Consider the following 57,671-nt stretch of genomic DNA (forward strand, 5'->3'; position numbering starts at 1 on the left):
ACGCTATTTTCAGCTTACTACCTGTCCTTTTCCTTATCCCGAACTCAGGTTAAGTTAAAATTTTTGCGCTTAAAATGAAATAATACTGAGATAGTATACTGAACTATGTCTAATTATCGCCGAGTCATAGCCTGTGGGGGTACTTTCTTTTTTACACAGGTAACTTACCAAAGAATCCCTTGGTTATGTAGCGATATAGGAAGAGACAATTTGAGAAAGGCTATTAGGCGAGTTCAGCAACTTTATCCTTTCTCTCTTGATGCGATCGCTCTTTTACCAGAACATATTCATTGTATCTGGACTTTACCAGAAAATGATGGTAATTATGCGATCCGTTGGCGATTAATTAAAAGCTTTGTTACCCAAAGTTGTGCAGAACAGTTAAACATTAAAGCAGAGATTAGTGAATCTCGCCAAAAACGCCAAGAAGGTAATTTATGGCAAAGGCGATATTGGGAACATTTAATTAGAGATGAAAAAGATTTTGCTAACCATTGCGATTATATTCATTACAATCCTGTCAAACATGGTTTATGTCAGTCTCCCAAAGAATGGCAATATTCAAGTTTTCACCGTTTTGTTCAACAAGGAATTTATTCAAAAGATTGGGGAACAGTTCAGACACCTAATATACCAGACAACATCGGTCGAGAATAACCGACATATTGTAGGGTGCGTCAGCATAGATTCATTTTCGTGATGAAATTATCCACTCAAGCTGACGCACCCTACTTGCTTGCTTTGCTACAAGATTGTTGTTCAGGAAATATAGGAACTGGATCGCCACAAATTATCAGATCGTAAAGCGCACCACCACCTCCTGCTAAGAAGACAAGTAAAATAATTTGCCAAAATTTCATTCCTATAGCTCCTTTTTGTTTTGTAATAAACTAATAATTAATTGAAATTAAGCATGGGCAATATTTTTATAAACATTGCTAACACGTTTCACAATAAAATAAGTTTTATAACTTTCAAGTTACTCATCACTCAGCCAAACTTTTAAGTTATAAGTTAATTTTGTTCCAGCATCAAGCCAGTAGTGAACTCGAATATGTGATGCGGTTGTTTCAGCAACATGAGCATCACCACGGCCAGCACCAGGAACAGAAACACCTAAAACTTTAACCGCAGGCACTGATTTAACATTTTTATTGAATTCAATTCTGGCAATTTTTTTTCCGTTATAAGGATGGCTCTCATCACCACTTATACCAACTAATCCAGCTTCATAACTCATTGATGTATCTATAACAAGTCTTTCAGTCATATTTTCTCCAAAAACAGTCATTTTAGACTCATATTCATATCTCGGCTGTATGGATGAAAAGGTTATACATTCACCCTATATTAAGTAGAAACACCCTAATTTATTTGCTTATTTGTATCCTAGAATAGTTACTTAAATGAAAAAAGCGGAAAAAAGCGGATGGTAAAAAAAATTAGCAATAAGGCGGAAAAATACGGTTAATCTCTGCTAAAATGCTTTGTGAAGGTTTACATTAACGTATATGCAAGTTCAGGAGCTATTACAATTTGTGGATGAAGCTGTTTACCATAAGACAGGTAGGCATCTTAATGACTTGCAGCGTGGAGTGATTGAGGGAACACTAAAGTATCAAAATTATTCGGACATAGCAGACGCTTTTAACTGTAGTCCTGGTCATGCCAAGGATGTAGGGTATGAACTTTTAAAATTGTTATCTGATATTTTTGATGAGCCAGTTGATAAAGGTAATCTTAAATCAGTTTTAGACCGTCACAGTAATATCAATCTTTCTCTGGGGGATAATACAATTAACAGTAATATAATTGGCTGCATAACAGTTAGTCCTAAACAACCAAAAACTCAAGCAAATAAACCTAATTCTAATATTTCTAGCTTCTCAGAGGATAGCAAAAATATAGTTCATGCTAAAAAAATTTACAAATTACGGCAGTTTGGTTTAAATGATGAGCAAATTGCAGAAGCTTTAGAGTTACCCTTGGAGATTGTTAAGCAGGTAACTTAGAAAAGTCTACAGAGGAATAATTCAATTAACTCCGCTTATAAACTAACTCCATTTTTAATTTCTCAATCTCCAGCTTCAACCTCTCATTCTCCATCCTCAACCTAACATTCTCCTCCCTAATCACTTCAATTTCATTCCTCTTAGTCAAAGCCTGATTAATTGCTAACTTCCTCATATCAAGCGAGAACCAACGTTGATAGGTTTGCGTGTGAACTTGCATACTATGCCCCAAATTATCAGCCGCCGCCTTGATTGGTATGCCTAAAAGATGCGCTCGAATTGCCCAGGCGTGACGTAGATCATAAGGCTTAAAATCTAATCCAATTTTACGAAACCACCAACTAACTCGCTGTGTTAATGCTGTTATTTCTGCATGATTAGCTTTATCTTTTTTACTAATTGCTGTCGCCAGCATTTCTAAATATTTAGGATTTTTTAAATCAAACGCATCAATCCATTCTTTATGTAAAGGTAATGCTTGCCTTTCCCCAGTCTTACACTCTTTATCTACTTTCCATGTCAAGTCTATATTTTCCTTACTTAACCACCAATCAATATTAGGGTTAATGAAAAGTTCCCTGGGGCGTAAACCAAAAACTGCTAACATTCCATACGTCCAACGCCAAAGTTGCCAGCTATCTTTTACATCTTCATTAACTTGATTCCCTCTCGTAGTTAGATAGTCATCAAACTTGGTAATTCCTGATAATATTTCTGCATCTGTGGGAATGTTGCGAGAATTGCGATCGGGCATTTTGGCATATTTAGACAAATCAATCTCTATATTGAATGTTATGCAAAATGCTGATATAGCTCTAGCTGCATTGTATCTTGCCCATTCTTTATCAATTTGTTCAATTGAACTGATGAGATTTTCCGCCGTTGCTAAATCTTTGGAATTAGTATATCGCTGGGTTCTAGAGAAATAGTAAAAAAAAGTATGTTCGCTTTTGGTAGTACGTTTATGGGTTTTAAAATACTCTTCGGCAAATTTTTCTAGCAACTCGCCTATTGTTTGTAAATCTTTTTTAGTCGCTTCTTTGCCTAAATATTTATCATTCCATTCAAAGGTTTTGCGAGCGATTAATTTACCCAATTCATAAGCTTCTTCTTCAGCCGTCTTGAGTCCATCCAAGTTAGCGGGAATATTTAAACTAAGATTATATTGTTTTCTCCCAGTACCATTGTTGTCTTTGTCTCCTGGTTTAATTGGTAACGTCGCCCGTAATTGCAGACTTCCATTTGATTCTCTAATTGATACTTTTGTCTTCGCAGACTTCAAACGCAGATTTATCTTCTCTAATTCTTGTAGTACCTTTGTTCTCATATGCTCTCTTTGCTGCTGTGCTTGCAGACTTGAGCCGAGAAAGCTGCCGTCGGTAGATGCGACTAGCTCTAAGTCTGCAAAGGCTTGCTGATATTTGTCTTGACCCTGATTTTGCATCGCTGTGATATTAGCCTATATTTAGCCTAAAAATTAATGTGTTCTAGGCAAACAATGTTCATAACTAACACTGCTCACCGCAAACAATAAGCTGTTTAAAGTCATTAAACCACAAAAAGGATTACTCCGGCCCTTATCACGGTTACGACGGATTCGCTATCTTCGCCCGCGATATGGATCTCGCGCTCAACAGCCCGACTTGGAGCTTGATTGGCGCACCTTGGAAGAAAGCTGCTGCAAAAGCTAAAGCTGCTGCCTAATTAATTCCAGGAAAATAGACGGATAGCCTGGGGTTTTTGCCCCAGGAAGCTAGGGAAGAATGTGAATGCTGAATGCTGGATGAATATTTTCATTCATTATTCATGATTCATCACTCGTGACTCTCTTGGCAGGAGTGAATCTCCCAGGCTATTCCCACACATCACTTACTAAACCAACCAGCAAGCGTAGAGAGAGAGACAAATGCCACAGAATCCTGACAAAATTGTAGACCACGTTGATCTATTCAAACAGCCCGAATACACCGAGTTGTTTGAAAACAAGAGAAAGAACTTTGAAGGCGCACATCCTCCTGAAGAAATTGAAAGAGTTTCTGAATGGACAAAATCTTGGGACTACCGGGAAAAGAACTTTGCTCGTCAAGCTTTAACCGTTAACCCCGCTAAAGGTTGCCAACCTGTAGGCGCAATGTTTGCTGCTTTGGGTTTTGAAGGTACTCTTCCCTTCGTTCAAGGTTCTCAAGGTTGCGTTGCTTACTTCCGTACCCACCTCAGCCGTCACTACAAAGAGCCTTGCTCCGCAGTATCTTCTTCCATGACAGAAGACGCAGCAGTATTCGGTGGTTTGAACAACATGGTCGAAGGTATGCAGGTTTCATACCAACTGTATAAGCCTAAGATGATTGCTGTTTGCACCACCTGTATGGCTGAAGTTATCGGTGATGACTTAGGCGCGTTCATCAGCAACTCTAAGAACGCTGGTTCTATTCCTCAAGACTTCCCCGTACCCTTTGCTCACACACCTAGCTTTGTTGGTTCTCATATCACTGGCTATGACAACATGATGAAGGGTATTCTGTCTAACCTGACAGAAGGCAAAAAGAAAGCTACCAGCAACGGTAAAATCAACATTATTCCTGGTTTTGATACCTATGTAGGTAACAACCGCGAAGTTAAGCGGATGATGGGTGTAATGGGTGTTGACTACACCATCCTGTCTGATAGCAGCGACTACTTTGATTCACCTAACATGGGTGAATACGAAATGTACCCAGGTGGTACAAAGTTGGAAGATGCGGCTGATTCTATCAACGCTAAAGCAACCGTAGCTCTCCAAGCTTACACCACACCTAAAACCCGCGAATACATTACAAAAGAGTGGAAGCAAGAAACAAAAGTTCTGCGCCCCTTTGGTGTTAAGGGTACTGACGAGTTCTTGACTGCTGTTTCTGAATTGACTGGTAAAGCGATTCCTGAAGAATTGGAAATCGAACGAGGTCGTTTAGTTGATGCTATCACTGACTCCTACGCTTGGATTCATGGTAAGAAGTTCGCTATCTACGGCGATCCAGATTTGATCATCTCCATTACCAGTTTCTTGTTAGAGATGGGTGCTGAACCAGTACACATACTCTGCAACAATGGTGATGAAACCTTCAAGAAAGAAATGGAAGCTATCCTCGCTGCTAGCCCATTCGGTAAAGAAGCTAAAGTTTGGATTCAAAAAGACTTGTGGCACTTCCGTTCCTTGTTGTTCACTGAGCCTGTAGACTTCTTCATCGGTAACTCTTACGGTAAGTACCTGTGGCGCGATACCAACATCCCAATGGTGCGGATTGGTTATCCTCTCTTCGATCGCCACCACTTACACCGCTATGCTACCCTCGGCTACCAAGGTGGTCTAAATATCCTTAACTGGGTTGTTAACACCCTTCTGGATGAAATGGATCGCAGCACCAACATCACTGGTAAGACCGATATCTCCTTCGACTTGATCCGCTAGAACTTGATTTGTGTGTTCTATTAATCGTTAGAGATTAGGGACTGGGGACTGGGGACTAGGGATGGGGAAGTTAATTCTTCCCAGTACCCAGTACCCGATCCCCAGTATCCTAAATTATCTTTTTCCTCTATTCCCTCTATTCCCTTCAGATAAGTAGTATGTCATCAACTCACACTCACCATCATCACCCTAATTTCCATCCACCCAACTATAAAAAACCCGGCACAATTGATGTGCTTCGTCCTTTGCGTCGTTGGGTTGATACTATTCCGGTTAAAAATTCTCGTTTTGCTCATCTTGTTTGCCAGGTAATTCCTTGTTGTTGTCCTTTTGAGCGAAATATTAGTTTATTTGGGCGGACTCTACACATTCCACCACTGTGCAAACTCAATCCTCTCTATGATGAATTTGTGGGATTGCGGTTTCGGGCTTTGTCTTATCTAGCTGATGAATGTGGAGAGGATATCACCAAGTACATTTGCTAGAGGCTAAAAGCTAGGGACTAGAGGCTAGGGAAGAGGAATTTTCTGGCTTTTTGTTTTAGCTAATTAGCTGTCTTTCTTGCAAAGGTCAAGTTTATGAAAATTTAACCGCCGGTGAGTTAGTAACGCTTTGCGTAAGGGGTTAGTTTTTTTAAACGCAGAGGTACACGGAGGTTAGCGCAGAGGTACACGGAGTATTTCTTAAGTTAATTCGCTGGGAGTTAAGGGAATGCTTGGTGTATTTTGCGGGGTTAGAGAAGATTTTTGCAGGAAGTTTATGATGAACGGTCATCAGTAAACAGGTTGGTAGCTAATAACTGTTTGCTGATGACTGATAACTGACAATTGAAAATGTCGATCTAGGACGAGAAGAGAGATGAACACCCAAGGTAAAATCAACGAGCTGCTTAATCAGCCTGGATGCGAGCATAATCAAGAGAAACACGGTGCAAAGAAGAATAAGTCTTGTACGCAACAAGCACAACCGGGTGCTGCTCAAGGGGGATGCGCTTTTGATGGGGCGATGATTGCTCTAGTACCTATTGTCGATGCGGCTCATTTGGTTCACGGACCGATCGCCTGCGCGGGTAATTCTTGGGGTAGTCGTGGTAGTCTCTCTTCTGGCCCCCAACTCTATAAAACGGGCTTCACTACCGATATGACTGAAAATGATGTGATTTTCGGTGGTGAGAAGAAGCTATATAAGGCAATTCTGGAAATTAACAAGCGTTACAATCCAAAAGCTGTCTTTGTCTACGCTACTTGTGTGACGGCTTTGATTGGTGATGATATTAATGCTGTTTGTAAAACGGCGGCTGAGAAAATTGGTACTCCGGTGATTCCTGTGTTTGCGCCTGGGTTTATTGGTAGTAAGAATCTCGGCAACCGTTTTGGCGGTGAAGCTTTATTAGATTATGTTGTCGGGACAGCAGAACCGGAGTTCACCACACCCTATGATATAAACTTAATTGGCGAGTACAATATCGCCGGGGAAATGTGGGGAGTCCTGCCGTTACTAGAAAAATTGGGTATTCGCGTCCTGTCAAAAATTTCAGGCGATGCTCGATTTGAAGAAATCCGCTATGCTCACCGCGCCAAGCTGAACGTGATGATCTGTTCGCGGGCGTTGCTTAATATGGCGAAAAAGATGGAGGAACAATACGGCATCCCCTACATTGAAGAGTCTTTTTATGGCATCGATGATATGAATCGGTGTCTGCGGAATATTGCTGCCAAATTGGGCGACCCTGATTTACAGGAACGCACAGAAAAGCTGATCGCTTCAGAAATGGCAACTTTAGATTTGGCACTTGCTCCCTACCGCGATCGCCTCAGAGGTAAGCGAGTTGTCTTATATACTGGCGGTGTCAAGAGCTGGTCAATTATCTCGGCAGCTAAGGACTTGGGTATAGAAGTTGTCGCGACTAGTACCAGAAAAAGTACCGAGGAAGATAAAGCTAAAATCAAGAATTTGCTTGGTACTGATGGCATCATGCTAGAGAAGGGCAACGCGAAAGAATTACTAGAACTAGTAAAAGATACACAAGCTGATATGTTAATTGCTGGTGGTCGTAACCAATACACCGCCCTCAAAGCCCGGATTCCTTTCCTCGATATCAACCAAGAACGTCATCATCCCTACGCTGGTTATGTAGGAATGTTAGAAATGGCGCGGGAACTGTACGAAGCCCTCTACAGTCCGATTTGGGAACAAGTCCGCAAACCTGCACCTTGGGACGAAGATATGGGGACATGGGCGAGTGAATATACAAAAAATCAAGATCGCGCCTTGACATCCATCGAAGAATTGATCTGATTGGGCATGGGGCAAGAAAAAGTCAAACCAATTCGCAATTCGCAATGGACTAACGTCCCGCTCCGCTAACGCAATTGCAATCAGTGGGGGCTTGAAACCCACATAATTACCAATTTGGTCAAAAGATTTTTTCTTTTCCCTGTCACCTGTAACCTGTCCCCTGTAACCTCTATAGAGGAGTTAATCCGATGGCGGTTGTCACTGTTCCCAATAAATCCGTTGCAGTTAATCCTCTCAAGCAAAGTCAAGCTTTGGGTGCATCTCTGGCTTTTTTGGGATTGAAGGGGATGATTCCTCTGTTCCACGGTTCTCAAGGTTGTACAGCCTTCGCCAAGGTGGTGTTAGTCCGTCATTTTCGGGAAGCGATTCCCCTGGCTACGACAGCGATGACAGAAGTAAGTACCATCTTGGGTGGGGAAGAGAACGTTGAACAGGCGATTCTCACCCTAATAGAGAAATCTAGCCCCGATATTATCGGTTTGTGTAGCACAGGACTTACAGAAACCAGAGGCGATGATATTGAGAGATTCTTAAAGGATATCCGCGATCGCCATCCTGAAATCGCTCACATCCCAGTTGTCTTTGCACCTACACCCGACTTTAAAGGGGCGTTGCAAGATGGGTTTGCGGCGGCTGTAGAGTGCATAGTTAAAGACATTCCCCAACCAGGCGGAATCAAAAGTGAGCAAGTTACAATTCTCGCCGGTTCTGCCTTTACCCCAGGGGATTTGCAAGAAATCAAAGAAATTGTTACCGCCTTTGGATTAGAGCCTATCTTTGTACCTGACATCGGTGCTTCCCTTGATGGACATCTAGAAGATGGTTATAGTGCGGTAACAACTAGCGGTACAACAGTCAAACAACTAAGAGAAGTTGGTTGTTCCGCCTTTACTATCGCCTTGGGTGAAAGTATGCGGGGTGCTGCCAAAATTCTAGAAGAACGGTTTGGTATTCCCTACGAAGTGTTTAGTGAACTCACTGGTTTAGAACCAGTAGACGAGTTTTTACAAGCACTAGCCATCCTCAGCAGCAACCCCGTTCCCGAAAAATACCGCCGTCAACGCCGACAATTGCAAGACGCGATGTTAGACACGCACTTTTACTTTGGTGCGAAGCGAGTATCCTTAGCATTAGAACCCGATTTACTGTGGTCAACAGTGCGGTTTCTGCAATCGATGGGGACACAAATCCATGCAGCCGTTACCACTACACGTTCTCCCCTCTTAGAGAAACTCCCCATCAAAAGCGTCAGCATTGGAGATTTAGAAGACTTTGAAGAATTGGCAGTTGGATCTGACCTGCTGATTGGTAATTCTAACGTAACTGCGATCGCCAAACGACTTTCTCTTCCTCACTATCGTCTCGGTATACCTATTTATGACCGTTTAGGTAATGGTCTGTTCACAAAAGTAGGTTATCGCGGCTCAATGGAAGTCTTATTTGGCATCGGCAACCTATTTTTAGAAGCAGAAGAAGAACGAGTGAAACATCTATGGGGACTGGGAATCAGTGCTGAGTAATCACTCAGTGCTGAGTAACGAGTAACGAGTGCTGAGTAAAATTTTAACTCACCACTCATTACTTATTACTTATTACTCCTTACTTATTACTCCTTACTTACCACTCCCTACTCAGCACTCAGCACTCAGCACTCAGCACTAACAAAGCAGGAAAACCAGCATGAAAATTGCCTTTACGACTACCGACCACGTTCATATTAATGCTCACTTTGGTTGGGCGAGAGAAATTGATGTTTACGAAATCAATGCTGAAGGATATCAATTCTTAGAAACCTTAAACTTTGAAGGTGACTTACAACAAGACGGCAACGAAGATAAAGTCACACCAAAACTAGAAGCATTAGTTGACTGTGCCATTGTTTATGTTACAGCTATTGGTGGAACTGCGGCTGCTAAATTAATTAAAAAAGGCGTAACCCCAGTTAAGGCACGTTCTGAAGAAGAAGAAATTAAAGAACTTCTGAATAAATTAGTTACAACCCTCAAAGGTAATCCTCCACCTTGGTTACGTAAAGCATTACAACCAAAAACCACCAGCTTTTTAGATGAACTGGAGGATGAAGCAACAGTATGAGTGCAGAAAATAGCGTAAACGACACCACAAATAGCGTAGTTGCCAACTCAGCTTTCCTAAAAGTATTAGTATTACAAATCCGTGGACAAGACAGCTACGGAATTTACCGTAATTGGTCGGATGAACTACTACTAAAACCCTTCGTCGTTCCCAAAAAAAAGAAACGGGAAATTTCCATCGCAGGTGAAGTTGATGCCGTCACCCAAGCGCGAATCATGTCATTTTTCCGCGCCATCGCCGCCAGAATTGAACAAGAAACAGGACTAATTTCCCAAGTAGTCCTTGACTTAAGTAATGAAGGCTTTGGTTGGGCATTAGTATTTTCCGGTCGCCTATTACTCACCGTCAAAACCCTACGTGACGCTCACCGCTTCGGCTTTGACTCCCTAGAACACCTAGCAGAAGAAGGCGAAAAATTCATCGAAAGAGGACTTGACTTAGCCAACCGCTTCCAAGAAGTCAGCAAATTGTAATAAAAACTCTGTGTCTCCGTGTCTCCGTGGTTCATCAAATCTTTTTAACTACAAAGACACAGAGACACAAAGGAGAAGAAGGTGCAAATAGAAGAAACCAGTATCGAAGAAATCCAAACTAAAATTAAACGCCTCAACAGTAAAGCCGGGCAAATGAAAATGGATCTGCACGACTTAGCAGAAGGCTTGCCCACAGATTACACACAATTAATGGATGTTGCAGCCGCAACTTATGAAATTTATCGTCAGCTTGATGAACTTAAGCAATATCTCAAGCAATTGGAGAACGCTAAATGACTAAAACTATTGAAGAATTCAAAAAACTCGTAGATGCAGAAGAATATTTTAAATTCTTTGAATTAGACTACGACCCCAAACTTGTTAATGTAAATCGTTTACATATTCTCAAAAAATTCTCTCAATTCATGAGCGAAATTGATAGTAACCCTGACTTAAGTACAGAAGAAAGGTTAAATCAATATTCATTGGCATTGCAACAGGCTTATGAGACATTTCTTGAATCATCACCTCAACAACAAAAGTTGTTCAAGGTATTTAAAGACAAGCCAAAAAATGTAATTACGCTGACAGAACTAAATTCTGATTAGGAGGTATAAAGTGATCAACCTAACGCCTACCGAGTTAGAACGATATAGTCGCCAAATGATGCTACCAAACTTTGGCGAAGTAGCTCAAAAGCGTCTGAAGTCAGCGACGGTTTTAGTGACAGGTGTGGGGGGATTAGGCGGTACGGCTGCGCTTTACCTAGCAGTAGCAGGCGTTGGGCGGCTAATCCTAGTCCGGGGCGGTGATCTGCGACTGGATGATATGAATCGTCAGGTTCTGATGACGGATGATTGGGTAGGTAAACCCAGGGTTTTCAAAGCAGAAGAAACCCTCAAGGCGATCAATCCTGATATTCAGATAGAAGCAGTTCACGACTATATCACCCCAGAGAATGTAGACTCGTTAGTGCAGTCTGCTGATATGGCTCTTGATTGCGCTCACAACTTTACAGAGCGTGATTTGTTAAACGCAGCTTGTGTGCGCTGGCGGAAGCCAATGGTAGAAGCAGCGATGAACGGGATGGAGGCTTACTTAACCACGATTATTCCTGGTGTAACTCCTTGTTTATCTTGTTTCTTTCCAGAGAAGCCGGAATGGGATCGACGTGGCTTTTCTGTGTTGGGTGCTGTTTCTGGGACATTGGCTTGTCTGACAGCATTAGAAGCAATTAAGCTGATCACTGGATTTAGTCAACCTCTGTTGTCGCAATTGTTGACCATTGACTTCAATCGGATGGAATTTGCCAAGCGTCATTCTCAGCGCGATCGCTCTTGTCCAGTATGCGGTAACAACGCCCCTTGGAGATACGCACAACCTAATTCGATGGAAGCTAGTAGTAATTGCACACATAGTTAAAGTAACCGGGAGAGTAATACTAACATCTCCCCACTGACTACTCATAACTCAGCACTACATACAGCCTACACCTAGAATCACAAAAACTAATCGCTACAAATCAGGAGATTTGATGACCATTACTTTAACAGAAAAAGCCGAATTTCGTTTATGGGCATTCTTGCGAAGTTCCACTACTGACACTAATGAAACCACTACAAAGGGTGTCCGTCTATCTATCAAAGATGGTGGATGCAGTGGCTATGAGTATGGCATGGATATCACCAGCAAGCCACAGCCAGACGATTTAGTTATTCAGCAAGGAAAAGTTTTGGTTTATCTTGATGCCAAAAGTGCGCCTTTATTAGAAGGACTTGTCATCGATTTTGTGGAAGGGGTTGTTGAAAGTGGCTTTAAGTTCACTAACCCTAAAGCAACCAGTACCTGCGGTTGTGGTAAGTCTTTCAAAGCTGGTGATTCTTCCCCCGAAGGCGTACCTTGCAGCTAAATCATTCGTAATGGATCATGCGTAATTCGTAATTAATATAAATTACGAATTACAAATTACGAATTAATAAAAGTTTCCCTTAGACAAAATAAAACAGACACTTGTCTTTAACCTCGCAACAAAAGCAGTGTCTCTCTCCGCCCCAATTCTCGAAGAGTCAAGGGAGATTTAACAACTTCGAGAAATTTATCCCATCCTATAAATCTTGAGGAGAATCGGAAAATGGCAAGCTATCAAGTTAGATTGATCAACAAAAAAGAAGACCTCGACACCACAATTGAAATCGATGAAGAGACTACAATTTTGGATGGAGCAGAAGAAAATGGTATTGAATTACCTTTCTCTTGCCATTCAGGTTCTTGCTCTAGCTGTGTAGGCAAAATTGTTGAAGGTGAAGTTGATCAATCTGATCAAATCTTCTTAGATGATGAACAAATGGGTAAAGGATTTGCTTTACTTTGTGTTACCTACCCCCGTTCTAACTGCACAATCAAAACTCACCAAGAACCATATTTAGTTTAATCAATCGCTGTAGTCGCTACTATCCACAGTTTTTGAAAATCTACATTAAGTCAGGATGATCTACATATTTCATCCTGATTCCTTGTATGTAAAAATTGTAGTTTGTATTAAACACAACACAAGTTTACAAAATAACAAAAATTTTGAATTTTAATTAGGTGACTACCAATGTTTACCCCATTTAGTGTAGCTGGCTGCTCTTTAGAACTGCTCAGACTTGGAGAGAAAGGTATCGTCATTTCCTGTAAAATTCAGGATCAGGCAGTTATGAAAAAACTTATATCACTCGGTTTAACAACAGGTACTAATATTACTGTAGAGCAGGAGTTTCCCTCATTATTAATCAAAGTAGGTAATATTTTACTAGAAATAGATAAAGAATTAGCACGCGCTATTTATGTTCGGATTATTTAGATGTTACGTCTACTATTAATAAATAATTAGTTAAAAATCAGAATCCCGTTATCGTCGATATACCGGGATTCTTAGTTGTACAAATATGAAAAATTAAATTGATTAACTAAATCTGGGGATTGTTTTAATCTATAGCCACTATGACATCTGAGGATTTGATCAGAGCATAAGCTGCTTTACCCTCAGCAAGTTGCAACTTGTCTGCTGACGACTTAGTGATGATTGAAACTATCTCTACACCAGGAGCAAGTTCTAAAGTTACTTCTGTATTTATTGCACCTGGCACAACTTTTTTAACTGTGGTTTTGAGAAAATTACGCGCACTAACTTCCATATGTTATGAACCTGAACTGTTTACACTTGATAAGATACCAACATTTTAGGTAACAAAAGAGCAGCTTTAGATTCTCTTAATAATTTTCCATAATATAAATTAAAGTCAAAAGTAGAAAGGTAATAATAAAAAAGTTTTACTGCCTTTTTACTTTTTGGAGTCTGAGTTTACAACTCTAATTTTCTAAATTCTATAGCATTGTGTTTAGAAATGGTGGGCATTGCTCACCATTACCTTTATTAGACCTCTTGCAAAAGTCCGAAAATGAGATGTGTCATTCTGAATAAAATGTAGAATCTTTGAGATGTTTCGCTTCGCTCAACATGACAGTTTAAGCATTTATGCAAGAGGTCTATTGTGCAAATTTTTTCTACATACAACAACCAATGATGAATCAAAGAAGTAACCCCAATTTTAGTCCAGCAACTCAACAATGGTTGATAGCGAATGATTACAGCATTCAAGACTTAAATCAGCCTGGGGAAAATGGCGATACAGCTTTGATGAAAGCGACAAGAGAAGGAGTTTACGCAGTCGTGAAAGAATTAATTGATGCGGGGGCTGAGATTAATGCCAAAAATAATGATAGTAATAATGCTTTATGGTTTGCTTGTTTTGGCAATCACTACGATTTAATTAATTTGCTAGTAGATGCCAAAATTGATATCAACAATCAAAATGATAATGGTGCAACTGTTTTAATGTATGCCGCTTCATCTGGTAAAGCAGAAGTTGTAAAATTACTTTTACAATACCATCCTAACTTAGATTTAAAAAATTTGGATGATTATAGAGCGATAGATTTTGCTAGCACAACAGAAGTTTTAAGGATATTGAAAAATGCGTCAAGATAATAGTTCTGGTAAAGCTTACCATGAGGCTACCAAGCATTCTTACTTATCGGTGCAGCTTGATCCAAATTATATTGATGCTTCAACTCAACCAATTGCATTTAAAGTTTATCCAAAGTTTTATAGAAGAGTGAAATTAAATCTCAATAATAAAATTCACTCTTTTATTTGGTTAACTAGTGCAGTTACTTTAGAGAAGGTATATAACAATGTTCCTTACAAACTGCGGGTAAATCCATCAGCAGGCGCACTGTATCCTACGGAGGTGTACGTACAGATTCGGGGAGTGCCGGATATAGTAGATGGTATCTATCATGTAGAAGTTGAGAATAATTGTCTAACACTCATCTATGAATTAATTGATGATGGTTTAGAGAGTTATATTATACCGAACAAAAGTATAAGCGGATTCATTTTTTTCATTAGTTCTGTTTATTATAGGTCTAGTTGGAAATATAAAAACAGGAGCATAAGATATTGCCTGTTAGATAGCGGACACCATTTAGGTGCTATTGCAGCTTCAGCTTATCTTCATGAACGTGATATCCAGCTAATTTTTGACTTTGATAAACTTGCTCTCAATACAGCTTTAGGGTTTGAGAATAAAGAGTTTATTACGGCTTGTGCAGTATCTGGTGAAGCACAAGATCAGAAAGTTAGACAACTCAGGCTACAAGTTCCTTTTGTTTGCGGTACAGATTATTTTGAAGCTAATCAATTTATTGAAGATAGCTATCAAACAACAGCTTGTCAAACAAGTCAAAAACAACAACTCAAGCAGCCTCAATTTGATTTTGAGCCAGACAAATTTTATCAAACTGTCTGGAATAGACGTTCAATTAGACGTTTCCGGAAAGAGTCTATTTTGCAAGAACAATATTTATATGTCTTGCAAAAACTAGAGCAGTCAATCCCCACAGAAAACTTTGAGGAAGTAGAAATTTACTCTGTGGTGCATCGTGTTGACGGAATGTTACCAGGGTTATATAAAGGCGCGAATTTGATTAAAGCAGGTAACTTCAGCGAACAGACTGGTTACTTGTGCATTAATCAAGCTATAGCAAGAGATTGTGGTGTGATTTTCTTTTTTGTATGTGAATATACCAGCTATCAAACAGCTATGCAGATAGCGGGGTTTCTGGGACAAAGAATTTATCTGGTGAGTAATTATGTAGGCATTCAATGTAGTGGCATTGGTGCTTTTTATGATAATGAAACCCAGCAATTCTTAGAAACAGATAAAGATGTGCTTTATGCAATGGCAATTGGAATTTAAGTAGGAATGTAAACAGAAATGAGCGGGCAGAGGTATCATTTTAACGGTGATGACTATCATCCTATGCAGCCATCATCGGCTGATATTATATTGAGACAGCAACTAGAGTATTCGATTAGTAGATACTTTTACGAAGAGTGCGATCGCACTCTGCAAAATCTGTTATCTAATTGTCGATGGTATGTGACAACTCAAGCCAACGCCATGACGCTGGTGATTGAATGCCCCGATCAAGTTACTAACTGGCGGGTTTTACAAAAACTTGTCCCAATGGGGAAATTACTCAATCAAATAGTTAGCAGTGCTAAAATTCGGGTTTGTCCCCCAGAAAATGAAGGTGTACCTTTTGAAATGAGGGTAGATGAACTTTCTGTGTATCGGGATATGGCTTAAGTGGGAGCAGAGGGGCAGGGGGCAGGGAGCAGGGGAGATTTAAATCAGTTAAGTGTTAATACCCAATGCCCAATGTCCCCTAATAATTACGTAGCACAAGCCTTTCCTTTCCTTTGCTACGCAATGCGCTTCCTTCTCTAAGAGAGGCTGCGCCCTAAGCGTAGCTATGTCGCAGGCTTTACGGAACACTGCTTGAACGCGCAGCGTATTCGTAGGATTCACCCGTAGAGTATTACGAATTACGAATTATTTTAATTATTTTCTCAAATACCAAATCAGCAGCATTCTGCACAACAGGACTTAACTCTAGTCCAAAATCAAGATTTGCCGCTTCAATTAAATAAACAGTCACATCTTCAGGAAAATCATCTTGAAAGATTTTCCTACCGACGGCTAAAGCATGATCCCAACGAAAATCATGCAAATTATAACTAGGTTCTGGTAAGGCTGTTAATTCTTCGCCAGGAACTTGAAACACTGCACCAACTTCTGAACCAGTTGAACTTGCATCAATAATTACTAATTTTTTACTACCTCTAGCTTGAAACATTATCTCCATCCCGGCTGTTCCACAGTCATATACCTGCACATTGGGATGGGGATTTTTTGCTAGATATTTTTGTAGGCGTTGAGCAATAATTACGCCTACAGCGTCGTCACTGCGATTCAGATTTCCACAACCAATAATAGTAAGCATTTTTTATCCTACGGACAGTATGAACAGGCTGAACCAGAGATGCTAAAGCAGCACTAAGATTTAGTGACTGCTTGATATAAAATTTTTCTATCTACAGGTGGATGTATTTATGTACTATGTATCCAGTACACATGAGGTCATAACATTTAGCTAGAGTAAGGCTATGAAGATTAAAAATCTGAGAAAGAAAAACATAACATTCCTAACTTCGACCGGCTGTACATAATGAACTCTAGGCAATCTCCTCAAAACTTTCCATCTAATTCCTCTGACGAGCCGGAGGTTAACCAAAATGAACTCTTTCCAATAGTCAGCATGGGTGCATCTGCGGGAGGATTACAAGCATTCACAGAATTACTCAGCCATTTACCTATAGATACGGGCATGGGATTTGTGCTAATTCAGCATTTGAGTCCCCATCAAAAAAGTATGTTGACAGAGATTCTGGGTAGGACAACCCAAATGCCCGTTGTGGAAGCACAGGATGGGATGTCTGTAGAACCAAATCATGTCTATGTGATTCCACCTAATGCCGTGATGACAATTTCTCACGGAGTATTACAACTGTCACCCCGACAAAAAATCCGGGGGTTGTCGATGACAGTGGATACTTTCTTTTGTTCCCTAGCAGAAGATTACGGAAACAAAGCCATTGGAGTTGTCTTATCGGGGGGAGATTCTGACGGCGCAAAAGGACTGGAAATGATCAAAGACGCTGGCGGTATTACCTTTGCTCAGTGTGAATCATCGGCACAAGTCAGTAGTATGCCGAATACGGCTGTGGCTTCTGGTCATGTAGATTTTATCCTCACCCCGCAACAAATCGCCGAGGAATTAGGGAAAATCAGCCGTCATCCCTACGTCAGACAACCAACCCCAGAGCCAATCACAGAGGAGATCCCAGAAGGCGGCGATGCGTTGGTGATCATATTCCGGTTGTTGCGGGTGGCGACAGGTGTTGACTTTACCCACTACAAGCAGAACACCCTGAAACGGCGGATTTTCCGACGGATGATTTTGTATAAGCTGGAAAAGCTGGAAGATTACGCTCAGTATCTGCAAAATAACCCAGCAGAAATCACCGCGTTGTATCAGGACTTGTTGATTACTGTCACTAGTTTTTTCCGTGACCCCGAAACCTTTATAGCTTTAAAAACCAAAATATTTCCCCTTCTTCTCAAGGAACATCAACCAGATTCAGCCATCCGCGTCTGGGTAGCAGGATGTTCCACTGGTGAAGAAGCCTACTCTATTGCTATTTGCTGGATGGAGTTTTTGACAGTCCAGGGAATCCATCTGCCCATCCAGATTTTTGCGACAGATATCAATGAGGTGGCAATTGAGAAAGCCAGAACGGGCATTTACAAACCCAGCCAGGTAGCAGATATTTCTCCAGAACGTTTACAGCGATTCTTTGTGCAGGTAGATGGCAATTATCAGATTAGCAAGCCAGTACGTGAACTGTGTGTTTTCGCTAGGCATAACCTAATGAACGATCCGCCATTTTCCCGGTTGGATCTAATTACTTGTCGCAATGTCTTAATTTATTTAAGCTCTCCTCTACAGAAAAAACTCCTGCCCATGTTCCACTATGGTCTCCAGCCAACAGGCTTTCTGATGTTAGGCACTTCGGAGACCGTGGGAGAGTTTTCTGACTTGTTTACTTTGGTAGACAAAAAGTACAAAATTTATTCTCGGAAAATAGCACCAGCTCGGCTTAGTATTGATCTGATGCCTAGCAATTATCCCCCAGATGCTCTGAACCCTCTACCCCCAAATAGACAAGATATCTGGAATGGGCAGGAAATTCTCAAAGAAGCTGACAGGATCGTGTTGAATAGATATGCTCCAGTGGGGGTAATTATCAACAATGAACTGGAGATTTTGCAGTTCCGGGGGCAGACTAGTTCCTATTTAGAACTCCCACCTGGTAGACCCAGCTTTAACCTGCTGAAAATGGCCAAGGAAGGATTAAGGCTAGAACTACGCACCGCCGTCCACCAGGCTAAAAACCAAAAGCTAACCGTGAGTAAGGAAGGCTTACAAATCAGAGAAGATGATCAAGTGAAGCTGGTGAAGATTGATGTGATTCCGTTTCAATCTGCTGCAACCACAGAATTTTACTATTTAGTGCTGTTTCAAGATATGCGCCCGGAGGTAGCTAGTAATCCTACAGAAAACACTACTACTAGCAGCCATGTCAAATCTAGACGCGGAAAACAAGCTAGTTACGAGCAAGAAAATTCTCGGCTGAAGCAGGAATTAGCAAATACTAAAGAATATCTGCAATCTATCATTGAGGAGCAGCAAGCTACTAATCAAGACCTGAGAGCAGCTAACGAAGAAATTCTCTCCAGTAATGAAGAACTGCAAAGCACTAATGAGGAACTGGAAACCGCCAAGGAAGAGATTCAAGCAACTAATGAAGAACTCTTCACAATTAACGCCGAACTGCAACGACGGAATGTCGAGTCAACTCAAATCAGCAACGATTTACAAAATCTCCTTAGTTGTATCAGTATTCCTATCCTCATGTTGGGGAGTGATCTGGGGATTCGGCGGTTTACTCCGGGAGCAGAGAAAATATTTAACTTAATTCCTACGGATATAGGACGTCCACTGAGTGATATTAAGCACAATTTAAATATCTCTGACTTAGAGGAAAAAATTTTAGAGGTAATTAGCACTCTTAACTATAAAACGCAGGAAGTGCAAGACCAAGAAGGGCATTGGTATGACCTCAGAATTAGGCCATATCGGACAATAGACAACAAAATTGACGGTGCTGTGGTCATTTTGGTAGACATTGATGCTCTTAAAGACAGTGTCAAGCAGCTCAGAGTATCTATAGATTATGCCCAAGCGATTGTGGATACAATGCGGGAGTCTCTATTGGTGCTGGATGTAAACTTACGGGTGATGAGTGCCAATCAGTTTTTCTACGAAACATTCCAAATGTTACCAGAAGAAACAGAAAATCGCTTAATATATGAACTTGGGAATGGACAGTGGAATATTCCCTTGTTGCGATCGCTCCTAGAAGATATTCTCCCCCAGCAATCCCAGGCTCAAGGTCTTGAAGTTGAGTGTAACTTTGAGCATATCGGACAAAAAATCATGCGGTTTAATGCTCGGAGGATGACCACAGAAGACAATAGAGAAATGATACTCCTCTTGATTGAGGACATCACCAACCGCAAGGAATTGGAGGCAGAACGCGCTCAACTGTTGGTTCAAGAACAATCAGCCCGCAATATAGCTGAAGCAGCCAACCGCGCCAAAGATGAGTTTTTATCAATTCTCTCCCACGAACTGCGAAACCCACTCAATTCTTTGCTGGGTTGGGCGCAGTTATTGCAAAAGCATCAGCTCGACGAAACCACCATTAACCAAGGGTTGGAAGCCATTGAGCGCAGCGCACAGGCTCAAGCCAATCTGATTACGGATCTCCTAGACATCTCCCGCATTAGTTCCGGTAGGCTGCGTCTAGATGCCGAGTCGATTCAAATTGTACCAATCATTGAATCTGCGATCGAGGTTGTCCGTCTCTCCGCCGAAGCTAGAAACATTCAAATTGTCTCCAGGCTAGATTCTACACCCAGAAATATAGTAGGCGATCCGACTCGCTTACAGCAGGTGATGTGGAATTTACTTTCTAATGCCATTAAATTCACTCCTCTAGGCGGCAGAATTGACGTCACCCTAGATTACAGTGATCTTTATGCCGAGATTCAAGTTAGTGATACAGGTAAAGGTATCCCTGCTGACTTTCTCCCTTATATTTTTGAACGATTCCGTCAAGCTGATGGTAGCAGAACCCGTTCAAATCCTGGATTGGGACTAGGACTGTCCATTGTCCGCCATTTAGTAGAACTCCACGGCGGTATAATTGAAGTGGCAAGTCCAGGTGAAGATCAAGGGGCAACTTTTACAGTCAAGCTACCTCTGCAACTTACCCAGCCAGAGATATTTCTGCCGATGTCACAAGTAGAGACGTTACAACGCAACGTCTCTACAGATGATTTAGAAAGTTTGCCATCCCAGCCCTCTACTGATGACATTCCATCCCTGGAAGGTGTGCGGGTACTGGTGGTAGATGACGAAGCAGATATACGCCTGTTATTTAAAATAGTGCTGGAGGATTACGGCGCACAAATCACAGAAGCTGCATCAACAAGGGAGGCACTATCAAAGCTGAGAGACAACCCTGGTAGTTATGACGTGCTTCTATCTGACATCGGTCTACCAAAGGAGGATGGTTATGTACTAATTCGTCGGGTGAGACAGTTAAGTGACGAAGCCACCAGAAACATTCCCGCCGCCGCCCTCACCGCCTATGCTGGAAATGAGGAGTATGAAAAAGCTGTAGCAGCAGGATTCCAAATCCACCTTGCTAAACCTGTTGAACCCCCACAGTTGTTATCTGTGGTTGCTACTTTGGCGGGGAAAATTCCTAATTCGTAAAAGCCATACCTTGACACTCTCAGCACTAAAAGTGACTGAGATTCTTGAAGAGTAATGAGTAATGAGTAATGAGTAATGAGTAATGAGTAATGAGTAATAAGTAAATACCCATTACTTATTACTCATTACTTAGTCAAAGCAGTTAAAACTGCCGTGAGCTACAACGAGGGACTGAAGCCTCTGAGCTTGTCAGCAAATCGTGTTATTTCTTGTCAGACTTATCGCCTACCTATACTTGCAACTCAAATCCAGGTAATATATCTTCTCCAAAAATAATCGCTGGCATTTGAATAACTTCTACAGCTTTCAAAAGTCGGTAAATTTCCACTTGCTGATCTTGAGGATTAATTAGCCAACCCAAACGCAAACCATTTTCTATGTATTCCTGCATTTTCGCTTGGATAGGTGCAAGCCGGTCTGTCTCGGAACGCAGTTCAATGGCAAAATCGGGTACAAGTGGCGGAAATTTTTTTCGCTGTTCTAGTGTTAAAGCTTCCCAGCGTTCTAGCTTTACCCAAGCCGCATCAGGGGAACGTTTTGCACCATTTGGAAGTATAAAGATAGTCGAAGAACTAAAAACTTTACCTAATTTAGTTTGACGATTCCAATTGTTCAAGTCTGTAATTAGGTCTGCTTCTTGATTTCCGCTTTCTCCTCCGACTGGGGGCATAATTATTAATTCTCCGGCTGCATTCATTTCCAGGCTTAAATCGCTATTGGCAATACACAATTGATAAAATTGCTCATCAGTTAAATGAGCAATCGGTTCTAGATTAAGCACAACAGTATTCATCGAACCTTTCCTCGTGCCTTTGTTGCTAATATCAGTTACCTGTATTTAAAATTTTAGTAGGACTAAAACTTTTAAAACATCCTCTTAATACCCCTACACCCCTCATCAACATTAAAAACTACTTGAAAAGCGGTAATTTGGCTGCCATTCTAAATAAAGAATACAGAAAATTAACCACAATAAACCTGCGGCATATCCAGCTAAAACATCAGTAGGCCAATGTACTCCCAAATAGAGTCTACTAAAACCTACTGCCAAAATTATCACTGTGGTTGAACCTAAAATCTGCTTGCGCCATTGGGGAAATTGCTTCGCTAAAATGTAGCCAATGCAGCCATAAATTGCTGTCGAAACCATTGCATGACCACTAGGAAAACTATAGTGAACTGCATTGACAATATAATTCCAAAGTGTGGGACGCGCCCTTCTAAAAATTTCTTTGAACAGCACATTTAAACCCACTGCACCTACTGTTGCTATAGCCAAAGTAGTTGCTTCTCTGCGGCGTTGATTCTGCCAGAGATTAATTCCTAGTGCTGAACAAATTGACAGAAAAATGACTGGCTCACCCAACATAGTTATCCCCTTCATCATGTTATCCAGCAGGGGATTATGCAGGTTTTGCAGCCCTAGCAAAATGCTTTCATCTAAACCATTTTTGTATAAGATTCCACTGCTTAAAACTAGGGTGGTAGCAGCCGCAGATCCGATAATCAGTTGACTGTTGAGTTTGTCTAATCGTGGCTGCATCGGCATAGTTGCCAACTGTATTGGTGCTGCAACTGTCGTTATCGATAGATTTTTAGGGAATTTTCTATAATCTAAAACAATATCTTGGAGTCGGGAAGCGATCGCGCTATGCCTAAAATCAGGACTAAAAATTACCAGTACATTGCCTGTTAAATGGTTAGCACGTACTTGGTCAATGTTTTTCTCTTCTAATAGCCGAGACTCAATGTATTTTCCCATAAATTCGGAAAGATGCAGTCCTTTCACCTTGAATCTGGCTCTACCTTTGACAGATGTATGTATTGCCTGAATCAAACCATGCTCATGCGAGAGATTATTCTCATGCCCGTTCATCGTCCCAGAAGTCCATTTTGAATTATAAGTATATTTTAGCTTTAACCGACAGAAGCCCCACGTCTGACACGTTCGCGTTAGCGTTCCGCAGGAAAGTGCAGCGTGGGATGAATGGCGGGGTGATGACGAATTGACCTCCGACCACTATCAACCGCTAGGTTGATTAGGGAGTGGGGTCGATGATAGCGAAGCGTTAGCGGGTACTCCCGCGTCGGAATCACCATTTTTAACTTTGAGCGAGTCTATAAAGTCTTCAATTATATGAGTCATAGTTTTATCATTCTGACTCGCATATAACCGTAGTTTATTCAATCTGCGCTCGGATATCCTTAAATTCAATGTTTTATTTTTCATAAATGCCAGTACAACGTCGTTACATTTATGCTAATATATAAATAGGTCGAAACTAAGGATAAGGCAATGAAGATATCATATCAGTACAAAATCAAGCCAACTAAACAACAAGCAGAGAGAATAGATAAAACTCTAGAAATGTTGCGTTGTCAGTACAACTATTTGCTGGCTCAAAGGTTTGATTGGTATGAAATGAATCGCTGTCCTATTGATAGATGCCCATTAATTTGCCATATACCTGAACTAAAGGATAAGCCTAACTATTACAGTCAAAAAGCTTCGTTAGTCCAACTAAAAATGGATAGACCTTGGTACAAAGAGATTCACTCTCAAGTGTTACAGGAAGTCCCTAAAAGAGTTGAATTAGCTTTTGACAGATGGTTAAAGGGTGACGTTAATGGCAAGAAGGCTGGTAGACCTAGATTCAAAGGTAAAGGTCAATATCAGACTTTTACTTACGCCCAATTTAAGCAACATCATTTTGTTAACAACAAAATTACGTTGTCAAAGATAGGGGATGTGAAAGTTATTGTTCATCGACCTATCCCAGATGGCTTTAAAATCAAAACCGCTTCTGTAACTAAAAAAGCTGATGGTTATTATGTGACCCTCAGCTTGGAAGATACTACAGTCCCTACAATTAAACCTGACTTTAACCCAGAATCCATAACTGGTATTGACATGGGATTAAAAGAGTTTTTGACAACTGCTGATGGTGAAACAGTAGCTATTCCTCAACACTATCGCAAAGCTCAAAAACGTTTGAGAGTTATCCAAAAGCGTGTTTCACGACGTAAAAAAGGTAGTAACCGTAGACAAGAAGCTGTTAAACAATTGGGTAGACAGCATAAAAAAGTTGCTGACAAGCGTAAAGACTTCCACTTTAAAACTGCTAACAACTTACTGAAAAAATATGACCTAATTGCACATGAAGATTTAAACATCAAAGGACTTTCAAAGTCTAGACTTTCTAAATCTGTACATGATGCTGGTTGGGGCAACTTTTTATCAATACTGACAAACAAAGCCGAAAATGCTGGTTTGTTGGTAATACCTGTTAATCCCAAGAACACATCCCAAGATTGTTCTAATTGTGGGGTGAAAGTTCCTAAAAAACTGCATGAACGCTGGCACGATTGCCCTAATTGTGGGTGTAATCTTGATCGTGATCATAACGCTGCAATCAATATAAAAAATAGCGCAAAGTGGGCGGTGTCGGTTTCCGTCCCGCCCAACTTTGTAAGAGAGGGCGGTAGGGCATTCCGTTCTTAAAGCCAAGAGCCTCCTAAGCGATAGCCGGATTGTCTTGGAAGCCTACACTGTATGCGTTCGCGGAGCGTTCCGAAGGAAAGCGTCAGTGTAGGAGATGTCACAGCAGCGATTCATCGCGTCTCCCAAGACCAATTTCTTGCACCAGTTACTTTAACCGTACCGTCTTTTAGTATGGGCGATCAGCTACGCTGGGCGGTTACGCCATCGCGCAAATACTCGAAAACCTCCCCAGAACAGAGAAGTTTAAAGGTTTTTTGGTAAATATTAAAGTCTGAAAACATCACGACACAACGAACTATACTCTGTTAAAATGCAGAATTGCGGCATTCGCTTTCAGTCTTGGCGTTTACCGCCCATCTAGCCTTGCAAATCATCCGTCCGCCTCAAACTGATGCCGCCACTGGCGACAGGCCGATGTTAATTCTGGAGTTTTATGTCTTTTTCTCATCTCGGCTTGTCCAAAGAAATTATCCGTGCCGTCACCGAACGGGGTTACACCAAACCCACGCCAATCCAGACACAGGCTATTCCTGCCGTCTTGTCGGGGCGTGATTTGCTAGCTGGCGCACAAACGGGGACTGGAAAGACTGCCAGCTTCACGCTGCCGCTTCTGCATCGATTGTCTGCCGACAGTAGCGTCAATCATATATCTAATGCACACTCACCGATCCGGGCGTTGATTCTCACCCCGACTCGTGAACTTGCCGCACAGGTAGAGTTAAGCGTGCGTGAGTACGGCAAGTACCTAAATTTGCAGACGATGGCCATGTTTGGCGGGGTCAGCATTAATCCGCAAAAACGGCTTTTGAAAGGTCGTGTGGATATTCTCGTTTCTACACCAGGACGACTACTAGATCATGTGCAGCAAGGTACGATAAATCTGTCACATATTGAGATATTGGTGCTGGATGAAGCAGACCGGATGTTGGACATGGGTTTTATTCGTGATATCCGGCGCATTCTCTCGCTGCTGCCCAAACAGCGACAAAACTTGCTATTCTTCGCCACCTTCTCGGAAAAAATCAAGGCGCTCGCCACCGGGCTACTTAATCAACCGAAGATGATCGAGGTAGCACGCCGCAACGTTACCGCCGACACAGTGGCACAGAAAATTTACAAAGTAGAGCGTGACAGGAAACGTCAATTACTAGCGCACCTGATTCGGCAAGACAACTGGTATCAAGTGCTGGTTTTCACTCGTACTAAGTATGGTGCTGATCGTCTGGTTAAGGAGTTAAGCCAGGAGCGTATTCAAGCACTAGCGATTCACGGTAATAAGAGCCAGTCGGCGCGTACCCACGCTCTGGCGAAGTTCAAAGACGGCACTTTACAGGTATTGGTAGCAACGGACATTGCCGCACGAGGTCTGGACATCAGCGAACTACCCCATGTGGTCAATTTCGATCTGCCCAATGTACCAGAAGATTACGTTCATCGCATTGGTCGTACTGGTCGTGCTGGTGCATCAGGTGAAGCTGTATCGCTGGTATGTGTCGATGAATATCAGTTGTTGGCAGATATCGAGAAACTAATTGAACAGCGATTACCTGTTGGAGTGGTTGCTGGCTTGGGAGCAAATTCCCCCACCAAGACCGAACCAATTCTAGATGAACGCAAGCACAGACCTCAAGGTAGTAAACGTCCGGTTCGCTCTACAGCTAAAAAATCGGCACAGCGCACCATAACAGGTGGGCAAAAGTCTGATGCTCGTCCTATAAAAAAATAGAAATGAGTCGCGACTGTCTTCAAAGTCAAACAATTTTAGATTTTAAATTTGCATAGCGCAGCGTCTGTCTAAGACACGCTCCGCAAACGTAGAGAGCGTCTTTTAGATTTATTTTGCCCACAAAGAGACGGGGCTTGAGCCGAAAAACCAGTCTAAAATCCAAAATCCGTCTTGAAAAGTTTCCTAGGTTGGGAAACCCGCCTACAGAACTTTCCGCAAAATCTAAAATTGGTAGGGTCAAGCGATCGCCTTGTATCCTAGAAGAAGTGGTAGACCTATTGACTTCTAACGGACTAGACGTTCATAAAAAAACCCTCATAAAAAATTATGAGGGTTTTTTGATATTTATATCACTGCTTAAGAGCGGAAACGTCTTTTACTCTGCTTGTGCAAGGCAATTTTCTTGCGCTTGGACTTTTCAATAGGCGTTTCAAAGTGACGGTGCTTCCTCATATCTTGAAAAATCCCCGCCTTGGAGACTTCTCGCTTAAATCGACGTAAGGCTGATTCAATGTGTTCATTATCGCCTACCACTATTTGGGTCATTATCCCTCCTCCTAAATTGGCTTAATTAATGGCTTATCATGGTAAGCCGTCCCGTTGGCTAAAGTGCAAAACAATTCAGACTTTTGATATAACCTGAAAATTCGCTAGAAAAATTTCAGCTTTCAAAATTTAGTAGCGGTTACGTCCACCGCCACCTCCACCATATCCTCCCCCACGATTTCCACCACCAAATGAACCTCTGTCTTCTTTGGGCTTGGCTTTGTTGACTTTGAGGTCACGACCCATCCATTCAGCACCGTCAAGGGCTTCAATGGCAGCTGTTTCTTCAGCTTCAGTTCCCATTTCCACAAAAGCAAAACCGCGTGGACGGCCTGTTTCACGGTCAGTGGGTACTTGAACCCGCTTTACAGTACCATATTCTGCAAAAACAGCACTCAAGGTATCTTGGGTAACTTCGTAAGAGAGGTTGCCTACATAAATTGACATCGATGATCTCCAAAATTATTACTGTGTAGAGATTTAAATTTCGGAGAAAAACCTGTCAAGACCAAAAGGGAAAAACCTGTCAATACTAAAAACAAAGATGCTCACCGAATTAACTCTCCTTCTATAGAATGACATAGAAGCAGATTGTCTGCATCCAGTAGATGGTTAATAAGTGATGTAATGAAAGTTAAGATTAGCTACTAGCAAGAGTTTTCCCATCTCCAGCCATTAATTATGCCAAATTTTTAATGCGGGTTCTCCGTTCGACAATCTCCTGGAGTAAGCATTGAGGCCGCAGGGGGCAGGGAGCAGGGAGCAAGGGCGAGGGTTTGCAGCTTTGATGATTATGAAAATGGTGCAATTTAAATGACGATTAGCTTATCAAGGTTATATAGCGCAAAAGCCCGGAATACAATTCTTTTGACTTTTGACTAATGCTAGAAATGTGGCAATGGCAATCCATCTTGAAATACTAACAATTCTCCCGGTTTGATTGGTGTCCAAACCTCATTATCTGTGAGGGGGGTAGTAGCGATGACGGCAACGCGATCGCTAAATGTGGTCAATTCCCTAAAATCTACAGTCATATCTTGGTCTATCAAGTGAGCCGCCGCAAAGGGTGCTTGACGGACTATATAGCTAAGTTTAGTTGAACAGTGCGTAAAAAAATGTTCTCCATCAGAGAATAAGTAATTAAAAATACCTATATTAGCTAATTTTTCTGTAACTTTTTGCAGTACAGAATATATTTGCTCTAAAGGAGGTTTACCTTGAGGAAAGCTTTGTCTCAGGGTTTCTAGAATTAAGCAAAAGGCTTTTTCACTATCAGTATTACCCACGGCTTGATAAAAACCTTGATGTTCTGGATCAAAATCTGGCAAATTGCCGTTATGAGCAAATACCCAATACCGTCCCCAGAGTTCCCGGCGAAACGGATGACAATTTTGTAAGGCGACTTCCCCTTGGGTAGCCTTACGAATATGAGCGATCACATGGGTAGAGTGGATGGGATAACGCCTCACCAATTCTGCGATCGCAGAATTGATAGAGGGTTTAGCATCTAAAAATATTCGACATCCTTTACCTTCAAAGAAGGCAATCCCCCAACCATCACTATGATGATCTGTTCTTCCTCCCCGTGCGGAAAACCCTTCAAAGGAAAAGCAGATATCGGTTGGCACATTGCAATTCATTCCCAGCAGTTGACACATTGATATTGCAGTTTCTGAATTTTTGACTCATGCCTCAGAATTAAGATACTTCAGAATGCGATCCATATTTTGGTGCGATCGCTGCATTTTAGCGAATGGGGAGTCGGAAGAAGCAGGGGGTGCAAGGGGTGCAGGGGAAACTAAGGAAACAACAAAGAATCTTTAGCCACTCTCGTGGGTGGTAACTATGTTCATACTTGGCAGCGCGATTTTTTCAGATAAACTGCCTGATTAGACTGTCACAAACTACGCAATAATACTCATCTACAATATTTATCTTCTAGGGTTCTCAATTGAATACTTGAGGTTTTTTCTGATCTCAATCCTCTAAATATTGATCCCCAAATTCAATTAAGCGGTATTCATGTAAGCGAGTCTACTTGTAAAGGATTTCTTTAATATAACTTAATACCAATTTTAGGTGTTTTTACTGAAGATATTACTTATGAAAAACCTAATTATTAAAACAGTTATGTAACAAATTTATTAGTTACATAACTATAGATTTTGTTTTGAAATTACATTTTTATAAACTCAAAAAATAATGAATACTTGTCCCTGTTGCTCTCACAGACTTTTACGGCATATCCGTAGTCATGAAGTCTATTTTTTCTGCCGACAATGCTGGCAAGAAATGCCAGTTTTAAAGAAGACACATAATCACCAATTTCAATCAATGTTCATCGATACAAAGGAGGGATCTTACATCAATACAATCTAATCACACTCACGATGAATACTAGACATCTCCGAAGAAGAATGTAGAGGCGTAGCAATGCTACGTCTCTCTGATGTTTCCGGATAACATATATTTCATTTCTGGATATGCCTAATGTTGAATTTTATTTTTAAATGTAGAAATTTAATAAAAACTTTGTGTTTCGTGTTTGAAAAGGCGATAACTTATACACTCGCTTAGTTACGTTATAATTCGCTACATATAATTTATACCGGATCTTTAAAATCTACCTGAAGTAAAAACATCTATCTTTAGTTAAATAAAGTATCTGTCTGAAGAAGTAAATATTGCTAAATATTGAATTTTATTTTATAAATTAAAAATCACGGAATAGCTATCGATTTTGTCCTCAACAAGAGAATCGCTTCAGGCAAAAAACTAAAGAATGAAATACTGGATAACTAAAGTAGTAATCTTGGCTTTTTTATTGTATAACTTATTACAAAATACTAATTATGCCAGAGCCGCCCAGCTTGCAAATCCTGATGTTCAGCAATTAACCGCAGTCTCGATAGAGGAAAAATTAGCAATTGCTGACAATAATCTTGGGGAGAGTAGAAAAGAAGATTTTTGGCAATTTCGAGAGCTATTTAAAGGAACAAACAAATTAGAGGGACTATTCACACTTTATAGTCGGGAGAATTCAGGGGAAATTTACTTAGAAATTCAGCCAGAGCAACTAAATAAAAATTATTTAGTTACAGTGACATTAGAATCAGGTATTGGTGAGGCGGGGATTTATAGCGGATTACCGCTTGCTGATTACCTGTTTTATTTTTGCCGAGTTAACAATAATTTGCACTTTGTCGTGCGTAATGTTAAATTCCGTACAGAATCAAGTGAAGCAGAACAGCGATCGCTAGCTCGCTCATTTAGCGACTCAGTTCTTTATTCACTAGAAATAGCAAGTATTGATCCGCGTAGTAAAAATATTCTGATTAATCTGGACGATCTGCTCATGCAGGATTTTCCTGGATTAACTCCCCTCTTGAAATACTCTTTACGGGCTGATTATCGGCTAGAAAGGAGCAAATCTTATTTTGGTGATGTCAAAAGCTTCCCAGAAAATGTAGAAATTGATGCAATATATGGTTTTTCATCGCCAGAAGGAGCAGATTTAGTCACTTTACCCGATAGTCGCTCCCTTACCTTGAAGGTACACTACAGTTTTTCTCAACTTCAAGAACACAACGGCTATATTCCCAGGTTAGCTGATGACCGAGTGGGATATTTTATTACTGCCTTCCAAGACTTCTCGAACAATCACAGCCAAGAACCCTTTGTACGTTATATCAACCGTTGGCATCTCGAAGCATCCGATCCCAACACACCTTTATCACCACCCAAACAGCAAATTGTGTTTTGGATTGAGAATGCTGTACCGCTGCAGTATCGTGAGGCGATTAGTGAAGGTGTGCTGATGTGGAACAAAGCATTTGCCAAAGCAGGATTTGAAAATGCGATCGCAGTCCAACAAATGCCAGATGATGCTGACTGGCAACCAGGGGATGTTCGCTACAACACTATTCGCTGGTTTAATTCTCTAGATGCAGGTTTTGCCAAAGGGCCAGTACGAATTAACCCCCTCACCGGCGAAATCTTAGATGCAGATATTATCATCGATGCCAACATGGTGCGATCGGTTCAGCAAGAATATCGCGCACTGATGGAGGAAAGTAACCTATGTCAAGAGGCAGGAGGCAGTTCGCGTAGCGTTTCGCAGACAAGGCAGGAGAAATATATTAAGCAGGTGTATTCCCCTACACCTCTACCCAATTCATCGGAATCTTGCTATAGCCAACATACTTCAGAGCAAGCTGCTATGGGGGCATTGGCGTTATCGCTGTTGCAAAATACTCAACCGAGTAGTGAGGCGATGCAGGAGTATGTACATCAATATTTGCGTTATCTCATCGCCCATGAAGTCGGACACACTCTCGGTTTGCGTCACAACTTCCACGGCAGCACTATGTTAACGCCGGAAGAATTAAATAACACTGAAATCACCCATACTAAAGGTTTAGTTGGTTCGGTGATGGACTATCTACCGGTGAACATCGCACCCCAGGGAGTCCAGCAAGGTGAATATTTCCCCAGTGTGATTGGCCCTTACGATGAATGGGCAATTGAATATGGATATAAAAACAGTCCTCACGCCGTTGGTGAGATGATCCATCCAGAAGCGGAAAAGAGCTTTTTGCAGCAGATTGCCTTGGCATCACCGCAACCAGAGTTATCTTATGCAACTGATGAAGATATCTGGGATATCAATCCTCTAGCCAATGTTTGGGATATGAGTAGTGATGTACTAGTTTATTCCCAGTGGCAAATGGATAATGCCCGTGTGATGTGGCAACGCTTGGATGAGCATTATTTACCACGGGGAGAAAGCTATAGTAATCTGCGCGTCTTATTTAATCGAGTCTTGAAATATTATTTTCGTAACGCCAACTTACTTTCTCAATATATTGGGGGGGAATCGTTTCGCCGTGTTCATGCTAATGATGATAGTTCTTGGGCATTTGTACCAGTTCCATTGCTGAGACAACGTCAAGCATTGGCAAAGTTACAAGAGTATGTGTTTGCTGAGGATGCTTTTAGTTTCTCGCCACAGTTGCTAAATCAGCTAGCACCATCACGCTGGCAACACTGGGGAAGCTTTGCGCCCAATAACCGCCTTGACTATCCCATTCATGAAAGTATTTTAAGTTATCAAAGGGCAATATTGCGATCGCTATTTGACGGTGAACGTCTCAATCGTTTACGGGATCTAGAATTAAAAACCCTAGTTGGGCAAGCACTTTCCATCCCGGAATTATTCGATACCTTGCAACAAGGCATTTGGACAGAAGTTTTAGCTTCTGGGAAACCGCAGGCAATTTCGAGCATCCGGCGTTCCTTGCAACAAGAACATCTGAATATTTTGCTAGAAATGGTCTTACATCAATATGATGTACCTGAAGATGGCAGGACACTGGCTTGGTATGAATTACGCCAACTGCAAAATGCCATTAATACCCAGGTAAAACAATTTGGGGAAAAACTGGATACTTATACTTTAGCCCACTTAGAATTTTCTAGCGATCGCATCACAAAAGCATTAAACGCACAATTATTTTCACAGTAAAAAGTGATGCGTGCTGAGTAAGAAGAGTATTCAGCACTATCAACAATGATGAAATTTTCTTTACCGAAAATATGGGTCTAAAGCCCCGTCCTTCTAGGACGGCTTTTTGTGATAGAGTTAAATTGTCTCAGGTAGAATATCCGCCGATACAGGACGACTCAAATGAGTGAAACACGACGGGTCGGGAAACAATAAAGACAACTCGGTGGCGAATACGAGTATAAAAATAGCTAGTGAAATTAAAAAAGTAGCATCAACCAGAAAAAAAATATTTTTGTCCATAAACGTATCGTGGGGCGCACGAAAACGCTAGGTTTAGTATCCTAGTAAGTCTCTGGAGATGTAGCCCTCTGGGGTCAACTAAGTTAAGCTCGTTAATTGGTTCTGTTGAACGGTTAATTGGTTTAAGCATTGCCAGTAATGGATAGTTGATTTTAAGGCGTGTCGATGAAAGAGAAAGCCTAAAAAGTGATTTTTAGAATCACCGCCCTAAAAGTGCGGTGAGAACGTCAACTCTGCCTTCGTTTTCGCTTGCGAGGCAATTTATCGGCTGCACAGAGAATGCCAGTTTGAGGATGAATATAGAAGTGATCGTAATGGCTGACATTTAACTGAATGCGGTAGCCCCGATAAGGCTGGCTGTAAAGACTACCATCAATTATTTCTACATGACGTTCAACATAGTCCCACACATGAGCCAGAACGTGTTGTCCTGTCATTGTGTTGGGATCTAATTTTTTACACAGTTCGCTGTAAACATCATTCCACGGTTGTCCGACTTGCGATCGCAAAAACCGACGTAGAGGGCCGAGATGATCTGAAAGATATTTAGTTCTGTTTGTTGCTTTAATCAGGTAGGGATTCAACAATCCATCTTGACTCGCTTCCTCAGTCAGTTTGTGTAATTGCTTTTTGAAGCCTGTCAGCTTTTTGAGGCTAATTCTCATCCCATGCCGAGGACGTTCAATCACAATTTTGCTCAAACGATGTTCGCTCATCCTCAAATTATTTAAATATATTTGTATTAAATTTCCCAGCCTGTTTTCCTGTGTTATCTAAAGACTTGGGATTATTCACATTTAAAAACAGAAAACAATCTCTCATTAGATATAAAAATATTTAGGTATTTGCTGATTATCTATTTTTACGACACTTGACTAGTTATATTTATTAATCAATAGTAACAAAATTGCTGAAATCGTAGTGAACCACTGCACATAAAATGGAATTATTAATATTTTTTTGGCATAGAACAAGGGAAACGAAGACAGCATTAACCTTGGTAGTGAGAACAATTAAACATTTTATAGGATGCAGGCTAAGATAGTTGATGTTTGCGCTTTTATCTGTAAGTGGATAACAGCAACTCAAAAATCCACAACTACAGACTCAACTCTAGTAGGGGATTTTGTAAAACAGCACCAAGAGTAAACACACTATTAACATTTCACCAACTAGTATGTCTAGTTGGGAGGAATATTACAACCTAGTTATGAGTCATCCCTCCTGCCTAACCATCCTGTTGATTGATAATTGCATCGAAGAGCGGGTAATATTTCGTCAGTTTTTGCAGGAGGATAGCCTATATAACTATCGTATTTGGGAATTTGAAACGGCAACACAGGCAATGGCATGGTGTCAGCAGGGGATATCAGATATTATTTTGCTAAATTTTAGGTTGCCCGATGGAAATGGACTGGAGTTTTTGGAAGAATTTAGGAAACTTGTGAGTAATACACAATCTGCGATTATCCTGTTGACAGAAGAGGATAATGCAGCGATCGCAGTTCGGGCGATGAAAAGCGGCGCACAAGATTATTTAGTCAAAGGCAAACTCACATCGGCAACTCTACAAAAGGCAATTCATGATGCAGTGGAACAGAGGCATCTGCATTGGCAATTAGAACAAAGTCGGGAACAAAAACAACTTATTAGTGCGATCGCTTTACGGATTCTTCAATCACGGAATTTAAAAGAGATTTTAGCTGTTACAGCAAAAGAAGTGCGCCAGTTTTTACAGACAGATAGGGTAGTAGTTTATCAATTTGACTCAGATATGAGCGGTACTGTAGTGGCAGAGTCAGTGCTGCCAGGTTGGACGGTAAGTTTGGGGAAACAGATTCAGGATACCTATTTTCAACAGGGAACGAGAGCAGAATATCGCCTAGGAAAAACACGGGCAATCAATCATATTGATCAAGCTGACTTAACAGACTGTCATGTGCATCTGCTAGAACAATTTGAAGTCAAAGCTAATTTAGTCGTGCCAATTGTGGTGAGAAATCGCTTATGGGGATTATTAATTGCTCACCAATGTACTGCACCACGTCAGTGGCAATCAGTAGAACTAGAATTATTAGATCAACTAGCATTACAAATAGCGATCGCCATTCAACAAGCAAGTGCTTACGAGATAGCGCATACACAACTGAGAGAACGCAAACGCACCGAGAAAACTCTCCGAGAAAGTCAAGAACGCTGGCATTTAGCACTACGCGGCAGCAATGACGGGATTTGGGACTGGAATGTCAAAACTAATCAGGTGTTTTTCTCGGCACGCTGGAAACAAATGCGGGGCTTCATGGAGGATGAAATTAGCTCCGGCTTAGAAGAATGGTTCAGCCGCATACATCCAGATGATCGCGATCGCGTGATGATGGCGGTGGCTGACTATTTTGCCCACAAAACTCTATTTTTCCAAGAAGAATATCGAGCGCAATGCAAAGATGGTTCTTACCTGTGGGTATTAGACCGGGGTCAAGCACTGTGGGATGAAGCAGGCAACGTCACACGGATGAGTGGTTTAGAAACAGATATTACCACTCGTAAGCAGGCAGAAGCTCAGTTTTTTGACCTGATCAATCTGCAACAAGCCATCCTAGAATGCACCGATTATGCGATCATTTCTACCAACTCTGAAGGTATAATTCAAACCTTTAACACTGCTGCCCAGAAAATGTTGGGTTATACAGCCGAGGAAGTGGTGGGTCAAGTAACTCCACTCATCTTTCACGACCCGGAGGAACTCAAGGCACAAGCACAAGCACTCTCACAAGAACTGGGCAGGGAAATTGCCCCTGGTGGCGAATTGATCCTCAAAAATCAGTTAGGTAGCAGTCAGGATGAGTGGACGTTTATTCGTAAAGACGGCTCGCGTTTTCCTGTATCTCTATCGGTTAAGCCCTTATGCAATTCAGCAGGAGAGATAATTGGCGGTGTTGGTATTACCCAAAATATTACCCAACAAAAACAGATTGAAGCCCAACTCAGCAAAAATGCAGCTAACCTCGCTGCTGCCCAAAGGATTGCTCATTTAGGTAGTTGGGAGATGAATTTGCAAACCCAAGAAGTAATCTGGTCAGAAGAAGTCTTTTACATTTTTGGGCGTAATCCTGAGTCTGGTATGCCCAGCTATGACGAGATGCTCCAGGGTATACATCCAGATGATCGTGCGCATCGCGACCTTGTAGTAGAAGAAGCGATCGCCCTGGGGCTATGTTATGAGCTAGAGTATCGTTTTTATCGCCCAGATCAAAGTTTACGTTATTTATTTTCACGAGGCGAAGTCATACTTGATGATGATCGTCAGCCATTACAGTTAATCGGCATTATCTTAGATATTACCGAGCGCAAACAAGCTGAACAAGAACTGATCCGTAACAGGGATTTGCGGGAGGTAATTTTCAACGAATCTGCCGATGCTTTGTTTCTGGTTGATCCCGTATCACTAATCACTCAGGATTGTAATCGACGAGCAGTAGAATTATTTGAAGCTGATAACAAAGCAGAACTACTAGGGATTGAAGGGCATTCACTCCAGCGTCGTCAGTTCTCTCCAGATGAGATGGTTGCCATCGTTGCACAAATTGAGACTGAGGGGTTTTGGAGTCGAGAAATTGAATATGTGACTCGTCAAGGCAATTTTTTTTGGGGAAACATTGCTGCCAAGCCCATTTCTATCGCTGGTCACACCATGAATTTAGTGCGGGTCACTGACATCAGTAATCGCAAGCAAGCTGAACAAGAATTGCATGAATCACGCAAAATGCTGCAATTGGTACTAGATACCATTCCCCAACGTGTCTTTTGGAAAGATTGTCAGTTAACCTATGTAGGTTGTAATCCCGCATTTGCCAGCGATGCCCAACTATCACATCCTGATGCGATTATCGGCAAGACCGACTTTGACTTACCTTGGAAAAAACAAGCAGATAATTATCGTGCAGACGATAAAACTGTGATCGCTACGGGAACTTCCAAACTCGGTTATGAAGAACCAATGGGACACCAGGATGGCTCGTATATATGGGTAAGGACAAGCAAAGTTCCCCTGACTAACAGCACAGGTGAGGTGATTGGCATCTTAGGGTCTTATGAAGATATCACCGAGCGCAAACACGCAGAAGCACAACTGAGGCAGACAAATGAGCAATTAGCCAATGCCAACACCGAACTGGCCCGCGCCACTCGCCTCAAAGATGAATTTTTAGCTAATATGAGCCATGAATTGCGAACACCACTCAATGCAATTTTAGGTATGTCTGAGGGGTTTCAGGAAAATGTGTTCGGTGCGATTAATGAACAGCAAGCAAAAGCGATCGCCACCATCGAACGCAGTGGTAGACACCTCCTAGAACTAATCAATGACATCCTCGACTTATCCAAAATTGAATCAGGCAAACTGGAACTACAACTGAGTGACGTGGCGATTAAAAACCTTTGTCATGACAGTTTGGCCTTGATCAAACAGATGGCATGGAAAAAAAATATTCGCCTCATGACTGAGATTCCTGATCATCTTGGCAGTATCCAAGGAGACGATCTCCGTTTGCGTCAGGGACTCATTAACCTACTGAGCAACGCCGTCAAGTTCACCCCAAATGGAGGAACGGTGACGCTTAAGGTTTGGCTCGAAGGGGTAGAGGGGCAGGGGGGCATTACCGCTTCACCGTTTCCAAAGGGTAGGTTTTCCTTATCTCCCTCTGTCCCCAATCCCCAATCCCCTCACATCTGCTTCTCAATCACTGACACCGGCATCGGTATCCTCCCTCAAGACATCAGCAAGCTATTTCAACCTTTTATACAACTAGACAGCAACCTTAATCGCCAGTACAACGGTACAGGTCTAGGTTTGGCACTGGTAAAACGAATTGCTGCCTTACATGGCGGAACGGTCTGTGTCACCAGTCAAGTCAGACAAGGAAGTTGTTTTACTCTTCGTATTCCCTATATAACTAGCGATCATATTCCTATAAACAAGGTAATAGCTTCATTGCCCAAGCACGTCTATGGTGATTTGCCCGTGATGGATATAGTAGCGAAACCCACTTTGGATCATCCTGTGATTTTGCTGGCAGAAGATCATCAAGCCAACATCGACACAATGTCCGGCTATCTTGAAAGTCGAGGATATCGTCTGGCGATCGCCAACAATGGACAACAAGCCATTGACCAACTTCATCTCCAACATCCCGACTTAATTGTGATGGACATTCAAATGCCTATAATGGATGGATTGGAAGCTATACGGCGTATCCGTGAGCAGCCACAATTTCAGCATATTCCTATAATTGCATTAACAGCACTAGCCATGCCTGGCGATCGCGAAACTTGCCTAGCTGCCGGTGCTAACGAATATTTGACCAAACCTGTAAAACTTAAACAGCTGATAGTGACCATTCAACAACTTTTAACGAGGTAGTGGAAATTTTCAATGACTAATCAACCCTCTATTTTGGTAATTGATGATGAACCGGATAACTTTGATGTTGTTGAAGCGTTATTAGATAGTGAAAACTACCAACTACATTATGCTTCTACTGGTCAACAAGCCATTGATCGCCTGCATACTTTTCAGCCTGATGTAATTTTATTAGATGTGATGATGCCTGATCTAGATGGTATGGAAGTATGCCGACGGATCAAATCTGACCCACAATGGCAAGCACTGCCTATTATTATGGTGACAGCATTAACCGCTAAAGAAGACCTGGCCAGGTGTGTAGCCGCAGGGGCTGATGACTTTATTAGTAAGCCCGTGAACGGTGTGGAGTTAAGAGCTAGAGTTCATTCCATGTTGCGGATCAAGCAGCAGTACGATAACTTGCAGACCTTGCTATGTCTACGAGAAGATATGGTCAATATGATTGTGCATGACCTGCGAAACCCGCTTACCAGTATTGTACTCTCCAATGAAATTCTCCGGTTGCCAGATTTATCGTTTTTACAGCAACAACGAAAGTTAGATCAAATAAGCATCGCATCCCAACAAATGGAATCATTGATTGATAGCTTGCTCATCATGGCCAAGTTAGAATCTGGCAGAATGGTTCTGAACTATACAGAATTAGACCTGCGTGCGCTTTGCATTTCCGCCTTGGCAGATGTTGAGGCGATCGCTCTCCAAAAAAACCTTCGCCTCGTCAATGAATTACCCGATCCTGGTGGCATGATCAAAGCCGATGCACCCATCTTTCGCCGCATCCTGGATAATTTACTCTCTAATGCGATTAAGTTTTCCCCGTCACACTCTCAAGTTACCTTGAAAGCAGAGTATTTAACAGCAGGAGCTAAATTGCAAGTCCTTGATTCCGGTTCGGGAGTTGCTCATAACTTACGACAAAGCATTTTTGAGAAATATGAGATTGGCACGCGGATGCAAGAAATTTCACAAATTGGTTTAGGATTAGCTTTTTGCAAAATGGCAATTGAGGCACATTGCGGTACTATTACTGTTGAAGATAATCATCCCCAGGGTACTATTTTTACAATCTTCTTGGGGTCTGTTTGAGGCAGGGGGCAGGGGAAGCAGGGGAAGCAGGGGGAGCAGGGGGAGAAAAAGACAATGCGTACGTACTCATTACTCATTACTCATTACTCACTCCCTCACTCAGCACTCAGCACTCAGCACTCACAACTCAGCACTCACAACATCGGTCGATTGTTGATTGCAGTTCTTTTAAATGCACTGGTTTAGCTAGATACTCATTAGCCCCTGCTGCCAAACATTTCTCGCGATCGCCAGGCATGGCTAAGGCTGTCAGGGCAATAATGGGGACTTGGGCTAGTTCTAATACATTGCGGATCAGTCCTATGGCTTCTAGTCCATCAATTCCGGGCATCTGGATATCCATCAAAATTACATCGGGTTTGTACTCTTGTGCAAGGTTAATTGCCTCCTCGCCATTTTTGGCCACAATTACCTGATATCCCCGCACAGTTAGGTAGGCAGAAAAGGTATCGATGTTGGCTTGATTATCTTCTGCTAGCAGAATCTGCAATTGTTTTGGTACACAACTAGTTAATAGGGTAGATTGTCTCTCCTCAGAAGTTGTTTTTGGCGGTAATGCTTGGAGCTTTTTCCTATCTGGTATTTCAAAATAAGGTAAGGTGACAGTGAAACAACTTCCCTCTCTCTCCTTACTTACCAGATCAATACTGCCATTTTGCAGTTCTACCAAGCGGCTAACCAATGCCAATCCTAAACCTGTGCCAGCATACTGACGATTCAGGCTGCTATCCATTTGCACAAAAGATTGGAACAACTTGGGTATATCTGCTTGAGCAATGCCAATACCGGTATCGTTGACAGAGAATTTGATCTTAGGGGACTGGGGATTAGGGATTAGGGGTTCGGGAACTTGGGATCCGGGGGTAATGCGGATTTGGCATGAGTCATTCTCCCCTGTCTTCTGTGTCTCCTCCAGCCAAACCTTGAGTGTCACCGAGCCTCCTGACGGAGTGAATTTGACAGCATTACTCAACAGGTTAATGAGTATTTGGCGAGTCCGCAGTTCGTCTAAGGCAATTTCATCAGGGTCGCAGGGAATGTCTATATTTAGTTCAATATTTTTGCTATCAGCTATTTGCTTGACAAAACTCATACTAGAATTGCACAAGTTTTTAATAGAGACTGGCTCAATCTGCAATTCCACTTTGCCAGACTCAATTTTTGTCAGATCCAAGATGTCATTAATCAAAGCCAGTAGATGTTCACCGCTACTTTCAATTGTGGCGATCGCCTTTTTTTGTCGTGAATTTAATTCCCCAAAAATGTTTTCCTGTAGACCTTCAGACATTCCCAAGATGGCATTGAGGGGTGTCCGTAGTTCATGACTCATGCTAGCCAGGAATTCGCTCTTGGCTTGGTTAGCGGCATCTGCTGCTGTTTTCATATTCTCTGCTTGCTCTAGCAGTTTTGCCTGTTTTACTGCCACACCTAACTGTGTAGCAATTTGAGTGATAAATTCTTTTTCTTTTTTCCGCCAATGACGCGCACCTGAACACTGGTGAATACACAGTAAACCCCAAAGTGTTTCTCCGATAAACAGAGGGGCTATTAGATAGGCTTTAATCTGAAATTTAGTCAGAGTTGCCACATAGCAAGGATCTATTTCTGCTTGGTCGATGTCATCAAGAGCATAAGATTTTTTGTCAGAGTGATGCGTGACATAGTTACGAAAACAACCATCTTTGATGGGGATATTTATTCCCAAAACATAGCCTGTACGTACATCCTCGGAGATAATTTCGCCTAATGTAAAATCAGAGTCAGGAGCAAAACGAAACACCGCTACACGATCAGCATTCAGCAGTTGGCGGACTTCTTGAGTAGTGGCTTTAAATATCTTGCTTAAGTCCAAAGATTCCCGAATTTTGGTAATTACACCCATCAATGTCTGCTGTTGCTCGGCAAAAATTGATAAATCCTTGGCAAGTTTCTCCGCCAAAGTTCGCTTTTGGTCGGCGATGATAGTTGATTGCTGCAACTCTACTGTGCGAATTTGTACCTGTTGCTCTAAATTGGCATTGAGCATTTGCACTTGATTGTATAGTTGGTACTGTTTGACAGCAGAGGAAAACCGTTCACTCATGGCTTGAGCGAGGCGGATGTCAGCCTCTATCCATGCTTGTGCTTGACCTTTTTTAATTTCCTGCCAGGCCTCAAAGGATTTGCGGGGCGACAATTGGCGTGTGTCGGGTTGATGATAACCTGCCCACAGTAGTGTTTGGTCAACCTCATCCCGAAAAATACTGAGGCTACCTAGCACTTCCTGACCAAAATAAAGAGGCATGATCAGTACACCCCGAATCTGCGTTGCTTCAAATGCAGCAATCAGGGTACGAAACAGAGGTTCTTTGTAGATGTCAGAGATCGCCCAAATATCAGTTTCAGTTTCTAATGTTTGCGGCACTTCCTTGAGAGCATACATTGCCCGCATCCATTGCACTGACCAGGGTTTGCCAGCTCTATTTGCACCAGGTTGGTCATCATTTTTCACTAATACTGAGCTGAGATACTTCTGCCACAGGATATTCTCCTCAATTGGTCTACCACTTGCCCGATCCAGGGGTTCTGGTTGTGTACCGCAGACATAGATTTCAGCCTTCTGAGTAGAATTTTCACTTGATAGATACAAGCGACCACCAGATCCCTGAAAGACCTGAACAACTTCCTCAAGTGCTGCTTGGAGTTGGACTGTGGGTGTGGTGTGGAGTAATGTGGTGACATGGTTGATATGGGCTTCCTGTTTGGCTTGTTCGCGCACACGTTCGAGCAGAATTGATTGGGCGATCGCGATCGACACCTGATCGACAACCGACTGAATAAACAATAATTCTTCTTGGGTAACGATTCGTGGTTCTGAATGATGGGATACTAGTAAACCCCAAAGGTAGTTATTGCTAGGCAAAGATGGTAGTAGAGTTTTACTGGAATTTGTGGCTTCGATGACAATCGGCACTACCACAGAAGATTTTACTCCCATAGCATTCATGTACTCTCGATGACAAGGATCTATGGGACGATAGCGAATATCTGGAAACTCTAGAGAATTACCTGTTTCTATACAGTCTAATGGGCTGATGCCAATTTGATGCGAGTCAAAATCAATAATTGTGCGTTGACGTGCGCGTAAATAAAGTTCGCGGGCATAAGGTGGAATGTCATCGGCTGGAAAATGCAGGTCTAATAGTGAGGGGAGGCGATCTTCGCAAATTGATTCTGCAATGACTAAACCGTGACCATCTAGTTGAAACTGGTAAATCTTGACTCGATCTGTTCCCAAAAATAACCGAACTTCCGCAACTGTTGCAGACAGGATTTCTTGCAGTTCTAATGATTGTCGAATACGGTTGCTGATGCGATGTAGCATTAACTGCTGTGTCAGATTTACTGATTGTTCCTCAATACTACTTTGATCATCCTCTTCGTTTGCTGGGTTCATGGGGAATATAAATACCGACTAGTAAAATAATTTGTATATTAGATTAATCTATAGTTTTAAATTATACATTCGATATTTTACATATAAATTTAGTATTGTGAACCACTCACATTGACTTGGAGTACCAAGTACAGTGTTGGCTTCTGTACTCACGGGAGAGTGCAGCAACTTGGACTTCGCCTAACGGCACGCTACGCGAACGCCCTAGTTTTGGTTTTACCTTTTTGATAGTTTATGAGAAAACCGAATTGTCAAGAAGATGGGATTTTAAATTCAATTTCCATTCAAAATTGAATTGTCCAATGTCCATAATATAGATATATGCACAAACGCTATTTTCTCAAAACTGGTGCTGCATTAGTTGGCACAGCTTTATTACCACCGATTCTTTTACAGAGGTCAAACATCATGGCAACTTCTAATACTAAGTTTGAAATTACTAAACCTGATGCTGAATGGCGTTCGATTTTATCGCCAGAACAGTTTCGCGTTCTACGTCAACATGGTACGGAACGCGCTTTTACTAGCCCACTCGATAAGCAATATGGTGCGGGTACTTATATCTGTGCCGCTTGTGAACAGCCTTTGTTTAAATCTGACACTAAATTTAACAGTGGTACTGGCTGGCCTAGCTTTTTTGACCCCATCGAAGGTGGAATTGCTACTACTGTAGATCGGTCGTTTTTCATGACGAGAGTGGAAGTACATTGTAGCCGTTGTGGTGGGCATCTAGGCCATGTTTTTGAAGATGGGCCTGCACCCACAGGCCAGCGTTATTGTATGAATGGTGTATCCCTCAAGTTCATTCCCGCTTAAAGTCATCCAAGATATCAGGAAAATAATGTAGAGACGTGGCTACGTCTCTATGAATTATCAATTTTATCCAAAATGATAGGTTTAATGATTTATGATTGATTTTGCGATCGCCTATGCGACTGCCCCCTCAACATATTCTCGCGATAAGTAGCCGTCTTGGTGTACAAAATTTGTGCTGGCTACTTACTTAGATTAATTGCTTATATAACTTTATATAACGTTTTTTCTAAGTTGCTCTCCAAAAGTTGTCTCCTATGTCATGATAGGAGTTGAGAATTAATTCGGTTAACAGCATTTGTTTTTAGTATTGACAGGCTTTTGGCTTTTGGTATTGACAAACCTTTCTCCGAAATATAAATCTCTACACACTTACGATTTCGGAGACAATCTATGTCAGTTTATGTAGGAAATCTTTCTTACGACGTTACAGAAGAAAATCTAAATGCCGTTTTTGCAGAATACGGTTCTGTGAAACGTGTTCAGTTACCCACTGATCGTGAAACAGGCCGTTTACGCGGCTTCGGTTTTGTAGAAATGGGTACAGAAGCTGAAGAAACAGCAGCTATTGATGCACTAAATGGTGCAGAATGGATGGGACGTGACCTGAAAGTGAATAAGGCTAAACCCAGAGAAGAGAGAGGTTCATTTGGTGGTGGCGGTGGTGGTGGTAATCGTGGTAGCTATGGTAAAAGCAACCGCTACTAAGGTTAACAACTCAGCCATTGAAAGCTAACCGCTTAGTTGAAAAATTAATTTGAGTTAGTAAAGGTTCAGGTGTATTCGCCTGAACCTTTTTTGCATCACATCAAGCTTTGGGCTGTTTCTTTCGTGCAGAGTTAATATTTAAGCGCGTTTTTATTTTTGTGTTTATTTTAGTTACACATTCCTATATAATAAGGATATAAGCTATTGAGCAAGTTAGATATAGCAATATATTTTACTTGCAGAAGGTAAATTTCTTAATTATTTTGAGGCTCAATTGAAAATCAGAGCATTAGATGTCAAAGCTGGCGATCGCATAGTTGCCTACTGCAATAACAAAATGCAAATCTGTAAAGTTAAAAGCATTTCAAACACTGAGCAGATGAACATCACACTTTCAGTATTTACCTCGGAACATTATCGTGGCTGCCTAGTCTCAAGTGTAGTTCGCTTCCGTGATGATGCTTTGGTTGATTTGGTAAGCTAAAAAGACCTACAATTCAGTATTGATTGTAAATCCCAAACAGTATTTGAATTGGTTTTAGTCCCAGTTTAATCTCCTAGCTGGATTTGACTTGATAGCAAGTAAGGTAGGAAAAAATGTTATTACAGGCATACATAACCCCGGTTTTTGCAAAAACCGGGGTTACACAATTTATGTTCATTGAAAAGTCTTGCGAGAAATGCAGGCGTGGTTTGTAGAATTCTCAGTTTTAACAACGCTGTAACTGTGCCAACAACACCACTATCTCATCCATTGCTTGCCGTAAAACACTTGCAGGTTGTTCAGATTGATTTACCATAATACTGAGGATTATAGGCTCATATTCAGGTGGATTCATATATCCTGAGAGGGAAATTGCACCACTTAATGTACCTGTTTTGGCTTGAAAAATTCCCTCCGCCGGAGTATTACGAAAACGATTACGTAAAGTGCCACTTTTTCCAGCTATAGGTAAAGATGCACGATACAAATTGGCAACTGGGGTTTTCGCTACTCCCTGCAAAGTTTGTACCAATGCTTCAGGGGTAATTAAATTCCGTCGTGATAAACCGGAAGCATCTACCAATCTATAACCTGTGGGGTCAACTCCCAACTGAGTTAAACTTTTTTTGAGAACTTCCAACCCTATATCCGCAGTGTTTTGATTTGCTTGTTTGGATTGTTGAAAAGCTAAAGCTCGCAAAAGTGCTTCTGCATAGAGATTGTTACTATTTTGGTTAGTTTCCATAACTAACTCCGATAAAGGCGGTGACTGCACAAATGCTAATTCCTGTTGATTATTACTCCTATTAGCAACTAATGTTTGTCCCAAAGCAATTTGTTCTGTTGCTAAAACTGTACGGAAACGCCTTAAGAAGTAATAATTGGGGTCAACGACAGGTAAACTTACTAAATATGGTTTGGAATTAGCTGCTACTTGTCCTTCTATTCGCAGAATTTTACCAGTTAAATCGCGGCTAACACTGATGTAACTCGGTTGATTTTCTGCAACTGTCACAGACCGATTAACTAATAACCACTGTCTTGCTTCATTATTATCTGTCCACCCTAACTGCGAAGTTTGACCGACACTTTGGGGTCTTATTTCTAAGCCAAAAACATTTTGATTTAAAATAAAACTATTAACTGGCGCACCATAATCTGACTGTACATCTTCCCATTGCCAAGTAGAGTTTACAATATCACCTTGAATATAACTATCGTCGGCAATTAACTGCTGAATTTGAGTGATACCCTTCTGTTTTAGCTGTTGGGCGAGTGCTTTTAATTGGGTATCATTAAGGCTGGGATCGCCTCTACCCACAACGCTAAAAATACTATTCTCATTTTGATAAATCGAGGTACGGAAGCGAAAGTTTGCACCCAAATGTTGCAGTGCAGCAGCTGTAGTCAGCAGTTTGGTGTTGGAAGCAGGAATAAAATATTTTTGGCTATCTCGACTATAGAGAGTTTGTACAGATGACAGTGGTTTGACTAAAATTCCCCATCGGACTCGATTAAATAGGGGACGATTAACTATTGCATCTATAGCTGTGCCGATTTGAGCCGAACAAATTGATTTAGTGGTATTTGATGGTGCAGATGGGGTTTGAGCTTGAACGAGTTGCTGAGTTACACAAATATGTGTACTAACCATCAGTAAAACTAAACTAAGATTAAGTTTTTTAGAGATCATTGAGAGGAATAAAAACTACTTGATGATAATAACTTAGGACAGTGGAGTAGTTGGTCTATAGTTTTCAACTTTTCTCTTTCTTATTACATCATGATTCAGATATTTGCTTTGCCTGCATTGATAGCTTTATTATTTTCTGTTGCTAACTGCACAGTAAAAAGAGATCCCTCATCTAGCTTACTTTTGACATTAATTGAACCACCGCAATGCCACAATAATCGCTGCACAATTGTTAAACCTAAACCAGCACCATTGATTTCGTCGCTGACTCCTGAACGCACGCGATAAAAGCACTCAAAGATTTTGGGAATTTCACTTTCAGCAATACCAATACCTGTGTCGCGTACTTCTAGTTGGATATATTCGCCATGAAATTTGGCTCTAACCCAGACTTGACCACCGTTGGCAGTAAAATTGATGCTGTTATGTAGTAGATTAATCACTATCTGTTTAAGTCCACCACTGACGCACCAAACAGCTGGTAGATCAGTGGGTACAGTGTAGGCTAACATGATGCCTTTCTCTTGGGCTAGAGGTTGGTAAGTGCTGACTACCCCAGGGACAATATCTGCAAGTTTGACCAGTTCTAGGGTTGTATTTTCTAAGTTATGCTCTAGTTGGACGAGATCCAGTAAACTTGTAATCAAAATACTCTGGCGATCGCACTGACTATTGAGCATTTGTAGATAACGTTGTCGTTGGTTGGGTTTAATATTGGGTGAATTCAACAACGAGAGGGCTGTTTTTATCTGGGTTAGGGGTGTCCGCAACTCTTGACAGACGTTACTTAAATATTCATCTTTCAGGCGTTCTTTCTTGTGTAAGTTTTGATTTTTTTCTTTTAACTTAGAAATTCGTTCAGTTCTAATTTGCCGATTGATTTCATCTTGTCGCTGGATTTGCTTGGCAAATAATTGACTGATCAATCCTGGTTCTGATGCAGTTGGACAAATGAAATCCGTAGGTGCAATTGTATCTAATTCTGATTTAATCTCCTGCTTTAACCCATCTAAAATTATTTGAATAACTTTGCTATCAATGCTAATAAGAGTCAATAAAGGTTGACTCTTATTAGCATTTTCCTTGCTTAAAACTTTACTTTTATCTTTTTTGATTGGTTGATATGCTACCACTACACTGCAAAAATTTGGTGATAAAACTATCAGAAAATATTCACAGCTAATGTGACTATTTGGTATTGATGCCAAACTTATATGACGGCAATCTAAAGGGGATGAGGAAGTCAAATTTTCCTCACTTTCTGCGTCTGCGTCTGCTTCTGCTTTCTTCTCCTTGGTTTGACAATTGTATATGGTACTTACTGTTCTCGCTGATGACTGATAGCGAATTAATTCTGTGTACCAAATTTTTCCCGGTGGGAGTTTAAACCATATCGTTGCATTGATCTGCCGTTCAATCAGTAAATCTATTGTTGCTCTCACTAATGATAGCAGCGTAGCAGGATTAAGAGGAAATGCTTGGGGGGGAGAGTCCACTCCTAACGCTAGCTGATAAACGGAAAAATCCTTATGCAGAGAATCATTCATGGGTCAAACGCGACAAATAAAAATTAGGGGAAGAAAGAAATAATTATGTCATTGATTTTCACTTATTTATATACTTTTTGACACCTAAAATACTTAAAAAGTATTAATTAATTGGTGTGTAGGGGTGTAGGGGAAGGAAGAAGTAAATTCTCTCCCAGTCCCCAATTCCTCAATCACCTCTAGATTGCAAAGCGGCGCGTGCGTGTTCTCGGTCATCAAAGTGGATTTTTTCTGTGCCGAGAATTTGGTAGTCTTCATGACCTTTGCCAGCCAGTAACACACCGTCTCCGGGTTGGGCTTGGAGAATGGCGGTACGAATAGCGGTAGCGCGATCGCAAATTACTAGCGGTTGTATAGTGTCGGGTATACCTGCTAAAACATCCTCTAAAATCTTTTCTGGGTCTTCAGTACGGGGATTATCGGAGGTGACTACTGCCACATCTGCTAACTCTGCGGCGATTTTACCCATTTTGGGGCGTTTGGTGCGATCGCGATCGCCACCACAGCCAAAAACACAGATCATTTTCCCTGGAATAAACGGCCTAGCTGCTTTGAGTAGGTTTTCTAAGCTATCCGGTGTGTGGGCATAATCCACAATGACGCTAATTTTTTGGTCAGGACTAATCTGCACCCTCTCCATCCGTCCCGGAACTCCCGGAAATTCAGGAATAGCGGCTGCGACTAATTGCAAATCTAACCCCAGATGTAAAACTGCACCGACGGCTGCCAACAGATTTTCTAAATTATATTGACCGACTAGAGGCGATCGGAAAGTTACATCACCCTCTGGTGTATGCAGCATACCACTCACACCATTTGGTTCATAACTTAAATCACTCATCCATAAATGAGCATCGGCATCATCAACGCTGTAACTCCATACCTGATCAGGATTCAAAGCGGCAATTAATCGGTTACCGTAGGGGTCATCAGCATTAATAATTGCCCGTCCCTTCAGATATTCAGGGCTAAATAACAACGCCTTCGCCCCAAAATAATCTTCCATATCGCTGTGATAGTCCAAATGGTCTTGGGTGAGGTTAGTAAACACCCCCACCTCAAATGGACAACCCAGGACACGGCCTTGGGCTAAAGCATGGGAACTGACTTCCATCGCGCCAAACTCACAACCAGCTTTTACAGCCTGTGCTAGTTGCTGTTGTAGTTCCACCGCGAAGGGTGTAGTATGAGCAGCCGTTTGTTCAAAACCAGCCCAACGAGTGTAGAGAGTCCCCATCAAAGCTGTTGGTAATTTAGCTTTGGTGAGTAAAAATTCAATCAGGTGAGTAGTAGTAGTTTTACCATTAGTACCAGTCACACCCACCAGCTTGAGTTTTTGCCCAGGATATCCATAAAAAGCAGCCGCAATTTGGGCGCAAGCTTTGGTCATGTCGTTAGCACTAATGACAACAGCCTCATCTGTGGGAGGATTTTTTTGTACAGCTTGGGGGGAAACGATCGCCGCTACAGCACCGGATGCGATCGCACTTGGCCAAAATTCTCCTCCATCTACACGTGTTCCAGGCATCCCAATAAACAAATCTCCCGCACTACAAGCATGGGAGTTGGTCTTTAATCCTTGGACTTCAGCATCCGCCAAAGCCGGAGGTAATTGTGCAATACTGTCAACCGTCGCTAGTAATTCCCGCAATTTCATCTTGTGAACCTCAGCACACACTTTGCTTGCGCTTATTCTGCATTATTTTTTTCTATCTTGGCTAAATACTTACACAACATTTGCTCCAATTGCTGGACACTAGCACGAGGAGAAGGACGGGGCAAAGCTTGTGCTTGCTCGTTTTCTGACTGTATTAGATGCAGAACTGGAATCTCATACTGATATGCACCAAACCAATCTTCACGGGTAGTAATGTCACGAATCTCTAACTCAAATTGCAGATTTTGGATCTGTTCCAGCTTTTCTTGCAAGCCTTCACACAAATGACAACCGGGTTTACTGTATAAAATTAATCGCATTTACCTAAAATAATCGCGCTGATCGCATCTTTCATAATAGGCGCAAAATAGAGTTATGGAATCAGAGTAGGCGATCGCTATGACTCAACTCAAAACGGAAATCACAACCCAACAATTCCTCGAATTACCAGAGGGGGATATTACTTACGAATTAGTTAATGGGGAATTAAAACCTAAAATGTCACCAAAAAGATTTCATTCCAGAGTCACAGGCGCAACATACACACTTTTAACACCGTGGGCGCAAAGTCGCGGTGAAATTGGTATCGAGTGGGCAGTTACTCTCAAACGCCAAGGAAAAGATTGGATTCCTGTCCCCGACTTACTTTATATTTCCTTCTCACGTCTCCCTAATGATGTCATTGAGGATGCACCCTGTCCCATACCACCAGACTTAGTGATTGAAATTATCTCTCCCGGTCAAAGTTTTGGAGAAATGAGTGCCAAAGCCACAGATTACCTAGATGCAGGCGTGATGAGAGTTTGGGTGTTAGATGCCAAAGCTAAAACTGTAACCGTGTTCTATCCTGATGCCAGACCACAAACAAAAATCGGTGAAGATATTTTAGCAGATGACCTATTAACAGACTTACAACTCACACCCCAACAAATTTTTCAACAAGCAGGAATACCTTAAGTATTTGGTGCGATGGCGTAACCGCCCAGCGTAGCTGATCGCCTACCAAAAACCACAAACTCTAGAAAATACTCCGCGATAACTTAGCGTAACTCTGCGTTGAAAATTCTTCTTCTGAAAATACTAAAAAATGTTACTAGAGTTTTCAATTACACAGTGTGTATTAATTCTTGAGCGATAATAGAAGTATAAACCAGTGAAAAAACCAATACCTCAATCAAACTCTAAAATCTAGAGCTACATCAGGAGGTTTATGATGACACACGATTTTCCTTTATTTGATCCTAGCACTTACCTGATTGTCAAAATCAGCGTGTTAATTATCTTGTTGCTAGTATTTTTAACAATTTCTGCTGCTCCGGTTATTTAATTACTAGCTGATTAATATCTCACATTTCCCAATTGTAGCAGTCTCCTATATATCTGGAGATGAGATGATGCTGGGTATAAATAATCTCACACAAACCCTGGTAATTTTTACAGCTTTGTTAATCAATTTCAATTTTAATCAGTCAGTTCAAAAACAAAATGCCAATTTGTGGGTTGCAGTCCCCAAGGTAAACATTGCCAATTTAGCAGATGGTAACTACCAATTTTGCAGTCAACCTGACCCCCAAGACTGGCGTGTTGGTGCGGGTGTTTGTGCGAATTTTAAAAAAACTGTGCATAAATTTGAGGGGTATTATGGCTATCCCCACTCCGATAACTTTATCTGTATTAGAGGTAGCATGAAAGGTAATCTAATTACAGGTGAAGCTTTAGCTATATTGTGGAGTGGTAGTCAGCAGAATAATTTACCCAAATCTGCATTTAAATGGGATGTTGAAGGGCGATTGACACTAAATCAAGGTAATTTGATGAGTAACGCTAATCATCATGAGGATGCTGTCCAGAGGATTATTTATCACCAAGCTTTGCTGAATCTTGAGGGGTTTTATCAATACAACCACCCTCGAATGACTCGGCCATCTCAACTGTGTGATTGGAATTTAAAACAATCAATTAACTAGCGTGTTCCCAATCACTTAATAGTTCAGGTGATTGTGTGATTTGCTGAGGTTTGCGTAATGGTACTTTAGGTGAACCAATATCCATGCGAGGAAAAGACTGCTGTTTTTTAGCAGATTTTTTATCTGGTTTGGTAGTGATTGTCTGTGTAAGTGTCATGATTAATCAAGCCTTAACGAAGAACTGCGCCTACAGTTTATAGCAACCATTTTCAAATGGCAAATTCCTGATGAAGGATATAAAAAAATTCCGCGATCGCACGGGTATCGAGAGCTAACATATCCTTCCTGTGCATAAATGTAGGATATCTCTATTATTCTCAGCTTTTGAACAATTATCCGTTTTATTCAAACATTTTCTTTTGTAAGGAATTACACCTCAATATCACACCATTGATAGAATTTGTTTTGTCATCACTACTAATACAACAGCAATCAAGATTAAGTAGCCATGTTGAACTGCATACACGACCAGGGATAAAAAATCTCTCCCTATGCTTCCAATACTGTTCGGTTAAGTGTATTGGAGGTTGTGTTGAGTAACGAAACGCAAGCTACAGGTTTTTAAACAAATTTTTGTGTAAATTCATACATTAAATCGACTCTACCTTTCCTTAACATTGCTGGATCTAGTCTTTCAGTGGTGTTACAAGTCATCAAAACAACTAATCGCTGCTTGATTTGAATCCCTGCATCATCAATGACACTTTGATACAAAGTCCCATCCAATAAGCTCAAAATGTGTTCTGTTTTGTTGTTATGCTGGGCTACTTCCGAGGCGCGGTTTTGAGCTAAGTTATCAGCTTCGTTAACAATAATACAAATTCGTTCTAAATATGTGGGTGGAACAAAGTTAGCGATCGCATCATGATCCAAAATAAATATGACGAATCCTAAAGGGACAAGAATTTCTTTGGCTACTGCTTGTGTCCACGCAGTTTTACCTGTACCTGGTTCGCCGTTGACTACCACCGCAAGCTGGTTTTGGTTGAGGATGGCTTGCTGCACTGTATCTGTGAAGCTTTGAATATCTGTGGGGAAACTGCGGATTTGGAATTGGCTATGGACTTTCCCGACGCGGCTTTGATAGCCACTCAGCATCACTGCTAAATCGTAAGTAGCTTTGTTAACCAGTGGTGACATATCCCTGGACATTAACGTATATTGTCGCCGACCGCGATCGTAAGCTTCGACTTGTAGCCAAATATCTTGTTCTGACCAATAGGCATAAACCGTATTCAAAACATCGAGACGTTCCCAATTCACAAATTTTTCTACAGGATAATAAAAATCTCTTTCTAAGTAATATTGGGTAATGATATCCGGACGGCCTAATACATTTAAAACTCGTAAAACTGTAATTTCTTGTAGCCGATTCAGCACATAATCAATGGGTATGCTATTGCGACTAACAAATTGTAATATTGGCGTTTCTGTATTTAAAACATCTTTATAACGATAGTCTGGGGCTTGTGGATTAGGTGTAACATAATGCCAAAATTTTTCTATTTCATAGCGGGTATTTTCCGAGGCTAGACTTAAAATATTAGCCCACCAAGTATAGTTATTTCTGCCTAAAATTTCTGCCATACCACTGGCTAAATTCAAAGTTTTTTGAGTTAACTCTCTGGTATCATTATGTAATAGTTCACCTAAAAATTCCCAGTTTAATTCTCGATGCAATGGTCGCCAACCACTAGCAAGTAAGCTTTGATTGTTTTGATTTTTTGGCGTAATTTCGTTGCGGCTAAAATAATCAAATTCCATATTTTAGATAAAAGTCACAGGTTGAGAATATTCTAATAACAGCAGATTAATATAGAGATTGCAAATCAGGATCTATCCAGCTTTTGCGAGCGTTTTCAGACATGATTAAGTTTTGACTATAGTAGTTAAATACCAGATTCTTATTACCATATACATCAATGTAATTTATTAGTGAGTTCTAATAAATAACCACTTGCTTGGCTATCTTTTAAATAGTGACTAACTAGATAAATCCAAAACAATGTCATGGTTTCATGATAGCCACTATTGTGTGTATTGGCAATCTTCATGGCTTGATTGTAACGTTGTATACCGTCACGAATCAAGGAGATAGCTTGTTTTTCTGGGTGGCGAATAAGATACCATAATGCAACAGTTAAATGGGCATGATGATCCCATCGAGAATGAGGCAGTGTAAATTCATTGAAAGCTTTAACAATACTTTGTATTTCATCAACTGTTTGATATTTATTTGTTACCTCACTCATATTTTATATTGGGGTAATCGAATGGGGAGTGAAAAATAAGCATCTTAGATTTATCAGATTTAAAATTATGAAATTGATATTGATATCATCTGCTGTCACTGACTAGGTTTGATATTTTAGCTAATAGTTAAGGTTAGTGATTTTGCTGTATAAATCTTTTTATACTACAAATACTACACTATGGTTAGCCAATCATACATAGAAATTTACAAAAATATATTAACTCCTTGTTTGATGATGAAATACTAAGTAAGTGACTTATTAAGTTAATACAATTTGATCCAGAGCCTCCACTGATAAAAATGTATCTTTACATCTACTGAAATAAATAACACCAGGGATTATACTGCAAAACATAATTATGTATATTAAGTTATGATGAAGTTACGCAAAAAATATTCTGTAATCTTGCGTATAATCAATAAGTGTCTGCTAAACCTATAAAAATTATCGTAATTTTTTGAATTTTTTTGACGAGATACCTTGTCTGCTTACGAATGACGATCAATTCTCATGGAATCTTCTAGAAATGTATCTGGCAAAATCATTCATGAGTGATAAAAAGAAGCGCAACTCTCAGCAGCCGTTGATTTTAGCAGTGGAAGACAACGATGATAGTCTACTGCTGATTAGTTATGCCCTTGAATCACTTGGCTGTAGATTTATTTGTCAACAAGATAGTACAAATACTGTACTAGTAGCAAAAGAGTATCAGCCAGACTTAATTATGTTAGATATCTTGTTACCCAGTCTCAATGGGATTGATGTTATAAGTTATCTCAAACAAGAACCTCTAACGCGTGAAATTCCTGTAGTAGCTGTCACAGCTTTGGCTGATAGAGAGGATCAAGAACGCATTCTTAAGGCAGGGTTTGATGAATACCTCTGCAAACCTTACATGATTGAAGATTTAGAGGCAGTGATTCGCCGCTTACTTTGTGGTAAATTTCAATTTGCCTCAGCTTATCAGTTATGTCAAGAATAGGGAACAGGTGATAGGTGATAGGTGACAGGTGATAGGTGACAGGTGACAGGTGACAGGTGACAGGTGACAGGTGACAGGTGACAGGTGATAGGTGATAGGTGATAGGTGACAGGTGACAGGTGACTAATGTAAATTTTTTGGTAGTTGGATGGTGAATGTACTACCTCTTCCTAGTTCGGATGTGAGGCTGATTTTACCTTCGTGCGCTTCGATAATGCGGCTGGATAAATGTAATCCTAAGCCACTACCTGACCTTTTATTTCTACCTTGGCGAAATCGCTCGAAAACAGTAGCTTGGTCTTCTATCGCAATTCCATAACCAGTATCTTCTACTTCGATATTTACCCAGTTGTGATTGGTTTCCCATATCGTGATGCTAATGCTACCTGTGTCAGTAAATTTAATAGCATTACCGACTAAGTTATGTAGCACACGCCGTAGTTCTAAGGCATCACCCATAACTACACCAGCTTGATTTCCCAGATTATCTAATTGACTGGTGTCTAGCTTGAGACTGATATTTTTTTCGCTGGCTAGAGGGATGAGTTCGCTGACTACTTCTGAGGCGATTTCGGGAAGATTACAGCTTTCGTAATTCAAGGTCTTTTTACCTGCCTCGAAGCGATAAACTTCTAGGAGGGTGTTGACCATTTGCATGAGATTTTGATTGCTGCGGATCATCACAGCGATCGCTTGTTTCATTTCTGGAGAAATCGGGCAAAAGGTTTCTTTTTCAAACAAATCCAGCATCCGATCTGCTGCTACTAAAGGGGTACGTAAATCGTGAGTCAGGCGAGAAACAAAGTCTTCCCGTTGACGTGCCATTTTGCGTTGTTCGTCAAGACTATGCTTGAGGCGGAGAAGCGATCGCACTCTCGCTAATAATTCATCTGTATCAAATGGTTTGCGAATAAAATCATCAGCACCAGCATCTAAACCTTCGACAACACTGGATTCGTGAAAGGCGGTAATCAACAAAATAGGAATATAGTTGAGTTCAGGATTCTTGCGGATGCGCCGTGTCACTTCATAACCATCCATTCCGGGCATCATCACATCTAGCAAAATCAGATCAGGTGAAGATTGAGTAACTTTTTCTAGAGCTGACTTCCCATCTGTAACTGAATCAATCTCATAGCCTTCACTTTCGAGAATGGTCTGAACCAAAATCAGATTATCTCTAGTATCATCAACAGCTAGAATACGATCAATTTTAGAATTTTCAACAACAGACATGATAATCAACTGGTTAGGAACTTTTATAGTTTGAGGTGAGGAAACCCCATAGAGACTTGACTCGTTTGAGAAGGAGATGGATGTGAGTTTTGAGGCGAAGACAAAATTCCTTTGCCATTGAAATCCACCGCCGCTAACGTTTGGTTTGAGGTAGATAATGATACTTTTCTGGGTAGTTCAATTTTAAATAGAGAACCAACCCCTACTTGACTTTCAAGAGAGATTTTGCCGCCCATCATTCGGACAAGGGAGTTGATAATTGCTAAACCCAAGCCTGTACCTGAATATTTACGGGTAATACTTTGATCAACTTGTCGAAAAGCTTCAAAAATATGCTGAGAATCTTGAGAAGATATACCTATACCTGTATCTCGAACAGCGATCGCCACTCGATTTTCTCCCAGGTCTTGTAATTCCACCCAAATACTACCAGACTCAGTAAACTTAATAGAATTAGATAATAAATTTAATAATATCTGTCTGATCCGTACCGGATCATTAAAAACTAAAGAGTTAGCTATATTAATTTTTACTATCAAAGACAACTTTTTTGCTTCTGCTAAAGAACGCATTTCTGCAACTGCTGTATGAGTGACTTTAGCTACATCAAATAATTCTGGCTGGAGTGCTAATCTTCCTTCCTCCAACTTAGAAAAATCGAGAACTTCATTCACTAGCAGCAGCAAGTGCTTACCGTTATTCAGGATACGTTCTACCATATCCGCTTGCTGATTTGTGAGTTTGCCAAACTTAGGGCGTAACAATATTTGAGCAAAACCAATAATAGCATTCATTGGTGTTCGCAACTCATGAGACATTGTAGCTAAAAACTGAGATTTTAGCCGTGATGCTTCTAATAGTTTTAAATTTTGTAACTGAATTTGTTCCTGCTGTCTCTCTAGTTCTTGATTTTTACGTAATAACTGTTCATGGCTTTCTTTCAGCTGCTGATGTGCTAAATCCCTTTGCAGTTCCGCTTGGTAAACTCGCATCGCATGGCGTAAAACCTGAGTCACGGTTGCTGATGACAGCCTGGATTTAGCCAGATAATCGGTAGCACCAGCTTTCATCAATTCAACAGCCGTTTGTTCGTCTCCTTGATCTGTGATCACTACTAGGGGAACTTTAATTTCCGAGTCCCGAAGCTTTTGAATTAAGCTTAAAGCATTTTGGTCTGGTAAATCATTGTCCAAGAAAACACAATCATAAGTAGTACGTCTTAAGGTGGAGATTGCAGTTTTTGCGTCACTTACTTCAGACAATTCTATTTTTTCACCTGCTTGGGTCAGGGCTAAATAGACTGTCATGCGGTCTAACTCATCATCGTCTACAACCAAAATTCTCAGCGTTTCTTTCATTGGTTTTTATTTTCGCTGTCAAATACAGGTTGGTGTCAAACATATCTTGTTTTGAACTAACAAACTAAATAATTCTAAATGTTGGGTATGTCTTTTGAGAATTATACTGAGTGAATGAAAGATGTTGGGATTTTAGACAGTCTCTAATTAGAATAGAGGCTGATTCGATAACTCAGTATACTTCCCACACAACCTTATGAGTAGTTCTAACCTATTCCTTTACCAATAAATTAATTTGATTGGTAATATGAATTTTATGGAGTTT

The 57,671-nt window shown here is 41.1% G+C and carries 52 protein-coding genes and 2 pseudogenes; 32 read left to right on the forward strand and 22 right to left on the reverse strand.

The annotated features are described in order from the left end of the window. The first annotated feature begins 105 nt into the window (after window positions 1-105). Window positions 106-657, forward strand: a complete 552-nt coding sequence (locus ACM0OR_RS13845) for an REP-associated tyrosine transposase (RefSeq protein WP_414576792.1) — start codon at window positions 106-108, stop codon at window positions 655-657. A 71-nt stretch (window positions 658-728) separates the two neighbouring features. Here the strand turns inward: ACM0OR_RS13845 and ACM0OR_RS13850 are convergent, their stop codons facing one another. Further along, a complete protein-coding gene (locus ACM0OR_RS13850) occupies window positions 729-860 on the reverse strand; it encodes a hypothetical protein (protein ID WP_414576794.1) in 132 nt (43 codons plus the stop codon). Window positions 861-979: 119 nt separating this feature from the next. After that, window positions 980-1,291: a hypothetical protein gene (locus ACM0OR_RS13855; RefSeq protein ID WP_414576796.1), complete on the reverse strand. Its 312-nt coding sequence runs from the start codon at window positions 1,289-1,291 to the stop codon at window positions 980-982. 220 nt (window positions 1,292-1,511) lie between these two features. Between ACM0OR_RS13855 and ACM0OR_RS13860 the strand changes: the two genes are divergently transcribed. Beyond that, entirely contained in the window at window positions 1,512-2,012 is a 501-nt protein-coding gene (locus ACM0OR_RS13860; protein ID WP_414576797.1) for a hypothetical protein, read from the forward strand. Between the two features lie 25 nt (window positions 2,013-2,037). On the opposite strand, the gene ACM0OR_RS13865 is transcribed toward ACM0OR_RS13860, so the two are convergent. Further along, window positions 2,038-3,456: a site-specific integrase gene (locus tag ACM0OR_RS13865; RefSeq protein WP_414576798.1), complete on the reverse strand. Its 1,419-nt coding sequence runs from the start codon at window positions 3,454-3,456 to the stop codon at window positions 2,038-2,040. Window positions 3,457-3,566: 110 nt separating this feature from the next. Between ACM0OR_RS13865 and ACM0OR_RS13870 the strand changes: the two are divergent. The 13 genes and pseudogenes from ACM0OR_RS13870 to ACM0OR_RS13930 all read left to right on the forward strand — a co-directional run. After that, window positions 3,567-3,716: pseudogene (locus ACM0OR_RS13870) on the forward strand (nitrogenase molybdenum-iron protein subunit alpha); the annotation flags it as partial. Between the two features lie 202 nt (window positions 3,717-3,918). After that, entirely contained in the window at window positions 3,919-5,457 is a 1,539-nt protein-coding gene (gene nifK, locus ACM0OR_RS13875; RefSeq protein WP_414576800.1) for a nitrogenase molybdenum-iron protein subunit beta, read from the forward strand. Between the two features lie 158 nt (window positions 5,458-5,615). After that, window positions 5,616-5,942, forward strand: coding sequence for a Mo-dependent nitrogenase C-terminal domain-containing protein (locus tag ACM0OR_RS13880; protein WP_190710109.1), 327 nt, complete (start codon window positions 5,616-5,618; stop codon window positions 5,940-5,942). A gap of 373 nt (window positions 5,943-6,315) precedes the next feature. Beyond that, on the forward strand, window positions 6,316-7,755 hold the full coding sequence (gene nifE / locus ACM0OR_RS13885) for a nitrogenase iron-molybdenum cofactor biosynthesis protein NifE (protein ID WP_414576801.1): 1,440 nt from the start codon (window positions 6,316-6,318) through the stop codon (window positions 7,753-7,755). 188 nt (window positions 7,756-7,943) lie between these two features. Next, the gene (gene nifN, locus ACM0OR_RS13890) at window positions 7,944-9,275 is read left to right on the forward strand and encodes a nitrogenase iron-molybdenum cofactor biosynthesis protein NifN (protein ID WP_323265197.1); all 1,332 of its coding nucleotides are present in this window, start codon (window positions 7,944-7,946) and stop codon (window positions 9,273-9,275) included. A gap of 160 nt (window positions 9,276-9,435) precedes the next feature. Then, complete coding sequence (gene nifX, locus ACM0OR_RS13895; RefSeq protein ID WP_190710115.1) at window positions 9,436-9,849, forward strand: nitrogen fixation protein NifX; 414 nt, start codon at window positions 9,436-9,438, stop codon at window positions 9,847-9,849. Next, window positions 9,846-10,322, forward strand: a complete 477-nt coding sequence (locus ACM0OR_RS13900) for a NifX-associated nitrogen fixation protein (RefSeq protein ID WP_323265196.1) — start codon at window positions 9,846-9,848, stop codon at window positions 10,320-10,322. Before nifX ends, ACM0OR_RS13900 begins: the two co-directional genes overlap by 4 nt. A gap of 81 nt (window positions 10,323-10,403) precedes the next feature. After that, window positions 10,404-10,619: a CCE_0567 family metalloprotein gene (locus ACM0OR_RS13905; protein WP_190710119.1), complete on the forward strand. Its 216-nt coding sequence runs from the start codon at window positions 10,404-10,406 to the stop codon at window positions 10,617-10,619. Next, window positions 10,616-10,930 (forward strand): nitrogenase-stabilizing/protective protein NifW, encoded by a 315-nt coding sequence (gene nifW / locus ACM0OR_RS13910; protein ID WP_323265195.1) that lies wholly within the window; start codon window positions 10,616-10,618, stop codon window positions 10,928-10,930. The genes ACM0OR_RS13905 and nifW overlap by 4 nt, the downstream gene beginning before the upstream one ends. A gap of 10 nt (window positions 10,931-10,940) precedes the next feature. Continuing rightward, window positions 10,941-11,744, forward strand: coding sequence for a HesA/MoeB/ThiF family protein (locus ACM0OR_RS13915; protein ID WP_190710123.1), 804 nt, complete (start codon window positions 10,941-10,943; stop codon window positions 11,742-11,744). A gap of 112 nt (window positions 11,745-11,856) precedes the next feature. Continuing rightward, entirely contained in the window at window positions 11,857-12,231 is a 375-nt protein-coding gene (locus tag ACM0OR_RS13920; RefSeq protein WP_323265194.1) for an iron-sulfur cluster assembly accessory protein, read from the forward strand. Between the two features lie 222 nt (window positions 12,232-12,453). Then, on the forward strand, window positions 12,454-12,753 hold the full coding sequence (locus ACM0OR_RS13925) for a 2Fe-2S iron-sulfur cluster-binding protein (RefSeq protein WP_190710126.1): 300 nt from the start codon (window positions 12,454-12,456) through the stop codon (window positions 12,751-12,753). A gap of 168 nt (window positions 12,754-12,921) precedes the next feature. Continuing rightward, window positions 12,922-13,167 (forward strand): FeoA family protein, encoded by a 246-nt coding sequence (locus ACM0OR_RS13930; RefSeq protein ID WP_323265193.1) that lies wholly within the window; start codon window positions 12,922-12,924, stop codon window positions 13,165-13,167. A 124-nt stretch (window positions 13,168-13,291) separates the two neighbouring features. On the opposite strand, the gene ACM0OR_RS13935 is transcribed toward ACM0OR_RS13930, so the two are convergent. Further along, window positions 13,292-13,501 (reverse strand): TOBE domain-containing protein, encoded by a 210-nt coding sequence (locus ACM0OR_RS13935; protein ID WP_190710131.1) that lies wholly within the window; start codon window positions 13,499-13,501, stop codon window positions 13,292-13,294. Between the two features lie 389 nt (window positions 13,502-13,890). Here ACM0OR_RS13935 and ACM0OR_RS13940 point away from each other — a divergent pair, with 389 nt between their 5' ends. Genes ACM0OR_RS13940 through ACM0OR_RS13950 form a run of 3 tightly spaced genes read left to right on the forward strand, consistent with a single transcriptional unit; the run spans window position 13,891 to window position 16,021 of the window. Then, a complete protein-coding gene (locus ACM0OR_RS13940) occupies window positions 13,891-14,355 on the forward strand; it encodes an ankyrin repeat domain-containing protein (RefSeq protein ID WP_323265256.1) in 465 nt (154 codons plus the stop codon). Further along, window positions 14,342-15,628: a SagB family peptide dehydrogenase gene (locus tag ACM0OR_RS13945; RefSeq protein ID WP_414576805.1), complete on the forward strand. Its 1,287-nt coding sequence runs from the start codon at window positions 14,342-14,344 to the stop codon at window positions 15,626-15,628. Before ACM0OR_RS13940 ends, ACM0OR_RS13945 begins: the two co-directional genes overlap by 14 nt. Before the next feature lie 18 nt (window positions 15,629-15,646). Next, window positions 15,647-16,021 (forward strand): hypothetical protein, encoded by a 375-nt coding sequence (locus tag ACM0OR_RS13950; RefSeq protein WP_190710135.1) that lies wholly within the window; start codon window positions 15,647-15,649, stop codon window positions 16,019-16,021. 232 nt (window positions 16,022-16,253) lie between these two features. Here ACM0OR_RS13950 and ACM0OR_RS13955 read toward each other — a convergent pair whose 3' ends face one another. Then, window positions 16,254-16,718, reverse strand: a complete 465-nt coding sequence (locus tag ACM0OR_RS13955) for a hydrogenase maturation protease (protein WP_414576807.1) — start codon at window positions 16,716-16,718, stop codon at window positions 16,254-16,256. Window positions 16,719-16,943: 225 nt separating this feature from the next. Between ACM0OR_RS13955 and ACM0OR_RS13960 the strand changes: the two genes are divergently transcribed. Further along, window positions 16,944-21,182 (forward strand): chemotaxis protein CheB, encoded by a 4,239-nt coding sequence (locus ACM0OR_RS13960; protein WP_414576808.1) that lies wholly within the window; start codon window positions 16,944-16,946, stop codon window positions 21,180-21,182. Window positions 21,183-21,411: 229 nt separating this feature from the next. On the opposite strand, the gene ACM0OR_RS13965 is transcribed toward ACM0OR_RS13960, so the two are convergent. The 3 genes from ACM0OR_RS13965 to ACM0OR_RS13975 form a co-directional block, all read right to left on the reverse strand. Then, window positions 21,412-21,975: a Uma2 family endonuclease gene (locus tag ACM0OR_RS13965; RefSeq protein ID WP_414576810.1), complete on the reverse strand. Its 564-nt coding sequence runs from the start codon at window positions 21,973-21,975 to the stop codon at window positions 21,412-21,414. 111 nt (window positions 21,976-22,086) lie between these two features. Then, a complete protein-coding gene (locus ACM0OR_RS13970; protein WP_414576812.1) occupies window positions 22,087-23,058 on the reverse strand; it encodes a phosphatase PAP2 family protein in 972 nt (323 codons plus the stop codon). Window positions 23,059-23,135: 77 nt separating this feature from the next. Further along, window positions 23,136-23,282, reverse strand: coding sequence for a hypothetical protein (locus ACM0OR_RS13975; protein ID WP_414576814.1), 147 nt, complete (start codon window positions 23,280-23,282; stop codon window positions 23,136-23,138). Window positions 23,283-23,478: 196 nt separating this feature from the next. Here ACM0OR_RS13975 and ACM0OR_RS13980 point away from each other — a divergent pair. From ACM0OR_RS13980 to ACM0OR_RS13995, 4 genes and pseudogenes are all read left to right on the forward strand, one after another. Further along, a pseudogene (locus tag ACM0OR_RS13980) lies at window positions 23,479-24,775 on the forward strand (RNA-guided endonuclease InsQ/TnpB family protein). After that, a complete protein-coding gene (locus tag ACM0OR_RS13985; RefSeq protein ID WP_414576815.1) occupies window positions 24,736-24,945 on the forward strand; it encodes a hypothetical protein in 210 nt (69 codons plus the stop codon). The pseudogene ACM0OR_RS13980 and the gene ACM0OR_RS13985 overlap by 40 nt, the downstream one beginning before the upstream one ends. A gap of 57 nt (window positions 24,946-25,002) precedes the next feature. Beyond that, the gene (locus ACM0OR_RS13990) at window positions 25,003-25,236 is read left to right on the forward strand and encodes a hypothetical protein (protein ID WP_414576856.1); all 234 of its coding nucleotides are present in this window, start codon (window positions 25,003-25,005) and stop codon (window positions 25,234-25,236) included. After that, window positions 25,139-26,410 carry a DEAD/DEAH box helicase gene (locus tag ACM0OR_RS13995; RefSeq protein WP_414576854.1) on the forward strand — a complete coding sequence of 424 codons (1,272 nt, stop codon included), beginning with the start codon at window positions 25,139-25,141 and terminating at the stop codon, window positions 26,408-26,410. The genes ACM0OR_RS13990 and ACM0OR_RS13995 overlap by 98 nt, the downstream gene beginning before the upstream one ends. 357 nt (window positions 26,411-26,767) lie before the next feature. Here ACM0OR_RS13995 and rpsU read toward each other — a convergent pair whose 3' ends face one another. From rpsU to ACM0OR_RS14010, 3 genes are all read right to left on the reverse strand, one after another. Beyond that, window positions 26,768-26,956 carry a 30S ribosomal protein S21 gene (rpsU, locus tag ACM0OR_RS14000; RefSeq protein ID WP_190709818.1) on the reverse strand — a complete coding sequence of 63 codons (189 nt, stop codon included), beginning with the start codon at window positions 26,954-26,956 and terminating at the stop codon, window positions 26,768-26,770. 129 nt (window positions 26,957-27,085) lie between these two features. Next, window positions 27,086-27,403, reverse strand: a complete 318-nt coding sequence (locus tag ACM0OR_RS14005; RefSeq protein WP_190709816.1) for an RNA recognition motif domain-containing protein — start codon at window positions 27,401-27,403, stop codon at window positions 27,086-27,088. Window positions 27,404-27,840: 437 nt separating this feature from the next. Then, the gene (locus ACM0OR_RS14010) at window positions 27,841-28,614 is read right to left on the reverse strand and encodes a class II glutamine amidotransferase (protein ID WP_414576818.1); all 774 of its coding nucleotides are present in this window, start codon (window positions 28,612-28,614) and stop codon (window positions 27,841-27,843) included. Between the two features lie 1,124 nt (window positions 28,615-29,738). On the opposite strand from ACM0OR_RS14010, the gene ACM0OR_RS14015 reads away from it, so the two are divergent. After that, on the forward strand, window positions 29,739-32,480 hold the full coding sequence (locus tag ACM0OR_RS14015) for a zinc-dependent metalloprotease (protein ID WP_414576819.1): 2,742 nt from the start codon (window positions 29,739-29,741) through the stop codon (window positions 32,478-32,480). Window positions 32,481-32,989: 509 nt separating this feature from the next. Here the strand turns inward: ACM0OR_RS14015 and ACM0OR_RS14020 are convergent. Beyond that, window positions 32,990-33,478: a hypothetical protein gene (locus tag ACM0OR_RS14020; protein ID WP_414576821.1), complete on the reverse strand. Its 489-nt coding sequence runs from the start codon at window positions 33,476-33,478 to the stop codon at window positions 32,990-32,992. Between the two features lie 461 nt (window positions 33,479-33,939). On the opposite strand from ACM0OR_RS14020, the gene ACM0OR_RS14025 reads away from it, so the two are divergent. Next, window positions 33,940-38,181 (forward strand): PAS domain S-box protein, encoded by a 4,242-nt coding sequence (locus ACM0OR_RS14025; RefSeq protein WP_414576822.1) that lies wholly within the window; start codon window positions 33,940-33,942, stop codon window positions 38,179-38,181. Between the two features lie 12 nt (window positions 38,182-38,193). Further along, window positions 38,194-39,270 carry a response regulator gene (locus tag ACM0OR_RS14030; RefSeq protein ID WP_414576824.1) on the forward strand — a complete coding sequence of 359 codons (1,077 nt, stop codon included), beginning with the start codon at window positions 38,194-38,196 and terminating at the stop codon, window positions 39,268-39,270. A gap of 127 nt (window positions 39,271-39,397) precedes the next feature. Here the strand turns inward: ACM0OR_RS14030 and ACM0OR_RS14035 are convergent, their stop codons facing one another. Next, complete coding sequence (locus ACM0OR_RS14035) at window positions 39,398-42,706, reverse strand: GAF domain-containing protein (protein ID WP_414576826.1); 3,309 nt, start codon at window positions 42,704-42,706, stop codon at window positions 39,398-39,400. A 321-nt stretch (window positions 42,707-43,027) separates the two neighbouring features. On the opposite strand from ACM0OR_RS14035, the gene msrB reads away from it, so the two are divergent. The 3 genes from msrB to ACM0OR_RS14050 all read left to right on the forward strand — a co-directional run bounded on the left by msrB (window position 43,028) and on the right by ACM0OR_RS14050 (window position 44,711). Next, window positions 43,028-43,522 (forward strand): peptide-methionine (R)-S-oxide reductase MsrB, encoded by a 495-nt coding sequence (msrB, locus tag ACM0OR_RS14040; RefSeq protein ID WP_323265180.1) that lies wholly within the window; start codon window positions 43,028-43,030, stop codon window positions 43,520-43,522. Between the two features lie 390 nt (window positions 43,523-43,912). Continuing rightward, window positions 43,913-44,227 (forward strand): RNA recognition motif domain-containing protein, encoded by a 315-nt coding sequence (locus tag ACM0OR_RS14045; RefSeq protein ID WP_190709824.1) that lies wholly within the window; start codon window positions 43,913-43,915, stop codon window positions 44,225-44,227. Between the two features lie 274 nt (window positions 44,228-44,501). Next, window positions 44,502-44,711 carry a hypothetical protein gene (locus ACM0OR_RS14050; protein WP_190709826.1) on the forward strand — a complete coding sequence of 70 codons (210 nt, stop codon included), beginning with the start codon at window positions 44,502-44,504 and terminating at the stop codon, window positions 44,709-44,711. A gap of 226 nt (window positions 44,712-44,937) precedes the next feature. Here ACM0OR_RS14050 and dacB read toward each other — a convergent pair whose 3' ends face one another. From dacB to ACM0OR_RS14070, 4 genes are all read right to left on the reverse strand, one after another. Next, a complete protein-coding gene (gene dacB, locus ACM0OR_RS14055; RefSeq protein WP_414576829.1) occupies window positions 44,938-46,365 on the reverse strand; it encodes a D-alanyl-D-alanine carboxypeptidase/D-alanyl-D-alanine-endopeptidase in 1,428 nt (475 codons plus the stop codon). A 134-nt stretch (window positions 46,366-46,499) separates the two neighbouring features. After that, entirely contained in the window at window positions 46,500-47,951 is a 1,452-nt protein-coding gene (locus ACM0OR_RS14060; protein ID WP_414576830.1) for a DICT sensory domain-containing protein, read from the reverse strand. 169 nt (window positions 47,952-48,120) lie between these two features. Further along, window positions 48,121-49,608 (reverse strand): UDP-N-acetylmuramoyl-L-alanyl-D-glutamate--2,6-diaminopimelate ligase, encoded by a 1,488-nt coding sequence (locus ACM0OR_RS14065; RefSeq protein ID WP_414576831.1) that lies wholly within the window; start codon window positions 49,606-49,608, stop codon window positions 48,121-48,123. 32 nt (window positions 49,609-49,640) lie between these two features. Further along, window positions 49,641-49,928, reverse strand: a complete 288-nt coding sequence (locus ACM0OR_RS14070; protein WP_323265177.1) for a glutaredoxin family protein — start codon at window positions 49,926-49,928, stop codon at window positions 49,641-49,643. Window positions 49,929-50,007: 79 nt separating this feature from the next. On the opposite strand from ACM0OR_RS14070, the gene ACM0OR_RS14075 reads away from it, so the two are divergent. Together ACM0OR_RS14075 and ACM0OR_RS14080 are read left to right on the forward strand one after the other, a co-directional pair. Further along, window positions 50,008-50,565, forward strand: coding sequence for a Uma2 family endonuclease (locus ACM0OR_RS14075; protein ID WP_414576833.1), 558 nt, complete (start codon window positions 50,008-50,010; stop codon window positions 50,563-50,565). A gap of 434 nt (window positions 50,566-50,999) precedes the next feature. Continuing rightward, window positions 51,000-51,575, forward strand: coding sequence for a hypothetical protein (locus ACM0OR_RS14080; RefSeq protein ID WP_323265175.1), 576 nt, complete (start codon window positions 51,000-51,002; stop codon window positions 51,573-51,575). Here ACM0OR_RS14080 and ACM0OR_RS14085 read toward each other — a convergent pair. The 3 genes from ACM0OR_RS14085 to ACM0OR_RS14095 form a co-directional block, all read right to left on the reverse strand. Next, complete coding sequence (locus ACM0OR_RS14085; RefSeq protein WP_323265174.1) at window positions 51,568-51,732, reverse strand: hypothetical protein; 165 nt, start codon at window positions 51,730-51,732, stop codon at window positions 51,568-51,570. The two genes, ACM0OR_RS14080 and ACM0OR_RS14085, sit on opposite strands and share 8 nt — an antisense overlap. A 404-nt stretch (window positions 51,733-52,136) precedes the next feature. Next, the gene (locus ACM0OR_RS14090; RefSeq protein WP_190701237.1) at window positions 52,137-53,339 is read right to left on the reverse strand and encodes an AAA family ATPase; all 1,203 of its coding nucleotides are present in this window, start codon (window positions 53,337-53,339) and stop codon (window positions 52,137-52,139) included. Window positions 53,340-53,494: 155 nt separating this feature from the next. Continuing rightward, complete coding sequence (locus tag ACM0OR_RS14095; protein WP_323265172.1) at window positions 53,495-53,827, reverse strand: hypothetical protein; 333 nt, start codon at window positions 53,825-53,827, stop codon at window positions 53,495-53,497. Window positions 53,828-54,356: 529 nt separating this feature from the next. Here ACM0OR_RS14095 and ACM0OR_RS14100 point away from each other — a divergent pair. Continuing rightward, a complete protein-coding gene (locus tag ACM0OR_RS14100; RefSeq protein ID WP_414576836.1) occupies window positions 54,357-54,812 on the forward strand; it encodes a response regulator in 456 nt (151 codons plus the stop codon). Between the two features lie 123 nt (window positions 54,813-54,935). Here the strand turns inward: ACM0OR_RS14100 and ACM0OR_RS14105 are convergent, their stop codons facing one another. Together ACM0OR_RS14105 and ACM0OR_RS14110 are read right to left on the reverse strand one after the other, a co-directional pair. After that, the gene (locus ACM0OR_RS14105; RefSeq protein ID WP_414576838.1) at window positions 54,936-56,048 is read right to left on the reverse strand and encodes a response regulator; all 1,113 of its coding nucleotides are present in this window, start codon (window positions 56,046-56,048) and stop codon (window positions 54,936-54,938) included. 23 nt (window positions 56,049-56,071) lie between these two features. Beyond that, complete coding sequence (locus ACM0OR_RS14110) at window positions 56,072-57,406, reverse strand: hybrid sensor histidine kinase/response regulator (protein WP_414576840.1); 1,335 nt, start codon at window positions 57,404-57,406, stop codon at window positions 56,072-56,074. Between the last annotated feature and the right edge of the window lie 265 nt (window positions 57,407-57,671).

It is taken from the genome of Anabaena sp. CCY 9402-a, assembly GCF_963920945.1.
Lineage (GTDB): Bacteria > Cyanobacteriota > Cyanobacteriia > Cyanobacteriales > Nostocaceae > Trichormus > Trichormus minutissimus.

Bases quoted from the DNA above. Each gene is read 5' to 3' on its own strand.
- ACM0OR_RS13975 (WP_414576814.1), bottom strand. From the start codon at position 23,282: ATGGTGATTCCGACGCGGGAGTACCCGCTAACGCTTCGCTATCATCGA.
- ACM0OR_RS13965 (WP_414576810.1), bottom strand. From the start codon at position 21,975: ATGAATACTGTTGTGCTTAATCTAGAACCGATTGCTCATTTAACTGAT.
- ACM0OR_RS13970 (WP_414576812.1), bottom strand. From the start codon at position 23,058: ATGAACGGGCATGAGAATAATCTCTCGCATGAGCATGGTTTGATTCAG.
- ACM0OR_RS14070 (WP_323265177.1), bottom strand. From the start codon at position 49,928: ATGCGATTAATTTTATACAGTAAACCCGGTTGTCATTTGTGTGAAGGC.
- rpsU (WP_190709818.1), bottom strand. From the start codon at position 26,956: ATGACCCAAATAGTGGTAGGCGATAATGAACACATTGAATCAGCCTTA.
- ACM0OR_RS14075 (WP_414576833.1), top strand. From the start codon at position 50,008: ATGACTCAACTCAAAACGGAAATCACAACCCAACAATTCCTCGAATTA.
- ACM0OR_RS14030 (WP_414576824.1), top strand. From the start codon at position 38,194: ATGACTAATCAACCCTCTATTTTGGTAATTGATGATGAACCGGATAAC.
- nifK (WP_414576800.1), top strand. From the start codon at position 3,919: ATGCCACAGAATCCTGACAAAATTGTAGACCACGTTGATCTATTCAAA.
- ACM0OR_RS14010 (WP_414576818.1), bottom strand. From the start codon at position 28,614: ATGTGTCAACTGCTGGGAATGAATTGCAATGTGCCAACCGATATCTGC.
- ACM0OR_RS14065 (WP_414576831.1), bottom strand. From the start codon at position 49,608: ATGAAATTGCGGGAATTACTAGCGACGGTTGACAGTATTGCACAATTA.
- ACM0OR_RS13930 (WP_323265193.1), top strand. From the start codon at position 12,922: ATGTTTACCCCATTTAGTGTAGCTGGCTGCTCTTTAGAACTGCTCAGA.
- nifW (WP_323265195.1), top strand. From the start codon at position 10,616: ATGACTAAAACTATTGAAGAATTCAAAAAACTCGTAGATGCAGAAGAA.
- ACM0OR_RS13940 (WP_323265256.1), top strand. From the start codon at position 13,891: ATGAATCAAAGAAGTAACCCCAATTTTAGTCCAGCAACTCAACAATGG.
- ACM0OR_RS14025 (WP_414576822.1), top strand. From the start codon at position 33,940: ATGTCTAGTTGGGAGGAATATTACAACCTAGTTATGAGTCATCCCTCC.
- ACM0OR_RS14060 (WP_414576830.1), bottom strand. From the start codon at position 47,951: ATGAATGATTCTCTGCATAAGGATTTTTCCGTTTATCAGCTAGCGTTA.
- ACM0OR_RS14020 (WP_414576821.1), bottom strand. From the start codon at position 33,478: ATGAGCGAACATCGTTTGAGCAAAATTGTGATTGAACGTCCTCGGCAT.
- ACM0OR_RS13945 (WP_414576805.1), top strand. From the start codon at position 14,342: ATGCGTCAAGATAATAGTTCTGGTAAAGCTTACCATGAGGCTACCAAG.
- ACM0OR_RS14080 (WP_323265175.1), top strand. From the start codon at position 51,000: ATGATGCTGGGTATAAATAATCTCACACAAACCCTGGTAATTTTTACA.
- ACM0OR_RS13860 (WP_414576797.1), top strand. From the start codon at position 1,512: ATGCAAGTTCAGGAGCTATTACAATTTGTGGATGAAGCTGTTTACCAT.
- ACM0OR_RS13845 (WP_414576792.1), top strand. From the start codon at position 106: ATGTCTAATTATCGCCGAGTCATAGCCTGTGGGGGTACTTTCTTTTTT.
- ACM0OR_RS14085 (WP_323265174.1), bottom strand. From the start codon at position 51,732: ATGACACTTACACAGACAATCACTACCAAACCAGATAAAAAATCTGCT.
- nifX (WP_190710115.1), top strand. From the start codon at position 9,436: ATGAAAATTGCCTTTACGACTACCGACCACGTTCATATTAATGCTCAC.
- ACM0OR_RS14090 (WP_190701237.1), bottom strand. From the start codon at position 53,339: ATGGAATTTGATTATTTTAGCCGCAACGAAATTACGCCAAAAAATCAA.
- ACM0OR_RS14110 (WP_414576840.1), bottom strand. From the start codon at position 57,406: ATGAAAGAAACGCTGAGAATTTTGGTTGTAGACGATGATGAGTTAGAC.
- ACM0OR_RS13920 (WP_323265194.1), top strand. From the start codon at position 11,857: ATGACCATTACTTTAACAGAAAAAGCCGAATTTCGTTTATGGGCATTC.
- ACM0OR_RS13985 (WP_414576815.1), top strand. From the start codon at position 24,736: ATGCGTTCGCGGAGCGTTCCGAAGGAAAGCGTCAGTGTAGGAGATGTC.
- ACM0OR_RS14095 (WP_323265172.1), bottom strand. From the start codon at position 53,827: ATGAGTGAGGTAACAAATAAATATCAAACAGTTGATGAAATACAAAGT.
- ACM0OR_RS14045 (WP_190709824.1), top strand. From the start codon at position 43,913: ATGTCAGTTTATGTAGGAAATCTTTCTTACGACGTTACAGAAGAAAAT.
- ACM0OR_RS13900 (WP_323265196.1), top strand. From the start codon at position 9,846: ATGAGTGCAGAAAATAGCGTAAACGACACCACAAATAGCGTAGTTGCC.
- ACM0OR_RS13935 (WP_190710131.1), bottom strand. From the start codon at position 13,501: ATGGAAGTTAGTGCGCGTAATTTTCTCAAAACCACAGTTAAAAAAGTT.
- ACM0OR_RS13950 (WP_190710135.1), top strand. From the start codon at position 15,647: ATGAGCGGGCAGAGGTATCATTTTAACGGTGATGACTATCATCCTATG.
- ACM0OR_RS14105 (WP_414576838.1), bottom strand. From the start codon at position 56,048: ATGTCTGTTGTTGAAAATTCTAAAATTGATCGTATTCTAGCTGTTGAT.
- ACM0OR_RS13850 (WP_414576794.1), bottom strand. From the start codon at position 860: ATGAAATTTTGGCAAATTATTTTACTTGTCTTCTTAGCAGGAGGTGGT.
- ACM0OR_RS14100 (WP_414576836.1), top strand. From the start codon at position 54,357: ATGTATCTGGCAAAATCATTCATGAGTGATAAAAAGAAGCGCAACTCT.
- ACM0OR_RS14005 (WP_190709816.1), bottom strand. From the start codon at position 27,403: ATGTCAATTTATGTAGGCAACCTCTCTTACGAAGTTACCCAAGATACC.
- nifN (WP_323265197.1), top strand. From the start codon at position 7,944: ATGGCGGTTGTCACTGTTCCCAATAAATCCGTTGCAGTTAATCCTCTC.
- ACM0OR_RS13880 (WP_190710109.1), top strand. From the start codon at position 5,616: ATGTCATCAACTCACACTCACCATCATCACCCTAATTTCCATCCACCC.
- ACM0OR_RS13925 (WP_190710126.1), top strand. From the start codon at position 12,454: ATGGCAAGCTATCAAGTTAGATTGATCAACAAAAAAGAAGACCTCGAC.
- dacB (WP_414576829.1), bottom strand. From the start codon at position 46,365: ATGGTTAGTACACATATTTGTGTAACTCAGCAACTCGTTCAAGCTCAA.
- nifE (WP_414576801.1), top strand. From the start codon at position 6,316: ATGAACACCCAAGGTAAAATCAACGAGCTGCTTAATCAGCCTGGATGC.
- ACM0OR_RS13960 (WP_414576808.1), top strand. From the start codon at position 16,944: ATGAACTCTAGGCAATCTCCTCAAAACTTTCCATCTAATTCCTCTGAC.
- ACM0OR_RS14015 (WP_414576819.1), top strand. From the start codon at position 29,739: ATGAAATACTGGATAACTAAAGTAGTAATCTTGGCTTTTTTATTGTAT.
- msrB (WP_323265180.1), top strand. From the start codon at position 43,028: ATGCACAAACGCTATTTTCTCAAAACTGGTGCTGCATTAGTTGGCACA.
- ACM0OR_RS13855 (WP_414576796.1), bottom strand. From the start codon at position 1,291: ATGACTGTTTTTGGAGAAAATATGACTGAAAGACTTGTTATAGATACA.
- ACM0OR_RS14035 (WP_414576826.1), bottom strand. From the start codon at position 42,706: ATGAACCCAGCAAACGAAGAGGATGATCAAAGTAGTATTGAGGAACAA.
- ACM0OR_RS13955 (WP_414576807.1), bottom strand. From the start codon at position 16,718: ATGCTTACTATTATTGGTTGTGGAAATCTGAATCGCAGTGACGACGCT.
- ACM0OR_RS13865 (WP_414576798.1), bottom strand. From the start codon at position 3,456: ATGCAAAATCAGGGTCAAGACAAATATCAGCAAGCCTTTGCAGACTTA.